This window comes from Ruegeria sp. Ofav3-42 (assembly GCF_022347725.1).
Taxonomy (GTDB): Bacteria; Pseudomonadota; Alphaproteobacteria; order Rhodobacterales; family Rhodobacteraceae; genus Ruegeria.
Genome location: NZ_JAKRGB010000001.1, coordinates 227,715 through 283,460, shown reverse-complemented (window position 1 = coordinate 283,460; position 55,746 = coordinate 227,715). Strand labels below are relative to the sequence as shown.

Here is a 55,746-nt window from a genome sequence, read left to right as displayed (position 1 = left end):
GCGAATTTCGTGTTGATCGGGAAATGCGGGCTCATGTGAAAACTCAACCCGCGTCTACGGGCAAATCGATGAAGGTCATGAGTCAGATACGCTGTTTTCTGGCGGTTTTCCGAGAACGCCTGAAACGGGCTTTGATTGTTCGTCGCCTTGAACACCGTGGACAGTAATACAGGCATATAGTTCAACTGAGCACCATCACGCTCGGCCAACTGGGGCAATACCTTATGAGCCAGAAAGGCATTAGGGCTGCAGAAATCGAAAACGAAATCTATGGACTGCGTCATGGTCTAACTCCGATGCGGCGATCAATGAAATGCACTCTGCGACACAAGGCGAATCTGTAACCCATTCAGTGTAACAGGTGGAACTAGAGAGACGCAGCGTTGCAGTGAACCCAAAGGCAAAAAAACGCGAATTCCCCTGTCAATTCAGTGTGTCACCCGTCAAGATCAGTGTCACGCCCCAAGGAGACCTGATATCCATGTGCAGCCAAATGGCCCTTGATCCCGCTCGACTGAACCGCATCAGCGGCTGGATGCAGCGATATGTCGACCAACGGAAATACGCTGGCAGTTCGCTATTGCTAAGAAATCGCGGATCCGAGGCGTTTTTTCATGCGTGTGGCCTCAGAAGTGTCGAGAAAGGGCTGCCATTTCAAAGGGACACGATTGCGCGCATCTATTCGATGACCAAACCCATCACCTCGGTTGCGGTGATGATGTTGGCCGAGCGTGGTCTGTTTCACCTCGACGCCCCAATATCGGACTTCATTCCCGAGTTCGCGTCGATGAAGTCCCTGATCCCCGGCGCGGAACGTCTGGATCAGACCGAGGATGCTCCGACGCCGACATTGCATCAATTGCTGACGCATACGGGCGGCTTCAGCTATCCGTTCAATCCGGGCATTCTGCCGTCGGCAATGGATGCGCAGAACCTGATCTTTGGTCCGGATCAGGGCCTTCTGAAAGACCGGATCAGCGTGCTCGCGAAATTACCACTGGCGTTTCAACCGGGAACTCGTTGGGAATATTCAGTTTCCACGGATGTGCTGGGTCGTGTGGTCGAGGTGGTTTCGGGTCGTCCACTTGATCAGTTTTTTACTCAGGAGATATTTGAGCCGCTAGGGATGCTCGAAACCGGGTTCTCGGTACCCAAAGGGGCAGGGGATCGGTTTGCATCCCTGTATACGCCGCTTGCCGGCGATGCCATGGCGCTGAACTCGGCCGAAAGGGGCGCGGATACCCTGCGGTTAACGGATCAAGCGGGCGAGTCTCCGTTTGAAAACACCACAACATTCTCTGGTGGCGGAGGCTTGGTCAGTACGATTGACGACTATTCGAAGTTTGTCGAAATGATGCGGAACCGGGGGCAGGGGAACGGAAATCGGTTGTTAGGCCCCAAGACGATAGACTTCATGATGCACAATCATTTGCCCGGCGACATTGCCTCAATGGGCTCGCAAAGCTTTGCGGAACAGCCGATGGAAGGCATGGGCTTTGGTCTGGCTGGCTCGGTGGTCGTGAACCCTGGCCGAACCCGAACACCCGGTTCGCTGGGCGATTTCAGCTGGGGCGGCATGGCGTCGACGTTCTTCTGGATTGACCGCAGCAACGATCTGAGCGCTGTGTTTTTCACTCAATTGTCTCCGTCCAGTTCTTACCCGTCACGTGCCGAATTAAAGGCGCTTGTCCTGGGTGCCTTGATTGAATGACCTGCGCGGCACTGATACGCCTAGCCTGAATAATCGGAGCAACAATCATGACCGAAGCTGAACGTGTCCTTCTTGACCTTTTGAATCTCGAAAGGCTTGAAGTTGATTTGTTCCGGGGCACAGGGTCAGGTGGAGAAACGCCAACCCGGATTTTTGGCGGACAAGTCGTCTCTCAGGCGCTCGCTGCGGCGTACCGAACCGTCGACGATCGGCTGTGTCATTCTCTGCACGCTTACTTTATTCGCCCCGGTGACCCGTCTATTCCTGTGATTTATCAAGTTGATAGAGCTCGGGATGGAGGTTCTTTCACCACGCGGCGCGTGGTTGCGATTCAGCATGGCAAGCAAATCCTAAACATGTCGGCCTCGTTTCATATTCTCGATGAGGGATGGGAACATCACCACAAGATGCCTCAAACAGAGCCGCCCGAAAGCTATCCGTCGCGCACGGAACTGCGCCAGAAATACCTGCATCTGGTGCCCGAGAAACTACGCGGTGAGTTGGCTCGCGAGCGTCCAATCGAGGTTCGCGAAGCCAGCCACCTGGACCCGTTTACTCCAGAAAAATCGGATGACCGAAACCAGGTCTGGTTCCGTATGCCCGGCGCTGCAGGCGCTGATGCAGCCACTCAGCAACTACTGCTGACTTACGCTTCGGATTTGTATCTCATGGGTTCCGGTATGCGCCCGCACGGGCTGAGCTGGTTTACCGGCGAAGTTAATGCCGCCAGCCTGGATCACGCGATGTGGTTTCATGCTCCGATCCACTTCGAGAACTGGCATCTGTATTCGATGGATTCACCATGGACCGGGCGAGGGCGCAACTTCAACCGAGGGTCCATTTACTCACAAGACGGCACTCTGGTGGCATCGGTCACACAGGAAGGTCTGATGCGCAAGGCGCAGAAAAAGCCTTAGTCACCTTCGACAAACTGTTGATTTAACTTCCTCATTCCGCCCAACCAACGGTCATAATCACCAGCTTTGTGCCTCATATAATCCAACACCTGTGGATGTGGCAGCACCAGGAACTGTTCTGCCTCAATGGCTTCGACACAGGCTTGTGCGACGTCCTCAGGTTCCAGCATTCCGTCTATCGACGCGACCGAGTCCTCAAAGCCTCGCGTCATTTCAGATCGGACCGCTTGTGGACACAGAATGGACACGCGCAGGCCTTTGTGCCCATACGTCAGCGAAAGCCATTCAGCGAAACCAACGGCAGCGTGCTTTGAAACCCCATATGGTGCAGCGCCAGGTTGGTTGAGCAATCCAGCGGCCGAGGCCGTCGTCATAATGTAGCCGCCACCGCGTGCGATCATTCGTTGAACCAGATGCCGCGCTGTCCAGACATGGGACATGACGTTGATCTTCCAAATACGGTCCCAATCTTCATCCGGAACGTCGAGACCGCCAAGTGTTAGAATACCAGCATTTGCACAAAACAGATCAATCGGGCCGATCTCATCTTCGACGCATTCAATCAGCGCCTTGATGCTGTCTTCGTCAGAAACGTCGCAAGGAACAGCGTGACCGCCGATTTCCTTCGCCACAGAGCGCACAGCGTCCGTGTCGATATCCGCGCATACGACGGTTGCACCTTCATGCGCGAACCGGGTCGCGAGACCTTTGCCAATGCCGTTAGCAGCGCCGGTTACGATCACAGTCTTACCATTCAACTTCATCCAAAACTCCAGACAGGGCGTTTAGGAATGCATCGTAAGGCACTGGCGATTGGAGAAAAGCCCCAATCGCACAGTCTTCTTTTTACATAATACCGATTACACGATATTTGAAATATCCTAGTAGAACGTCTGCAGCCCGGTCTGCGCCCGCCCCAGGATCAGCGCGTGAACGTCGTGTGTACCTTCATACGTGTTCACGGTTTCCAGATTGACCATGTGGCGGATCACCTGGAATTCCAGCGAGATCCCGTTGCCGCCGTGCATGTCACGCGCCATCCGTGCGATGTCCAAAGCTTTGCCGCAGTTGTTGCGCTTGACGATCGAGATCATCTCGGGCGCGGCTTCGGCTTCATCCATCAGACGACCAACGCGAAGGCTTGCCTGAAGGCCCAAAGCAATCTCAGTCTGCATGTCTGCCAGTTTGCGCTGGAACAGCTGCGTCTGCGCCAAGGGCTTGTTGAACTGCTTTCGATCCAGACCGTACTGGCGTGCGCCATGCCAGCAGGACTCTGCGGCGCCCATGACGCCCCAGCTGATGCCATAGCGCGCACGGTTCAGGCATCCGAACGGACCTTTGAGGCCCTGAACGTGCGGCAGCAAAGCGCCCTCATCCACTTCGACGCCGTCCAGCACGATCTCACCAGTGATCGACGCACGCAGGCTCATCTTGTTTTGAATTTTGGGCGCGCTCAGACCTTTGAGGCCTTTATCCAGAACAAAGCCACGGATCTTACCGTCATGGGCATCGGACTTGGCCCAGACAATGAATACATCCGCAATTGGCGAGTTCGAAATCCACATCTTGCTACCGGTCAGACGATAGCCACCGTCGATTTTCTCGGCGCGGGTTTTCATACCGGCCGGATCAGACCCTGCATCTGGTTCTGTCAGGCCAAAACAGCCAATCCATTCACCGCTGGCCAGTTTCGGCAGGTATTTCCGGCGCTGTTCTTCGCTGCCATAAGCATAGATCGGGTACATCACCAGCGAGCTTTGCACCGACATCATCGAGCGATAGCCGGAGTCGACACGCTCAACCTCGCGCGCGACCAGACCGTAGGACACATAACCTGCGCCCAAACCGCCATATTCCTCGGGGATCGTGGTGCCCAACAGGCCCATTTCACCCATTTCGCGGAAGATTTCCGGGTCGGTCTCTTCTTTCTGAAAGGCTTCCAAAACCCGTGGCTGAAGCTTTTCCTGCGCGTATGCATTCGCGCTTGCCGCAATCATACGCTCATCTTCGGTCAGCTGATCCGCAAGGCGAAACGGATCGTCCCATGTGAACGAGCCCATATCAGGTGCATCTTTGGCGCGCAAAGTCGGTTTTGTGTCAGGGGCGTTCATCTTGCTTCTCCGCTTAGTCAGCTTTGCCGCAAAATAACTCGCCAGTACGGCAAAAAACAGTCAGAGTTTCGCATCGATCCATGAGTAAACCGCATAGAACAGGACGCGCGCCCTGCCCCGCCAGCTTATCCCAGCGCGTAACCGGCACCACGAACTGTCCGAACCGGATCTTCTCCGCCGTGCTGTGTCAGAGCCTTGCGAAGACGGCCAATGTGAACGTCAACCGTTCTGGTATCGACATAGATATCACGGCCCCAGACACGATCCAGCAATTGCTCGCGGCTCCAGACGCGTCCCGGCTTTTCCATGAACGTGCTCAGCAGCCGAAACTCTGTCGGACCCAGTTTCAGCGGCTTGCTGTTGCGGCTGACCTTGTGGGTTTCCGAGTCCAGAATGATGTCGCCGAATTCCAATCGGATGCCAACTGTTGCCGGACGAACCCGGCGTAGCTGCGTACGTACTCGCGCCATCAACTCGACGACCGAGTATGGTTTGACCACGTAGTCATCCGCTCCGGTTTCCAGGCCACGCACCTTGTCGACCTCTTCGGACCGCGCAGACAGCATGATGATCGGGATTGCCCGTGTGTCAGGCCGTGTTTTCAGGCGGCGGCAGACCTCAATCCCGCTGAGGTTTGGCATCATCCAGTCCAGCACGATGATGTCGGGATTATCTTCATCCACCAGTAACAATGCTTCGTCGCCGCTGGCGGCTTTGGAAACCCGAAAGCCTTCTGCTTCGAGGTTGTAAGCCAGCACCTCGCGCTGAGCCAGTTCGTCCTCGACCACAAGAACGGTTGGTTGATCAGCCGACATATCCCAATACTCCTATACGGATTGCGATGTGATATCGGCCTTGGGCCGCGCCTCGGTCGGGCGTTCGCCCGTGACCAGATATACCACCTGCTCGGCGATGGCGGTCACGTGGTCACCCATACGCTCGATGTTTTTGGCGATGAAATGCAGGTGCATACAGGACGAGATGTTGCGCGGATCTTCGGCCATGAAGGTCAGAAACTCGCGGAACAGACCGTTGTACATCTGGTCTACTTCCTCATCCCGTTCGATCACGTCGGCGGCCAGCTCGGCATCACGCTGGATATAAGCGTCCAGAGCGTCGCGCAGCATCCTCTCAACCTCACGCGCCATGCGGCGCAAGGCGGCGGCGCTGCCGTTGATCTCGCCTGCATTGACCAGAACCGTGGTGCGCTTGGCGATGTTTTTGGAGTAGTCGCCAATGCGTTCCAGGTTGGCCGACACTTTCAGAACCGACAGCACCAGACGAAGGTCACTCGCCGTAGGCGCACGCAGCGCGATCAGGCGCGCTGTTTCTTCGTTGATCAGGTCCTCAAGCGCGTCGATGGCCTTGTCACCCTGACGCACTTCTTGGGCCAATTCCTCGTCGCGGGTCTCAAGCGAGCGCGCGGCATTCATGATCGCGGCTTCGACCAGTCCACCCATCTTCATAATATGGGCCTGAACCGCTTCCAGGTCGCGGTCGAATGCGGATGCAATATGTTGTTCGGTCATGTTCAAATACCTGTCCTCAACCAATACGGCCGGTGATGTAGCTTTCCGTGCGGGGATCTTCGGGGTTGGTAAAGATCTGCCCCGTTTCGCCAAATTCAACCAGATTGCCCAAGTGAAAAAATGCCGTCTTCTGGCTGACCCGTGCGGCCTGCTGCATCGAGTGGGTCACGATCACCACCGAATAGCGCGAGCGCAACTCGTCAATCAGCTCCTCGACCTGAGCCGTCGCAATCGGGTCCAGGGCCGAGCACGGCTCGTCCATCAGCAGAACTTCAGGTGCGGTCGCAATCGCCCGCGCAATGCACAGACGCTGTTGTTGACCACCTGACAGGCCGGTTCCTGGGGCGTCCAGGCGGTCTTTGACCTCATCCCAGATCGCGCCACGGCGCAGGGATTTCTCAACGATCTCATCCAGTTCCGCCTTGTTCTTGGCAAGGCCGTGGATGCGCGGGCCGTATGCGACATTGTCATAGATCGATTTGGGGAACGGGTTCGGCTTCTGGAACACCATTCCAACCTTGGCGCGCAACTGAACCGGGTCGACGCGTTTGTCATAGATATCTTCGCCGTCCAGCAGGATATCGCCCTTGACGCGGCAGATGTCGATCGTGTCGTTCATCCGGTTCAGGCAGCGCAGGAAAGTGGACTTACCGCAGCCCGACGGGCCGATAAAGGCCGTCACAGTCTTATCTTCAATCTCAACGTCCACGTCTTTGATGGCGTGCGTCTCACCGTAATAGACCTGAACCTTTTTTGCGGCGATCTTGATAGCTTTGGAGTCCACGGTTCTCTCCACTCGTGTCATATCGTTCATTATAGCCTCCACTTACCAGCGGCGTTCGAAGCGGCGGCGCAGGATGACCGCAATCGTGTTCATTGTGACGAGGAAGATCAACAGAATGATGATGCCCCCCCATGCGCGTTCATAAAAGGCCGGGTCGGCGCGCTTGGACCATTCATAGATCTGCGCCGGCATGGCCGAGTTCGGGGACAGGAAGCCCGCGACGATGCCATCTGGCGGGTTCGAGGCGATAAAGCCCACCATCCCGATCAACAGCAGCGGAGCGGTTTCACCAAGCGCCTGCGCCAGACCAATGATGGTACCGGTCAGGATACCGGGCGCGGCCAGCGGCAGAACGTGGTGGAAAACGGCCTGCATTTTCGAGGCCCCTACCCCCAATGCCGCATCCCGGATCGACGGCGGAACAGCCTTCAGCGACGCGCGTGTCGAGATGATGATCGTCGGCAAGGTCATCAGCGTCAGCACGAGACCGCCCACCAGCGGTGCCGAGGTTGGCAGGTGCATATAGTTGATGAACACGGCCAGACCCAGAATACCGAACACGATGGAAGGAACGGCGGCCAGGTTTGAGATGTTGACCTCGATGATATCCGTCAGCCTGTTCTGCGGTGCGAATTCCTCAAGATAGATAGAGGCGGCCACACCAATCGGCAACGCCAGCGCCAGCACCACGAACATCATGAACAGAGAACCCAGCATGGACACGCCGATCCCCGCCGCCTCGGGCCGTTGGTCAGATGCATCGGCACCGAAAATGAAGTCAGGGTTGAAAGCCTTATAAAGAACTCCGGCGTCCCGCAACTGATCCACAAAATCAAGCTGCGCGACTGTGATGCTCTTGTCGTTGGCGATCGACTCGCGGGTTACGCGACCTTTCATGTAGCCATCAACGCGGCTGTTGACCAAAAACCGGAAGCTGACGGTTTTGCCAATCTCATCAGGGTTCGAGATAACATAGTTCCGCAGCTCGGCCTGAGCCGCCTTGGACAGGATTTTGCCCATTTCCTTAGGAGTCAGTTCGGTTGGGATACCAAGCTTGGCAACTTCGCTTTCCAACGCAGACGCGATGAGCGGCGCATAACCGAAGGTCGAAACCTTCTTGATGTCCTCGATGTTGCGATTGCCCTTCTTGTCCAGCTTGTCGGCCTTCAGGTCGACATCCAACTCAAGATAGGTTTGCTGAAAAGCGCCGGTGCCAGCGGTCACAATATTTGTCACCAGCACGACCAGCATCAGCAGCCCGATGCCGATGGCGGCGATGCCGTACATCTTGAACCGGCTTTCAGCCGCATTGCGCCGTTTGGTGCGCGCATCTTTTTCGAACAGCGAACCGCCCTTGGGCTTTTCGGTCGGAGCAGCGCCAGGTGTTTGGGAAATATCGGTCATTCGTACTGCTCCCGGTATTTGCGTACGATGTAGAGGGCGAAGATGTTCAGCCCCAGCGTGATGATGAACAGGGTCAGACCCAGCGCAAACGCGACCAGCGTTTCGGGGCTGGCAAAGTCGGTGTCGCCGGTCAGCTGGCTGACGATCCGCGTCGTGATTGTGGTCATCGCCTCGAACGGGTTGCCCGAGAATTTGGCAATCGCGCCGGCGGCCATCACAACGATCATCGTTTCACCGATGGCGCGGCTGGCGGCCAACAGAACGGCCCCGACGATACCCGGCAGCGCTGCAGGAAGGATCACACTGCGCACGGTTTCCGAATGGGTCGCACCCAGTCCCAGAGAGCCGTCCCGCATGGATTGCGGTACTGCGTTGATGATGTCATCCGACAGCGACGATACAAACGGGATCAGCATGATCCCCATCACCAGCCCGGCGGTCAAAACCGCGTTGGAACTGGCCATCCAGCCCACACCCAGCGTGCCGCCTTGGCCAAACATCGACACAAGTGCAGGCCCAACGGTCAGCAACGCGAACAGACCATAGACGATGGTCGGAATACCGGCGAGAATTTCCAGCAGAGGCTTGGCGATGGCCCGTGTCGCGCCCGACGCGTATTCGGACAGGTAAATCGCGGCAAAGAGGCCAATCGGAACAGCGACAAGCAGTGCGATCAGCGAAATGTACAACGTTCCCCACAACAGTGGCAGGATCGACAACTCGCTGCCTCCGCGGAAGTTCGGGGCCCAGGTGCTGCCGAAGAAGAAGTCCTTCCACGAATGCAACTGGAAGAAGTTCATAGTCTCAAACAGCATGGACAGAACGATGCCGACTGTGGTCAGGATCGCGATTGACGCGGCCAGCAGCAACAGCGCCAGAACGCCCTGCTCAACTACATTGCGCGCGCGGAATTCCTTATGCGTACGCACATAGGCAAAAGCTGCGCCAAGCAACGCCAGAGCCAGTACGACGACCTGCATCGCGACCGTCCCGGTTGATGTCATGCTGCGGAACTTCTGCGCCGCCACCAAAATGGGTTGCGTAATATCCTGCGTCAGAACCTGCCCTGCATCTTTCAGCGTTTTGGTCAGGGTCTCGATATCAGCGCTGCCATCCTGGGCTTGTGCTTCGGTCATTGCACCACTGGCAACGGCACCTTCCAGACCATTGGCCACGCGTCGCACCTCGCTCATGATCAGGCCGCGATTAGACCCTTCGGGAATCGCCTGGTCGGGAATGATCCCGGAGACTGTGCTGTTCACGATCATCGGCTGAACAAGAAGCCAGATAATCAATACGACCAAAGCCGGAACCAGTGCCGACAATGCAACGTTGTAGCCATAGTAGGATGGCAGAGAATGCAAATCGCGGGTGTCTCCTCCCGCGCTTGCCAGTGCACGGGACCGGCCCGCAAAATATCCGATCACTGCCAGCGCAAGCAGGATAAGCAATAGCCAGGATAACGCCATGAGAACTCCGTGGGGATGGCAGAGATGGAGTCAAAAAGAACCGGGGCGCGCAAAAACGCCCCGGCTCCGTTCGCAAGGGTGATTAGGAACCGCCGCCCAGAACGGTTTCGTTGGCAACAGCTTCCTGTACCTTGACCAGCTCGGGGTCAGATACCAGGCCGTATTCTGCCAGAGGACCATCGGGGCCTGCGATCTCGTCAGCGACGAAGAACTCAGCATATTCTTTCAGGCCGGGGATCACGCCGATGTGGGCTTTCTTGACGTAGAAGAACAGCGGGCGCGAAACCGGGTACTCGCCGGATGCGATCGACTCGGTCGAAGGAACGATGCCGGACATGGTCGCAACCTGCAGCTTGTCGGTGTTGTTCTCGTAGAACGCCAGACCAAAGACGCCGATGCCGTCCTTGTTGCTGTCGATACGCGCCAAGGTTTCGGTGTAGTCGCCGTCGATGTCGACCGACACGCCATCGGTGCGCAGAGCGATACAGGCTTTTTCAGCGGCTTTCTTGTCGTCGCCGTTGGCAGCTTTGTACACGTCAAAATCGCCCAGGTGCTCACAGCCGGCGAGGATCACCTTGTCTTCAAAAACTTCGCGGGTGCCGTGCTTGGTGCCCGGTACGAAGGCAGCGATCGGCTGCGCCGGGAACGCGGGGTTCACGTCGGCCCAGGTTTTGTTCGGGTTGTCGACCAGCTGGCCGTCAACAACGATCTGTGCGGACAGAGCTTTGTACCAGTCTTCCGGCGTGAACTCGAACGAGTTGCCGTTGATGTCGGATGCGAAAACGATGCCGTCATAACCGATCTGAACTTCGATGATGTCGGTCACGCCGTTTTCTGCACAGGCTTTGATTTCTTTTTCGCGGATGGCGCGCGATGCGTTTGCAACGTCGATGGTGTTTTCGCCAACACCTTCACAGAAACGCTTCAGGCCAGCCGACGAACCGCCCGATTCAACAACCGGTGTCGGGAAGTCAAAGTTTTCACCGAAGGCTTCTGCAACGATTGAAGCGTAAGGCAGCACGGTCGACGAACCGGCAACCTGCACCTGATCACGAGCGGCGGCCGCAGTGGCCGAGACAGCAGCGATGGCAAGTGCCGAAGCCGACAGTTTTACAAAGGACATTTCAGTCTCCCTGAAAAGATAGATTGTGATCACCCCCATGATGATCCTGCGGGCACCCCTAGGGGCCGTGCGTAAGCCTTTTGTGACAAGTGTGTAACGGTTTTATGACAAGTCACAAATTACTTAGAATTTCTTAACTTGACGAGGCGTAACACAGTCAGCGCCGAAGGTGATTGCCAAGCGAAAAGCCTGCATTCACCGCGGCAATATCACCGTAAAAACAGAGCCTTTACCCAGATCACTTTCGACACGCAGGCGGCCCCTGTGGCGGTTTACAATGTGCTTTACGATTGCAAGGCCCAGCCCGGTCCCACCCAGCTCCCGTGACCGGTGACTATCGGCCCGATAGAATCGTTCGGTCAGGCGTGGCAGATGAACGGCGTCAATTCCCGGCCCTTTGTCAGCAATCTGAACCCGAACCGCGGGGCCGCGCATGGCCGTGTCCCGTTCGGATGACATCACGCGCACATCTACGACTCCGCCACTGCCGCCGTACTTTATCGCGTTTTCGATCAGATTGGTGAAGACCTGACGCATCTGATCGCTATCTCCGGTCAACGAGATTGGCCCGGATGACGCATCGAGCGTGAGGTCCACACCTGCCTTCTCTGCCAGCGGTCGAAGCGAAGTCAAAGTCGATTGCAACAACCCGATCAGTTCCAGTTGCTCTTTGGGTCGGACACGCTCTTCGCTTTCAACTCGGTTCAGCGACAGCAAATCACCCACGAGCCGGTTCATGCGGTTGGCCTCGTCGGTCATGATCTGAAGAAACCGCTCTCGGGCGGCCACATCATCCCGCGCGGGCCCGCGCAGGGTTTCGATGAACCCCATGAGAGCGGTCAACGGCGTGCGCAACTCGTGACTGACATTCGCCACGAAATCGCGCCTCATCTGCCCGGCCTGTTCCAGATGCGTTATGTCCTGAAACACAGCCATGACAGCGCCGCCATCCACAGCGCCCACACCGTTCATATAACGGCACTGAACTTCGAACGTGGTATCCTGAGCCCCATCATTGGCGAGGTGGCGCGTTGTGGCCGGCCCTTTGCTGCGCAGGCTTTGCTCCATCGCGTCGATGAACTGAGGCTGCCGGAGGATCGTTGCAAAATGCCGACCCACGATATTCTGTCCCAGCATGGTCCGGGCGTCTGTATTGGCTGCAATGATACGCTCGGTCTGATCCACCATGAGGGCAGGCATCGGAATGGCCGACACGATTTCAGCAAGCAGGTCGTTTGGCATGTCTGAATCTCTTGATGCAGTTGGGATCGCACTACGGCACGGGTTTCAGCATATCCCTGAACGCGCGCATGTTTTGTTGATAGTGCAATGCGCTGAGCGTGATCTTTTTCGCCGCCGCCTCGTCCAATTCCCGCACGATCTTACCCGGAGAGCCCATGACCAGAGAATTATCGGGGATCTCTTTGCCTTCCGTAACCAGTGCGCCAGCACCGATCAGGCAATTCTTCCCGATCTTTGCACCGTTCAGAACAATAGCCCCCATCCCGATCAGTGTATTCTCTCCGATCGTGCAGCCGTGCAGCATGACTTTGTGACCAATGGTGCAATTCTTGCCAATGGTCAGAGGGTACCCGGCGTCGATATGCATGACGCAGTTTTCCTGAACATTGCTGCCCTCGCCCACGCGGATCTCTTCATGGTCCGCGCGAATGGTGCAGCCGAACCAGACCGAGGCCCCCTGCTCCAGCACGACTTTCCCGATCAGGTTGGCATCGGGCGCAACCCACGTGTCTTCGTGGATTTGCGGTGTGTGATTGCCCAGAGCGTAAATTGTCATGACAAACCTTCGAATTCGTTTTGCAGCGTGCGGACGTGGTTCTGCAGATTAGGTTGCTGGATTCGGCGCATCCGCTCGGCACTGACAATGGTTTTCAGCTTTTCCTCGGTGGCGTCCAGATCGTCATTGATCAAAACGTAGTCATAATAGCCCCAATGGCTGATCTCATCCCAGCTTTTCAGCATCCGCTTGGCGATCACATCTTCGCTGTCCTGCCCTCTGCTCTCCAGCCGGCGACGCAGTTCGGGGATGGACGGCGGAAGGATAAAGATCGACAGAGCGTGCTTACCAAGGTCAGAGTTGCGGATCTGCACCTCACCCTGCCAATCCACGTCAAACAGAACGTCCTTGCCCGAGTTGATCGAGTCTCGCACCGGACCCGCAGGAGAGCCGTAGAAATTGCCGAACACATGCGCGTGCTCCAGCATCTGGCCTTCTGACACCTGCTGCCGGAACGCATCTTCGCTCAGGAAGTAATATTCGCGCCCATGCTCCTCGCCCGGACGTGGTGCTCGCGTGGTGGCCGAGACCGAGAATTCAAGTTCCGAATCCCACTGCATCAGCCGCTTGGCCAAGGTCGATTTACCCGCCCCCGAAGGCGAGGACAGAATGATTAGTAGGCCGCGTCGATCCGCCATTTGGGCGCTCCTGTCGTTATTCCACGTTCTGCACTTGCTCGCGCATCTGATCTATTACGGCCTTCAACTCAAGACCAACCGCTGTCAGCTCGGCACTTTGTGCTTTCGAACACAATGTGTTGGCCTCACGGTTGAACTCTTGCATCAAGAAATCCAGCTTGCGTCCAACCGGTGCGTCCTGCGCCAGCAAATCGCGCGCAGCCACAACATGCGCTCTCAAGCGGTCGATCTCTTCAGTGATATCCGCTTTGACAGCAATCAGCGCCAGTTCCTGCGCGACGCGATCGGGGTCGGCCCCTTGGGCGTTGTCCAGCACACGCGCCAGATTGTCCCGTAGCGCTTCGGCCATCTTGTCTTTGCGCTGTTCTGCCAACTCTGCAGCCTGAGCGGTCAGCGTCGCCACTTGACCAAGCTGCTCGTCCAGAACGGCGGCAAGCGCCTGTCCTTCGGTTTGACGCATCTCAATGAAATCGGCCAACAATCCGGCAAATTCTGAGGTCATCTGTGCGACCACCGGTGCCGGATCATCCACGTCGCTGCCTGCGTCCATCATCCCCTTTAGGGAAATCAGATCAGCGGCTGTGGATGGGGCAAGAGGCATCTCCCGCGCAGCCGCCATCTCTTGCGTCCGCGCCACGGCGTCCAGAACCGCGCCCATCGCCACCTCATTCAGCGCCATGTCAGGTTGGGATTCATCGCGGCTCAGACGTAGGGACAGCGTGACATTGCCCCGGCTCAGCTGTTTCGACATGTCGGCACGCAATGCGGCCTCCAGCCCTGTCAGCCAATCAGGCACGCGCAGGCGCACGTCCAGCCCTTTGCCGTTCACACTGCGCAGTTCCCACGTCCAACTATGAGGTCCAAACGCCCCTTTGCCCGAGGCAAATCCGGTCATGGATTTTATCATGCCTGCCCTTCCAATAGCTGCCCGATCCTGTTTGCTGAGCGCACCTAATGCCAACAATGCACACAGAGCAAGTGTTTGCTGATTCTGCCTTTGTACGCGGATCATTAACCATTCGTTAAAGATTTGCTCCAAAATTGAATCAACCCGCGTCAATCTTACCCCTGCGAAGGCCGGTCTGTTAAAGAAGTCCCCGGTATTTCGCATTTTATGAAAATGATGGTCGATAGACGCCAGGGTGATGAAAATGAAAACCTTTTTCGGGAACGGTTCCGGGTCAAGTTTTGGAAAGATCGTCGCTATGGATCGATTTGACAGCGGGCGCAGCCTCTCACCCATCCGGCAGGCCGAGGCGTACTGGACGGCGCTCTTGTCGGGTGACGGAGTTCCCATGCGGTCGCAGATCGACCCGCGCGGGCTTGAGAACATTCTGGAATACACGTTTGTTCTGGAACGCATCGCCCCCGGGCTGGCAAGGTTTCGTCTGGCAGGCAGCCATTTGAACAAACTTGCCGGGATGGAAGTCCGCGGCATGCCCCTGACCGCCTTTTTCGAACCCGCTGCACGCGATCAGATCAAGGACGTTCTGGAGCAGGTTTTTGCCCAACCCGCGATCGCGAACCTGACCCTTGAATCGTCAGGCAAGCTTGGCCGCGTTCAACTGCAGGCCCGAATGATCCTGTTGCCGTTAAAAAGCGATCTGGGCGATGTCAGCCGTGTCCTGGGCGTCATGGTCAGCGATGGTTCAATTGGCGCAACACCCAGACGGTTCACAATTCCGGATGTCAACGTACAACCCGTGTCGGACGTGCAGTTTGCGCAACCGCAACCTCAGCCCGTTGAATCCGGTTTTGCGGAAGAGCAAAAACAATACAAACGACCCGGATCGCATTTGCGGCTGGTCGTGTCCCGCAAGGACTGAAAGCCTCAAGCACCGCCCTTTCCGAGGGTTAGCCCGTTCAAACGCTTTTCGTCGCGCCGAATACCCTACCCCCTTGCCCGACCCGCTCAACGGGCGCACAATGTAAACTCACACACCAAATCGCGCCCTGGGCGCGCACCGTGGCAGGGTTCGCGGCCGGGACGCCTTCGATGACACGGAGGGCACCATGACTATTGCAACTCGCTTGAAACACCATCTGGACGCCCAAGGGCTTCCGTTTGACACTGTCACGCATCCCTATGCTGCTACCGCCAGCGAATGCGCCGAAGCGGCGCATGTTCCCGGCGATCACCTGGCCAAATCCGTTCTGATTCATATGGAAGAAGGACCAATGCTTGCTGTACTGCCCAGCAATCATCAGGTAGACCTGACCGCCTTGCAATCAATGATGGACCGCCGCCTTGGTTTGGCACCGGAATCTGAAATGCGCGATCTGTTTGATGATTGCGCCCTCGGTGCAGTCCCACCAGTAGGCGACGCGTATGATGTTCCAACAGTCGTTGATAACAGCCTAACCGGGCTCGATAAAATCTGGTTTGAGGCGGGCGATCACAAAACTCTGATCGAGATGCGCGGCGAGGACTTTGACACGATGATGAAAGACGTCAAGCACGGCGCATTCTGCTGTATGCACTAACAGGTTCTTGCCTGACTAACGCGTGGCCCTGCGTCGCCCGATCAGCAGGACGAACGCGCCTTGCCCGTTGCTGGCGGCGTACACTTCAACGCCAATATCCGCCCGGATGTGATGGCAACGTTATTGAGTTGGTCACGGTACAACCCCAAATACAAAGACCTGCCGCGTTTGTCGTGACAGGTCTTTTAGTTTTAGTCTCTCACCAAATGGGTTGCGCCACCGACGCAACCCGTCAGTTCTTTCAACCGATCTCAGCTGGCCGCGCGCTTGTTGCGGTCGCGGCGCAGGTTGGTCAGCTCTTCTGCAACCAGGAAGGCCAGTTCCAGCGACTGCGAGGCATTCAGACGTGGGTCGCATGCCGTGTGGTAGCGATCCGACAGGTCCTCTTCGGTCACAGCGCGTACACCGCCTGTGCACTCGGTGACGTCCAGACCGGTCATTTCGAAATGCACACCACCGGGAACGGTGCCCTCAGCCTGATGTACGCCAAAGAAGTCGCGCACCTCGCGCAGGACCGAGTCGAACGGGCGGGTTTTGTACCCGGTCGCCGACTTGATCGTGTTGCCGTGCATCGGATCGCAGACCCAAGTGACCTTGGCACCCTCTTCTTTGACGGCCTTGACCAGACGCGGCAGATGCTCGCCTGCTTTGCCTGCACCGAACCGCGCGATCAGGGTCAGACGACCCTCTTCGTTTTCAGGGTTCAGTTTGGCCATCAGGACTTTGAGGTCCTCGGCCGTCGTGGTCGGGCCACATTTCAGACCAATCGGGTTCAGCACGCCGCTGCAGAATTCGACATGTGCGCCGTCGGGCTGACGTGTACGGTCACCGATCCAGATCATGTGACCCGAGCCGGCCAACCAGTTGCCGGAGGTCGAATCAAGACGGGTCAGCGCCTCTTCGTATTCCAGCAGCAGGCTCTCGTGGCTGGTGTAGAACTCCACGGTCGAGAATTCATGAGTGGTGTCAGCCGTGATTCCGGCCGCGTTCATGAAGTCGATGGTGTCCTGAATCCGGTCGGCGATTTCCGAGTATTTCTGAACGTCCTGCTCATCCGTGAAACCCAGGGTCCACGAATGCACCATGCTCATATCGGCGAAACCACCGGTCGAGAAAGCACGAAGCAGGTTCAGAGTGGCCGCTGCCTGAGTGTAGGCCTGCAGCATCTTACCCGGATTCGGAATGCGCGCTTCGGGCGTGAAGGCCAGTTCATTAATGATGTCACCGCGGTAGCTGGGCAGTTCCACGCCATCCACAACCTCGGTCGGGGCGCTGCGCGGTTTGGCAAACTGGCCGGCCATGCGGCCCACTTTGACCACCGGCACCTTCGCGCCATAGGTCAGAACCATCGCCATCTGCAGCATCACCTTGAAGGTGTCACGGATTGCGTCCGCGCTGAATTGTTCAAAGCTTTCAGCACAATCCCCGCCCTGCAACAGGAAGGCCTCGCCGCGACCGGCGGCACCAAGATGTTGCTTGAGACGCCGCGCTTCGCCAGCAAAGACCAGCGGGGGATACTGCGAAAGCTGAGCCTCGACTTTGGCCAAGGCGGCCGCGTCGGTATACTCTGGCATCTGAACCCGGGGCTTGTTGCGCCAGTTCGTTTTTTGCCATTCGGTCATAGCTTTGATCTCCGCTGAAGTAGTCAGGTCGTCTCTATACAAAATGCATTGAAGACTGACCATATACGATTTGCGCCTCTTGACGGGGGAAACAAGCTTTGATCATGGTGGCTGGCAACAACGACGCCGGACGCCACGTAACATAGCGCCGAATCAAGGACACCAAGCCATGCAAGAGCAACGCCAAGTTGTCACAGTGGAAGGCACTGAGGCCAATCCTCGCCATTTCGTGTTTGTCCTGCTGGACAAGTTCTCTTTGCTGTCTTTTGCATCTGCACTGGACAGTCTTCGTATCGCCAACCGCATGGCGGACAAAGAGCTCTATACCTGGACGCTTTCCGGTGAGGGTGGTGAAACGGTCAGTTGCTCAGCCGGGACCACGTTTAGCCTTGATTCCGATCTGACTGAATTGCAGCGAGACGACGTGGTACTGATCTGCGGCGGTGTAGACGTTCAGTTGGCGACGACGAAAAAAGTCCTGAACTGGGTGCGCCGCGAGGCGCGCCGGGGTCTGCGCATCGGCGGATTGTGTACGGCGGCTTATACATTGGCCAAAGCAGGTTTGCTGGACGGCAAGCGCGCCACGATCCACTGGGAAAACTCGGACAGCTTCATCGAGGAATTCGATGAGGTGGAACTGACTAAATCCGTCTTCCAGATCGATGGAAACCGCATGACCACTGCGGGCGGCACGTCGTCCATTGACCTGATGCTCAAGATCATTGCCGACGATTATGGTGAGGATCTCGCGAACGCCGTGGCAGATCAGATGATCTATTCGTCGATCCGCACCGATCAGGATACGCAGCGCCTGTCCACCCCGACCCGGATCGGTGTGCGCCACCCCAAGCTGAGCCAGGTCATCCTGATGATGGAAAAGAACATCGAAGAGCCGATCTCGCCTTCGATTCTGGCCAAGGACGTGGGCATGTCCACGCGACAGCTGGAACGCCTGTTCCGCCGATATCTCAGCCGTTCGCCTAAGCGCTACTACATGGAATTGCGCTTGCACAAAGCGCGCAACCTGCTGATGCAAACGGATATGAGCGTCATCAATGTGGCGCTGGCCTGCGGTTTTGCCTCGCCCAGCCATTTCTCGAAATGCTACCGTGCTCATTACAACACCACGCCCTACCGTGAGCGCGGTGCGCAAAGTGGGCGATTGTCAGTTTAGATCTCTAGAACATGTCAAATATAACGGAAGAGTTGGTGTGCAACACGAATTGCAGCACCACGATCCTGTCGCTACGTTCGTGAAGAAATGCATATGCATAGACATAACTGTTTTTATCATTCCAGTAGGAACGCATTTCTTGCCTATACCCGTTTCCGAGATCTACAGACTTTATGACATCAACATCGGTAAGATAAAAAGGCACTACATCGAGAAGTTGATTGTGGATCTGTTGTAGCTGATCCGGGTCACTTCCGTGAAGATTCATCTGTGTGAATACGTTAGAAAACTCTCGGTTTTTGATCTTTGAATCTACGAATGAAGAGTATTCTTCATAGGTTTTAAATCCGTCCTGAGCAAACGCGGGTAAAGCGCAAAATGACAGAAAAAGCGAGATGAGAATTCGGAGCATCTTTGCCTCAGCGTATTGTAAATTTTAAATTACTTAGACTTGAGGTGTCATTCTGTAAACCGCCCCCAGTCCCACGGAAATAAACCAGATCGAACCGTCAGCGGCTTCAACGATGTCGCGCACACGCTCGGTTTCGGGACCTTTGATCTGTTCGACCTCGCGCAGGGGCGACCCTTCGAGCCGCGCGATATAGTCGAATTTGAGCGAACCGACGAAGATGTCACCTCTCCATTCCGGCCACAGCTTGCCGGAGTAAACCATCAGCCCGGACGGAGCGATGGACGGGTCCCAGTAATGCTCTGGCTGCTCCATTCCCGGCTTCGATGTGCCCTCGCCGATCTTTTGGCCGGAATAGTGCACGCCGTAGGAAATCACCGGCCAGCCGTAATTCCGGCCCGGACGGATCAGGTTCACTTCGTCACCACCCTGAGCACCATGCTCCGAGATCCACAGGCGTCCCTGACGATCCAGCCCTGCGCCCTGTGCGTTCCGATGTCCATAGGACCAGATTTCGGGCCGAATTCCCGCCTGCCCGACGAAAGGATTGTCGGCAGGCACCGTTCCGTCCCGGTTGATACGTATGACGGTCCCCATATGGCTGGACCTGTCCTGCGCGCTCGGACGGTCGCCCCGATCGCCAATCGTGACAAAAAGCGTACCGTCCTGCGCTTCCACAACCCGCGAACCAAAGTGCCGGCCGGTAGAGCCGCCCGGAACGGCCTCGAAAATGACGCGTACGTTGTTCAGCCGGTCCCCGTTTTCCGACAGGCGCGCCACGGCAACGGCCGTACCAGCCCCGCCTCTTTGCGGTTTTGAAAAAGTCAGAAACACCTCGCGGGTTTGCGCGAAATCCCGCGCGACAGTGATGTCCAGCAGTCCTCCCTGCCCGTTCGCCGCCACTTTGGGCACGCCGCCGACGCGTTTGGCCTTTCCCTGCGACACAAGCAAAAGCTCTCCGTCCCGCTCGGTCACAAGGACACCGCCGTCAGGCAAAAGGCCGATGGCCCAAGGCGTGTCCAACCCCTCGACCATCGAGGTGACACGCACCGCACCGGCTGAGGTTTGCAGGACATCAGCATTGATGGGACCGGCCAAAACCGACAGGACCAGAATCGCAACAGCCCTAATCATGATAAATCTCCAATTCCGGAATTCTGCGACAAACACATCAAAACAAATAGGATTATGTCAGGCAAAAACACATTTGCGTTAGGACTTTTCTTTTTCAGACAGCTTGCCTAGGGTCGTGCGCAGAACGAATACGTTCCAATTAGGGAGTAACCATATGAAAAAGCTGCTTACAGCAACTGCAGCATCCGCTCTGCTGGCCGGTCCGGCGCTGGCCGAAGACGTAACCTTGGGCGTTCTGTTTGGCTTCACCGGCCCGATTGAATCGCTGGCACCTGCCATGGGTTCGGGCGCAGAACTGGCGATGGCCGAAGTCACCGAGTCCGGCAAACTGCTGGATGGTTCGACCGTCACCGCATCGCGCGCCGACACCGGCTGCATCGACAACGGTCTGGCAACCTCGAACGGCGAACGCATGATCGCTGACGGCGTTGCTGGCATCATCGGCGGCGATTGCTCGGGCGTGACCGGCGCGATCCTGCAGAACGTTGCAATTCCGAACGGCATGGTCATGATCTCGCCGTCGGCGACCTCGCCCGGCCTGTCGACCATGGAAGACAACGGGCTGTTCTTCCGCACCGCTCCGTCGGATGCGCGTGAAGGCGAAGTGATGGCCGACATCCTGAAGGACCGCGGCATCAACTCGATCGCCCTGACCTACACCAACAACGACTACGGCAAAGGTCTGGCCGATGCGATCCAGTCCTCGTTCGAAGCCGCCGGTGGTGAAGTGACAATCGTTGCCGCGCACGAAGACGGCAAAGCCGACTACTCGGCCGAAGTAGGCGCACTGGCATCTGCCGGTGGCGATATTCTGGTCGTTGCGGGCTACCTGGACCAGGGCGGTCTGGGCATCATCCAGTCCTCGCTAGACAGCGGTGCGTTCGACACCTTTGGTCTGCCGGGCGGCATGATCGGAGACTCGCTGCCGTCCAATGTCGGTCCCGACCTGAACGGCTCGTTCGGTCAGATCGCCGGTTCGGGCGGTGAAGGTGCTGAGAAGTATTTCGCCATGGCCGAGGCCGCAGGCTTTGACGGCTCGTCGCCCTACTCGCCTGAATCTTATGACGCCGCCGCGCTGTTCATGCTGGCCATGCAGGCCGCAGGTTCGACCAACCCGGCTGAGTACGGCGCCAAGATCATGGACGTCGCCAACGAACCGGGTGAGAAAATATATCCGGGTGAACTGGCCAAAGGTCTGGAACTGCTGGCCGCTGGTCAGGACATCGACTACGTCGGCGCATCGGGCGTTGAACTGATCGGCCCCGGTGAAAGCGCGGGTTCGTATCGCGAGATCGAAGTGACCGACGGCAAAAACGAAACCGTCAACTTCCGTTGATCCGGCGCTAAACGTCATAAAATCAAACAGCCCGGGCCTTGTGTCCGGGCTGTTTCAATGAAAAAAGGCCGCACCTCGCCTTTTGGGGATGAGGAAGCAGAAACACCGATAACGGTGGCTAGGGGAAAAGATGATCGTCGTCGAGGACGTGCACAAGCATTTCGGCGGATTTCACGCGGTGGATGGGGCGTCGCTGGAGATCCAAAAAGGTTCGATCACGGGCCTGATCGGTCCAAACGGGGCTGGCAAAACAACGCTGTTCAACGTGATCGCGGGCGTTCTGCCGCCGACCAGTGGCAAGGTGTTCATGGATGGTGAGGAAATCACCGGCCTGCCCCCGCATGATCTGTTCCACAAGGGCCTGCTGCGGACATTCCAGATCGCGCACGAATTCTCTTCGATGTCCTGCCGTGAGAATCTGATGATGGTGCCCGGCGCACAATCCGGCGAGTCGCTGTGGAACACATGGTTTGGCCGCAAGCGGATTGCCGACGAAGAACGCGCGTTGAAGGCCAAGGCGGATGAAGTTCTGGAGTTCCTGACCATCGAACATCTGGCAGATCACAAGGCGGGTCAGGTCTCGGGCGGTCAGAAGAAACTACTGGAACTGGGCCGCACCATGATGGTCGACGCCAAGATTGTGTTTCTGGATGAGGTCGGCGCAGGTGTTAACCGCACCTTGCTGATGACCATCGCCGACACAATCCTGCGCCTCAATAAGGAACGCGGCTATACCTTCGTCGTCATTGAGCACGACATGGATTTCATCGGCAAGATCTGCGACCCGGTCATCTGTATGGCAGAGGGAAAGGTGCTGGCCGAGGGAACTCTGGATGAGATCAAGGCCAATGAGCACGTGATCGAAGCCTATCTGGGCACCGGCCTGAAGAACAAAGACAAGCTGGAGGCCGGGGCATGAGCGACAATCCCTATCAGGATGACAAGGGCAACAAGGACGCCTCGATCACCAATACGCATGGGGTTGGCACCATGACGCCGGCACATACAAAAAGCGGCGAAACGCACAAAGTCGAAGGCGGCCCCTTCCTGATCGGCGACACCATGACGGGTGGCTATGGCAAAGGGCCGGACATCCTGCACGATTGCACCATCGCCGTTGACAAGGGTGAGATCGCAGTCATCGTGGGTCCCAACGGTGCGGGCAAATCGACGGCTATGAAAGCTGTTTTTGGCATGCTGGACGTGCGCTCGGGCGCGGTTCGGCTGGACGGAGAGGATATCACCAACCTCACCCCACAGGATCGCGTGATCCGTGGCATGGGCTTTGTGCCGCAGACCTCGAACATCTTCACGTCGATGACGGTTGAAGAAAACCTTGAGATGGGTGCCTTCATCCGCCGCGACGACATCAGCCAGACGATGGAGCAGGTCTATGACCTGTTCCCAATCCTGCGCGACAAACGCAACCAACCGGCGGGAGAACTGTCGGGCGGCCAACGCCAGCAAGTCGCCGTCGGCCGCGCGCTGATGACCCAGCCCAAGGTGCTGATGCTGGACGAACCGACTGCGGGTGTCTCACCCATCGTGATGGATGAGCTGTTTGACCGGATCATCGAGGTCTCACGCACCGGCCTGCCGATCCTGATGGTCGAACAGAACGCCCGCCAAGCGCTGGAAATCGCGGACAAGGGCTATGTGCTGGTTCAGGGGCGGAATGCCTATACCGGTACAGGCAAGGAGCTTTTGGCTGACCCGGAGGTTCGTAAGAGTTTCTTGGGGGGCTGAGAATGCTTCGCCTCATTGCTTTCGTTGCTCCACTTTTCACTGCATCACAGGCAATGGCTGGCGACGCATATTCTCACGCCCAATTGCTAAACTGCAATGTTGTGGAACGTTGCGACGCTCAAAACAGGTGTTCTGCGGTTTTATTGAAGCGGGCCGTTCTGCTGACCAAGTTAATAAACAGCACGGATACCAACGCTTGGTCTGTGATCTGGCTTCAAGTTTCCGAAGACCACCACGATTTTCTCCCCGCTGATATGTTTGAAGTAGACGTCTTTCCATTGGAACAATGGGAAAAGGGTTACAGAACGTCCATATTTGGGGATGGTGACACAGCTATCCACATCAGTGAGGACGGTGAATACCTAGGCAAGGAAAGCACATTTACTTACACCGTTTACAAAAAAGATAAGGAGAAAGGACTGATCGCTCGCGACACACTGGTGTGTGCGGTACCACAATAGAAATCACCCTTTTTTGTGGAAAACTCAACTAACCATTGGAACGGGATACTTGCCGCCAACCAAAGTGACAAAGCTTGAGAAGGCACCCATTGAATGCCTTCCCGGTTAGACCGAGCTCAGCTTATCGGATCACCACAAGAACCAAAGTCCTGCGCGGCATGGGGGCCTTTGATAGACATGTCATAGTTCAGGCTCTCAAAATCGACGACGAAAGTAATCACGTCCTTGTCCTTGATATGCAGGAACGTCAGCGAGTTCAGCCCGCCGATGATCGTGGCTTCGCCTTTGACCTCATCCGTCACGATGAAGCCTTTATCCGTTGCCCCAGATCGCGCCAGTGTCACTGCGCCGCCCGTGCTGTCCGAGATACAGTTCACCACGAAATCCTCCCCGTTCAGAGGATCGTTCTGAGCTGCCACAATCCCGGGCACTGCAAGACCCAAAAGCAAAATCGCAACGTTTTTCATTTCTTGCCTTTCTGTTCCCCGGACCCGTTGGGTTTACGTCGCAACGTGATCCGTATTCCTTACGTTGGGCTTCGCATGTCCGTGCAAGCCGTTTTGGAAAGCTAGGGATATCCTGTTGAGATCAAAGCCAAGTTCCGGGTGGATCACTTCATCTTGAGGTTGCGTGAGACCGGCTGCTGTCTGAAACCCCTTGTTTCACAGGAAATAGCGCTTCAGACGATTCTGGTTGTTTCAGGTTGGTGACAGAAAAATTTTGCCATCGTTACAACCGCCGCGCCTTAATGTGGCGAAATCATGGCAGTGTCAGCCGTGGACGACGGGTGTTGGGCACCCCGCAAAGAAATATAATCCTGTTTTTTCAATACATAATTTCGCCAGACACCAGTCACAGTAAAATTCGCCCTTCAGAATTCTGACCCCGGAAAGATCAATTATCGCCATTTTCGCAACCTAGTCAGGCGCGGAAACCGGATCTGCGAAGGTCCGTTTTTGTCTACGACCGGACCGATCCATCGGCCAATATCTTTTAGGAGAGCTTTTATGAAATATCTGGCCGCTCTTGCTGCCTTGATCCTGCCCGCTGCCGCGCAGGCCACAACGCAGAAAACGCCTGGAGCTGAGTTTGTTTACGAGTGTCAGATTGAAGAGATTTGCAAATCCACCAAGTGTACCCCTACCGGCACGCCGAAAAAGATCTCATTGAAACGCATCGAAGGTGAGTCCAAGGGAACCGTAAGCGTGGATGGCGAAGTGGTTGAGGTGCACGTTTTCAAAGGCCTCGGAGCCCACGAATTCCTACAAATCACCAGCGGTGGCAGTGTTGGCTACACCGTCAACAGCAAAAGCGGCTCGCTCGCGATCCGCGCAACGGGGGCCAACGCCCACCACGAACGCGGAACCTGCGCCGTCAACTGAAAACCGTTGTTCCGATCCGGCCTTGTAAACCGCCGGACTACTCCTGTTCAGGCGGGGCTTTCCCCCGCCTGAAACCACTCAAAATCAACCCTGCTGACGTCTACACACTGGCGCCTGTTGCCAATGTGTGTATCGGGTCAAAAATTTCCCAAATAACGGTCAGAAAAAGCACGGGAATGATTGTGCATATGGCGAAACGCATGCCATAAAGCCGCACCCGAAAGAACGAGACGATCAAATGGACTTATTGAATGCGTTAGTCGCGCTGGCAAATTTTGTCATCGTGCCTGCGGTTGCTTACGGCAGCCAGTTGGCTCTTGGGGCGCTGGGGGTCACCCTCATCTACGGCATCCTCCGGTTTTCGAATTTTGCCCATGGCGACACGATGGCCTTTGGCGCGATGATTGCCGTGCTGGTCACCTGGGGCCTGCAAGCCGCCGGCGTCAGTTTTGGCCCGCTGCCAACTGCCCTGCTGGCCCTGCCCTTCGCGATACTGGGCTGCATCGTTCTGGTGCTGATCACCGACCGGCTGGTGTATCGGTTCTATCGGGAGCAGAAAGCCAAACCAGTTATTCTGGTGATCGTCTCAATGGGTGTCATGTTCATCATGAACGGTCTTGTGCGGTTTGTCATCGGACCGGACGATCAGCGGTTTTCGGACGGCGCGCGATTCATTGTCTCTGCCCGTGATTTCAAAGCGATGACAGGGTTGCGCGAAGGGCTGGCGATCAAGACCTCGCAAGGCATCACCGTGGTCGTCGCCGTTGTAGCTGTGGCGCTGCTGTTCTGGTTCCTGAACAAGACACGCACCGGCAAATCGATGCGCGCCTATTCCGACAACGAGGACCTGGCGCTGCTGTCCGGCATCAACCCGGAACGCGTCGTGATGATCACATGGATCATCGTGGCTGCTCTGGCGACCACGGCTGGTGTGTTGTACGGGCTGGACAAGAGCTTTAAGCCGTTCGTCTATTTCCAACTTCTGCTGCCAATCTTTGCGTCGGCCATCGTTGGTGGTCTCGGCAACCCGCTGGGCGCGATCGCCGGTGGGTTCATCATCGCTTTCTCCGAAGTGACAATCACCTATGCCTGGAAAAAGGTGCTGACTTATGTCGCGCCGGAAAACCTCGCCCCGTCGGGATTGGTGCAATTCCTGTCCACCGACTACAAATTCGCCGTCAGTTTTGTCATCCTGCTGATCGTGCTTCTGTTCAAACCCACGGGTCTGTTTAAGGGGAAAGCAGTATGACCGAATCCGTCAAAAACACACTGCTTTTCATAGTCGTTGGCGGCCTGATACTGCTGACCGGTTTCACGCAAAGCTGGAACTCGGCGATCCTGATCCTGAACATGGGGCTCATCTCGGCCATCATGGCGATCGGGGTCAACCTGCAATGGGGTTTCGCCGGCCTGTTTAACGTTGGTGTCATGGGCTTTGTTGCGCTGGGCGGTCTGGCGGTTGTATTGGTTTCGACCCCTCCGACAACCGGAGCGTGGTCCTCGGGCGGATACGGAATTGTTCTGGCGTTGTTGTTGGGTGCTGCGACTGTTGTTGCGGCCGTGCTGGTTGCTCAGAAGATGCCGAAAGGCCGCGTTCGGACGGTGTCGATCATCGCCATTCTGATCGTCGGCTTTTTCATCTATCGCGCGGTCTTCGACCCTAGCGCGGCGGCTGTCGAGGCCATCAATCCCGCCGTGGAAGGCAACCTTGGCGGCCTGAACATGCCGGTGTTGCTGGCCTGGCCTGCGGGCGGCCTGCTGGCCGCAGGTGCCGCGTGGCTGATCGGCAAGACGGCCCTTGGCTTACGTTCGGACTATCTGGCGATTGCGACGCTTGGTATTGCCGAGATCATCATTGCGATCATGAAGAACGAGGACTGGCTGGCTCGCGGCGTCAAGAACGTCTACGGCATCCCGCGCCCCTCGCCTGTCGTTGGATACGAAGTCGAACTGCAGAACGACCCCAGCTTTATCGCCCGTGCGGACTGGTTCGGGCTGGACCCGGTTACTGCATCGACCCTTTCGGTGAAACTAGGCTATTCGCTGCTGTTCATGATCGTTCTGCTTGTTCTGCTGTGGATGGCGCAGATGGCCCTCAAAAGCCCATGGGGCCGTATGATGCGCGCCATCCGCGACAACGAAGTCGCAGCCGAAGCGATGGGCAAGGACGTCACTCGCCGCCACCTGCAGATTTTCGTGCTCGGCTCGGCCATTTGCGGAATCGCTGGCGCGATGATGACCACGCTGGACGGGCAACTTACCCCCGGCACTTATAACCCGCTGCGCTTTACCTTCCTGGTCTGGGTCATGGTGATCGTAGGCGGGTCGGGCAACAACTTCGGTGCCGTTCTGGGCGCGTTTCTGATCTGGTTCCTGTGGGTTCAGGTCGAGCCGATGGGCTTGTGGTTCATGAACCTGATCACCGCAAGCATGCCGGATAGCAGCGCGCTCAAGTCGCACCTGATTGACAGTGCTGCGCATATGCGCCTGTTCACGATGGGTCTTATTCTGCTGATCGTACTCAGATTCAGTCCACGCGGCCTGATCCCCGAAAAGTAAGATCACAGGCCATCAATTTACGAAACCGCGCTAAACCTTTGGCGCGGTTTCTTGATTTCAAGGGGCTTTCAGAATAGACGACCCCCAGTACCGCCATGATCCAGCCCTCTTTTTAGCCAGTATTTACGCTAATTTGACCCTTGGCCCGCGATCATTCGGGAATTCTACGAGTATGAGAAGAGTGCACATGAATACTTCCCTCACCAAAACGATCCTTATTGTCCCGCTGCTGTTAGCTGTAGCAGGGTGTATACCCTCGCCGGAAGATCTGGAAACGACGCCGGTCAAAGTACAAACGCCGAAAGGCGTAGTCACTTGTCAGCTGTACCGTCAGGACCGCGTGACCTGGGATCGGGCGATCGACTTCCCGGCCACCAAGATGTCGGTTCCCGAGGCGGATGCCTATTGCCGGCAAGAAGGTCAGCGTCGCCTGAAGTAAATCAGTTGGAGCCGGGCAACGTACTACCCTGCCCGGCACCCAAACTTCTATCTGGCCTTGAACAATCCCCCCAGAATACCGCGCACGATGCGACGGCCGGTTGTTCCTTTCAGCTCTTTGATCACGGCCTCGCTCATCGCGGTTGCAAACGTGTCTTTCTTGCGCATCACGCGCGAGGATGACCGCCCGACCCGATTGCCGGAATAACGCCTTGCGGTCGCGAATTCCCGTTCTGCGGTCGATTGGGATTCCAACTGCTCTTCGGCCTTAGCGGCGGCCTGAGCTGCTGCATCGGCGCGGGCTTGCAGAATTTCAAAGGCTGACTTCCGGTCCCTCAGTTTCCCGTATTTTGCGTTCATCGCCGAGGCATCAATCAGTGCCTTCCGTTCGGCCTTGGTGATCGGCCCCAATTGCGAGCTGGGCGGGCGGATCAGGGTGCGTTCTACGATCCCCGGCACGCCTTTCTTTTGCAGCATCGAGGTCACGGCCTCACCCACACCGACCTCTCGGATGGCCTCTTCGGTGTCGAAGGCGGGGTTTTCGCGATAAGTTTCCGCGGCAAGGCGCAGGTTCTTGCGATCCCGTGCCGTGAAAGCGCGCAAGGCGTGCTGAACCCGGTTTCCGAGTTGGCCGAGAATGTCCTCGGGAATGTCAGCGGGGTTTTGTGAGATGAAGTAGACGCCGACGCCCTTGGAGCGGATCAGGCGCGCGACCTGTTCGACCTTGTCGACCAGAACCTTGGGTGCGTCGTCGAACAGGAGGTGCGCCTCGTCAAAAAAGAAGACCAGTTTGGGTTTGTCCGGATCACCAACTTCGGGCAATTCCTCAAAAAGCTCGCTGAGCAACCAGAGCAGAAAGGTCGCATAGAGGCGGGGTGATCCCATCAGTATATCGGCGGCCAGGATATTTACGACGCCCTGCTCGTTTTCGTCCACCCGCATCAAATCGGCCAGTTCCAGCGCGGGTTCACCAAACAGCTTAGTGCCCCCTTGGTTTTCCAGCACCAACAGACGGCGCTGGATGGCTCCGATCGATGCGGTTGAGACATTCCCGTACCGCAACGACAGCTGTGCGCGGTTTTCTCCGATCCAGACCAGCAGGGACTGAAGGTCCTTGAGGTCCAGCAACGGCAATCCTTCCTCGTCAGCCACCCGGAACGCGATGTTCAGAATACCTTCCTGCGCCTCGCTCAGATCCATCAGGCGCGAGAGCAACAGAGGCCCCATCTCGGTCACCGTTGTCCGGACGGGATGCCCCTGTTGACCGAACAGATCCCAGAATGCGACCGGGCAAGCCGCATACGTGTAATCGGTGAAGCCAATCCGTTGCGCCCTGTCATGAAACGCCTCATGCAGCTTGTGGCTCTGACTGCCTGCCTTGGCCAAACCGGACAGGTCGCCTTTGACATCGGAAAGAAAAACCGGGACGCCCGCTTGGGAAAACCCCTCCGCCAAAATCTGCAATGTCACGGTTTTGCCTGTCCCCGTTGCCCCCGCAATCATGCCGTGACGGTTGGCGTATTTCAGCGTCAGCGACTGCGGTTGGCTGTAATCGTTGCCAGAGCCGCCCAAAAAGATGTTTTCGTCCATGAATGTAAGGCCTTATTTCCACCGATCTGCAGCCAGCATACAAAGTTAACCTTTACCTGCGAAAGTCTAATTGCTGCCCTCGTGGTTCAGGTTGCGGGGCGGCAGTTTTCCTCCCTGTCGACTGACCGCGCCTTCGGGCGCGGTTTTTTTCACAAATCATGGGCAAGGCATTAAAAATTCAGGTTAGCAGTTGACCGCTGCGCCTGCCTTTCGTAACGTCTGCGCATAACTAAGTCGGCCAGTCCGACGGGGAGAACATTCTATCGAAGGGAGCCGCTCCACCGGCTCCCTTTTTCTTTGGCTGAAACGCAGGCCGCGCCTGTCTGGGCGGCAAAAATTCGTTCACATCCTGAAATGGCCCACCTTAGCCCCTGACAGCATGAACCAACGGTGATAGACCAAAGCAAAATAAACACATTGCCGAGGCATTCATGATCAAGAACACTCTATCCGTCAGCCTGATGACTGCCGCCCTGTGGTGCGGGGCAGCTTACGCTCAGGAAGCGACGCAAGAAGCCGAACAACAGCCCGAAACTTCGCAGACCGAGGCCGGAAACGGGCTGGATCTGGGTGAGTCCGGACCGCGCGTTGGCGAGCAATATATCAAGGAAGAAAAAGGCGATTGGTCGATCCTGTGCATCAAAACCAATGAAGACGAAGACCCTTGTGCGATGCGTCAGATTTTGACTGGTGAGCAAGGCCAACCGATTGCGGAAATCACCATTGAAAGGCTGCCTGAGGGCGCTGCTGCCGTCGCGGGTGCTACGGTGGTCGTACCTCTTGAAACGATGCTGCAAGCGCAGCTCGCTCTGTCCGTGGATGGCGCACCGGGCAAGCGCTATGACTATCATCACTGCAACCCCGTCGGTTGCCTCGCGCAACTGGGCTTTACTCAAGGAGATGTTGACGCGATGAAAGCGGGCACCAAGGCAACCCTGTCGCTGGTTTCCGTCCTCGCACCCAGTCAACTGTTGGAAATGGAAGTGTCACTGGCGGGCTTCACAGCCGGTTTCGACGGCCTGAAAGTCCTGCAAAACTAAGCTTTCCCAAAACGACAAAGCGCCGCCGAACTGCCTCGGCGGCGCTTTTGCGTTGGATCACTCGATCTACACCCGCTTAAGGGCCAGCACTGCGTTGAGCCCGCCAAACGCAAACGCGTTGCTGAGCGCCACGTCCACCTTTGCCTCACGCGCTTCGTTCGGCACCACGTCCAGCGCACATTCCGGATCCGGCTCTTCATAGCCAATGGTTGGGGCGATAACGCCATCCCGAAGCGCCATGATACAGGCCAGCAATTCCACCGCACCGGTGCCCCCGATCAGGTGTCCATGCATTGATTTGGTCGACGAAATCATCAATTCATCGGCGTGTGGGCCAAATACATCCGCGACAGCCGCGCACTCTGTCTTGTCATTGGCCGCAGTGCCCGTGCCGTGCGCGTTGATGTACCCAACTTTGTCAGCACTCAGGCGCGCATCCGACAGCGCCCCCGACATGGCACGGGCCGCGCCCTGCTTGCTGGGCATCACGATGTCCGACGCATCCGAGGACATTGCGAACCCAACAACTTCGCACAGGATATCGGCACCACGGGCGCGAGCATGTTCGTATTCTTCGAACACAAAAACACCGGCGCCTTCGCCCTGAACCATACCGTTTCGGTTGGCGCTGAACGGACGGCATGCGTCTTTGGACATCACGCGCAGCCCTTCCCAGGCTTTAACGCCGCCAAAGCACAGCATGGATTCCGACCCACCGGTCAGCATCGTCGGCGCCGCGCCACTGCGGACCATCTGGAACGCCTGCGCCATTGCGTGGTTTGAAGACGCGCAGGCCGTCGAAACGGTGAAACTAGGGCCTTTGAGGTTGTGCTCCATCGACACGTGGCTGGCGGCCGCATTGTTCATCAGCTTGGGCACTACAAAGGGGTGCACTCGGTTCTTACCGTCTTCGTAAACCGAGCGGTAATTGTCATCCCAGGTCGAAACACCTCCACCGGCGGTGCCTAAAACCACGCCGGAACGGGCGGCAAGTTCGCCGTGAAACTCAATCCCGGATTGATCTATCGCTTCTTTCGCAGCGGTCAGAGTGAATTGCGTGAACCGGTCGTAAAGGCTCATCTGCTGCCGGTTAAAGCGGCCCTCGGCCTCGAAACCCCGGACCTGACCGCCGATCTTGATGGCCAGCCGGTCGACATCACGAAACTCAAGCTCGGAAATACCGCAGCGCCCTTCGCGCATCGCCTCTAAGGTATCGGGCACCGAATGGCCCAGCGAATTGATTGTACCGGCCCCGGTAATGACGACGCGTTTCATGGGATTATGTCAGACCTTTTCCGACACCAGCTTTTCGATACCGGCGATAATCTTCGCCACGTTCGAAATATCAAAGTCGCTGGCGCTCGGTTCATTGGCATTGAATGGAACCGAGATATCGAACTCTTCCTCGATGGCAAAGATGCTTTCGACCAGTCCGAGGCTGTCGATACCCAGATCTTCGAGCGTACTCTCTGGGGTCACATCCGATGGCTCCAGCACGGCCTGCTCTGCAATGATTGCGATGACGCGGTCGCTGATGCTCATGTCGATCCTCTGATTATCATGTTGTGGTTGATTTAATCGCTCGGAGCCTGTTTGGAAACAGCCTTTTTCAGCGCCTCTACGTCACGGGCCAGCCGCGGCAGGCGACGTTGCGCTTTGTAAATCTCTGTATGGGTTTCCATTTTGACGCCCGGGTAGCCCATAATCACACGTCCCTTGGGCACGTTGGACAGGATTTTCGTACCGCCGCCCGCGATGACTCCATCCCCTATGAAAATGTTGTCCACCACTCCGGTCTGCCCACCCAGAACGACATTATTGCCGATTTCCACGGACCCTGACACGCCTGTTTGCCCGCACAAAAGACAATCCCGACCGACGCGCGTGTTGTGCCCGACATGAACCAGATTATCGAGTTTTGAACCGTCTCCGATACATGTGTTCCGGATGGTCCCATTGTCGATGGTGCAATTCGATCCAACCTCGACATCATTGCCAATTTCAACAGCGCCAAGAGAGTGGATACGCAGCCAGCTTTGCGCGCGTGCTTCGCCCTGATCGCCCATGGTCTTGCGCGCGTTCTCGGCACCTGAGACTTCTGGCGTTACAAAGCTGAACCCATCGCCACCGATCCGCGCACCTGGTTGTGCGATGAAACGGTCGCCAATTTGGGCTCGCGCGCCAATGCTCACCATCTCACGCAAAACAATCTTGTCGCCCAGAACTGCGTCCATTCCGATCACGCAGTGGGGGCCGATGACGGAGCCTTTGCCGATGCGTACCCGCGCGCCGATGACCGCCAAAGGGCCGATTGAGGCTCCCTCGCCAATTTCCGCAGTCGGGTCGATCACGGCCGAGGGATGAATACCGGGCTCAACCCCCTGCCCGCGATCCAGCATCGCGGTGATCCCAGCCATCGCCATGCGGGGACGCGGCACAAAAACCGCGGCCTCCAGCCCCATTGCCTTCCAGTCCGCGCCTTCCCACAAGACAGCAGCGCGAGCAGAGCCCGCGCTCAGCGCGTCGGCGTATTTCGGTGACATCGCCATGGCCAGATCTGTCGGCCCGGCATCGGCCGGTTCTGCGGCGCGCTCTATAACGACGCTCAGATCGCCCTGGCTGTCTGCGCCCAAGGCTTCTGCAATTTGCTCAATGGTATACTGCATGACGGGCTTCCCGGATTGAGGACCTGCCCTCGGTGCTTACCCCTGAACGTCCGGCAGGGCTACCCCTGCTTTCTGCAGAGCCTCCCAGATTTTGCGATCGCGGTCATAGACATCGCGACGATACTGCACTTCGCCCTTCGGACCGATATAGGCCGTGCGATAGATCAGGTGGACCGGCACGTGCTTTTCAAGCTGGACAGTCGTTTCCTTGCCAGTCGCCAACACACGGTGGAAGAAAGCCTTGGGGTCTTCCTCTTGCTTGGCCAGCAGCGCATAGGCGAACTCAAACGGTTGCGCCAGTCGGATACAACCGTGCGAGAACGCCCTCACCTCACGCGCGAACAGGGATTTCTGAGGCGTATCATGTAGATAGATGTTGTACTTGTTGGGGAACATGAACTTTACCAGCCCCAGAGCGTTGCTTTTGCTGGGGGGCTGACGCATCGCAAACGGGAAGTTCCGGGTGTTGAACTTGGTGAAATCCACAGCGCCCCGATTCACCACTCGCCCACTACGGTCCGTAATCTGGATATGGCCCACGGCGTTGGGATTCGACTTCAACTTTGGCAGATATTCCTTCGTTATGATCGAGCGTGGCACATACCAACTGGGGTTGATGACCATATGCTCCATCTCGTCCGAGAATTCCGGGCTGCGACGGTCATGCACGTTTTTGCCGATCACCGCACGGGTTTCAAAGGTGACCAGACCATCGTCGACGATCTTGGCCGAAAAATCGGCCTGATTCACCAGAATGTGACGCTCACCCCGTTCGCGTGGCAACCAGCGCTCGCGTTCCAGCGCGACATAGACAGCCTTAAGCCTTTCGGAAGCGCTGCGGTTAAGCTCGGTGATGGTACCTTGTCCGGCCACACCATCCGGCGCCAGACCGTGCGTCTGCTGGAACTCCTGAACCGCAGCCAGCATGGCATCGTCGAAGACCGGGCTTGCCGTTGACCGCAGATATCCCATCGCAATCAATCGGTTACGCAGCTTAATTACATTAGGGCCGGTGTCACCGTGCTCAAGCTTATCCTCAGGAACGCCAACACCCCAGCCACCCTGGCTGACCAGCGCCTCAAGCGCAATTTTTTGCTTCATCAACGCCCGGTACTGGGTCGATTGCGGTGCGAGCTGATCAAAATAAGCATCGCCATCCGCATCAAGCAATTCCTGCAGATGCTCCGAAGCAGATCGCCGCACAACCTTGCGGACCAGCCCGTCATCAATGCTGGACGGACGCAGAGCACCCGAATACAGATCACCTGCGTAATTTACGAATGCCTTGCTGAGCGCAACTTCAACCGCTCCCAAATCGCGGAGAGAATTGGCTTCCTGCATTTGGGTCAAAAGCGATTGCACGTCATACGGCCCATCGGGAAGACCGTGCAGATGCGTCGAAGACAGCTCTTTGATCAATCGAGCCCGCCGCGCCTCGTGCGCCGCCGTATTACCAACCCAGATCGGCGAAAAGCCACTAGTACGATAAAAATCGGCAATGCCAGACCCTGCCGAGGCAAACTCGGCCACGGCCATCTGAAAGGCCGTCTCAGTGGATGTCTGTGCAGATGCCACAGAGGCTGACGCCGAGATGCAAGCGGCGAAAATGAGACTCGTTGGCAACCGAAAAAATGCTCGCATGGGATGACCCTGATTATTCAATAACTTGCGCATTCTGAGGCGCGTGCCGAACAAATATGGTTTTCAGCGGGACATTTTGTCCATTCACAAATACATCAATTTGCCGCATCAGTTTTTTCCTGATGCGCGTTTGCATCGGCCATGTTGCGCCAAAGCCTAATTGCCTCAATATTATACCAAATTGCATCACCTGCGCAAAAAACTGCCGAAAATTCCCCCTTGAAAAGATGAATGTGAAAGATTTCTTGGCTGCCTTTTGCGACTGTGTCATAAATCCCGCATCTGGGATGGGAAAAAATTAAGATCGCGCGCGTAACATCGTGTGCAGGCAGGAACAGTACGGGACGAAACTAAATGACCACGAGCAGTACATCGGGCTTGACCCGGCGTGCCCTATTGGGCGCATTCGCGGCAACAGCAATTGTAGCAGCACCGACCTATTCCAATGCAGCAGGTTTTTTGCGTGGCGGCGGCGATATCCGTCGTATCCGCATGTACTCGGGCCGCACCGGTGAGCGGATCGATATGATCTATTGGGTCGACGGCAAGTACATCAAGGACGCCGTAAAGGAAGTGAACCACTTCATGCGCGACTGGCGGACCGACCAGGTCAAGTCCATGGACCTGCGCACCATCGACATCATGGCCGCTTCTCACAATCTGCTGGATGTCAATGAACCCTATATGCTCCTGTCCGGCTACCGCTCTCCGCAAACAAACGCGATGCTCCGATCGCGGTCACGCCGAGTGGCCAAAAACTCGTTGCACATGAAGGGCCAGGCAGCTGACCTGCGGCTGTCCTCGCGTTCGGTTTCTCAGATGGCCAAGGCGGCCATGTCCTGCCGCGCCGGCGGCGTCGGCAAGTACTACCGTTCGAACTTCGTCCATATGGATTGCGGTGAAGTCCGGTCCTGGGGCGGCTAAACCCCGCCAAATCACGTTTCGTTTCTGACCGTTATCGAGCGCCGCCAGGCGCTCTTTTGCGTTTAGCCGGCACTTTCCCGACTTTTTGGAGAAAAACCAGGTTTTCGAACTTGTTTGTGGGATCAGCGCAGACCTCGGAGAGCATTGACCTCAGGCTTCCGCCATTGAAACGAAACAAACCTGGACGAGCAGCAAACATTCACAAATGCCGCCTCAACACTTCCCCGCTCGGTTGATCCGCTAACGCGCTGCTGGGGGGCACCTATGCCGGTAACGCCCACCTTAATATCAAGGGCAGTCAAGCGGATGATCTGCGGAAACAACGGCGAATCCCAAGTCTTTTTTCCCACATGGCAGACAACCATAAACAAAAAACTTGCCACTCGAGCCGTGCGACGTCCAATCTGTTAAGGTTATGTTCAAAATGGACATTTACGGAGTAGGCACATGATCACGACAATCATCAACGTCATAGCCTTTTTCCTGCTGGCCGCAGCGCTGTACCTTGCGTACCAAGCCGGAGAGTTCCGGCATCAAATCAAGGATAGCGACGACACGCCGCCGGTTGTTGTATTCCCAATCGTCGCTGCACTGGCCGCCTATCTGCTGCTGGTTTTTACGTGATCTACCCCAACGAGAAGCCGCACTTATTATTGGCATGGCTTCTTCGCGTGGAGAATAAGCCGCACCAAACCCTGTCAGAAAATCTCCCGATGTCGCAATTCTAGCGAACGCTCTTACCTGCGCCATCGGGGAACTCCAATCACTAGATTACCCATGTGCCTACCTGTAGATATGCCGTTACTCGCGGGACATTTCCTTTGACCTCCCAACGTTGGGAAGAAGGAGATGACGATGAATCAGGACAAGCGCGAGGTTCGGCGCAAATTACGGATACTCCGCCACGCTGAAGAAACCGGTCGTGTTGTGAAGACATGTCGGTATTTTGGAATAGCAAGATCGGCATTCTATCGATGGCGCCAGGCTTATGCGGAACGCGGCGAGGCTGGCCTGGTTAATGCGCCCCCGATCCCACGGTGGCACGCCAATAGAACGCCGCTCGAGCGTGAAGAGAAGGTGCTGCATCTTCGTCGCAAGTATCATCTGGGGCCAATGCGAATTGTTTGGTACCTTGAGCGCTATCACGGGATTAAGATATCTGATGCGACTGTTTCTCGGATTCTTCGTCGCCATGGTATGAACCGTCTTCCACGCGGCACCCGCATGCGCAAGGTTCAAACGAAACGATATCAAAAGCAGGTCCCAGGACATCATATCCAGATGGACGTCAAATTCTTGACCTTCAAAGGCAAAAAAGGGAGAAAAAGTACGGCGCGATCAGGAACAGATCACCGTCAATCACAGCATAGCGATCCGCGACAAACCCATCCGGAAGGATGATAGCGGTCAAGCCGTCGGTGTCCACAACTAAACGGAACAACCCGGGCTTGTCTGCCAGAGTTGCGGCCAATTGGGTCGGTGATACCTCATCAGGAAACCGGTAAACCTGCTCAACAGTAACTTTTCCCAAATCTCTGCCATCATCACGTCGAAACGCCAATTTGATAAGAATATATTAACACTTGGCTCGACATTGCCCAACCGTGTGCAGTTCAATGCTTATCTTACCGCATTTGGGGTATACCCCCATGTAAATCGGCGCGTCGGGTTGAATGGGCAAAACCAAGCAGACGAAGAATTGCTGCAAAAAAAGCCATTAGATCTGCTGTCTGGTGCCGTGACAGCGCGGAGGGCATTGCTGAAGAGCAGCACAGGTTAGAGTCGACCAGTGACCCAAATCAATTGAAAACTTGAGTATTTAGGCGGGACCACATCCGTTAACCACGCACCATCGTCTGCTCAACAGAAAAGATGGCCGGCTCAATGTATGTTACCTTTTCTGACCCGGAGTACAGGGGGGGGAACCTGCGCCTTCGCCCAAGTTGTTCCGCTGTGCTATTGCCTCGCGATGCCGTCACTTCCATTGCTGCTCATTGAAGGCTTTAGCGTGGGAGTGTTTTTGTTCCTCTTCGTTTTGAAAGCGGAGATTTCTATTTCACCGAATACATCAATTCGTGGAGCAGGTTCACATGAGCCTTTCCGGCCATCTGGCTTACGTTGAAACGTAGAAACGAACCTTTGGATTGAGTTGGGCTGAAAACATTCCCGGGTGCAAGGACAACACCCTTTTGCAGACCTGCCCGCGCGACCATCGCGGCATCCGCGCCATCGGGAAGCTCGCACCAAAGGTAAAATCCGCCCCTGGGTTTCACAAAGGGCCTAACAGCCAACGCTTCCAGGTCCGCTATCGAACGCGCGCGGGCTCGATCCAATTTGGTTCGGAGCGCCTCCATATGTTTGCGATAGCTGCCATCGATGAGGGCGGCGTGCAGTAGTTCCGTCACCATTGGGCTGGGGCCGCCGAAACTGATCGCGACTTGCAGGTCGGTCAGGGTCTCGATCCAATCCGGTCGCGCCGCTATGTAACCGCAGCGCAGCGATGCAGACAGGGTTTTGGAAAAACTGCCGACTGTCAGAACACGATCCAAACCATCCAGAGACGCCAGACGCGGCGACAGATCCGGTTCGAACTCGGAAAAGATAGCGTCTTCTACAATTCGTAAGTCATAGGCCTCAGCCAGCGATAAGACACGGTGTGCGGTCGCAGCCGTGATCGTCGCACCTGTTGGATTATGCAGCGCAGAGTTGGTCAGGTAGAGCCGCGGGCGCTCGTTTCTGAGCACGTTTTCGAATGCAGAAAGGTCCGGACCACTGAGTGTGTAAGGGACACTTACGATGGTAATCTGATGCGCTCTCAGAAGCGCCTGGAAATTGAAATAACACGGATCATCCACCAACACCTTGTCGCCTGGCTTGAGAAGGAACCTACAAATCAAGTCCAACGCCTGCGATCCCGAGTTGGTAAGCAGAACGCTATCGGGATTCACATCTATCTGCTGATCGCTCAACATCCGTGCCACATACCGCCGCAGACCAGAATGCCCCTGCGCGCTGCCATAGTCTGTCAGCACATTTTCTGCGCGGCGCGATACTTGGCGCATGGCCCGCCGCAGCGACTCGACCGGCATCCAGTCAGCCGGCATCCAGCCACATCCCGGCTTCTCCATCTCCTCCCCGGCATCAATCGATTGTCGGGCAACCCAAAGCGGATCAATCTCCCGCTCGAGCTGCGGCCCGGTCTGCGATACATCGAAGGGCAACACGCGGTCAGCCACAAAGAACCCAGAGCCGCGCCGGGCAAATATGACACCTTCTGCAGCCAAAACATCATACGCCTCCACTACCGTCGACGGAGACACGCTCAATTGAGTGGCAAGGCCGCGAACCGATGGAAGTTTATCGCCGGCACTAAGAGCACGAGACCGGATACGGCGCGTTACATGTTCCATCACAAGGGTTCGGCGGGTTGCTCTGGTCATATCCGCTTTCTCTGTGTGCCACCCATGGGCAGTACAGTTTGCTTTTATTGTACTGTTTTGTATCTGCATTTGCCACATCGCGCCAGCTACAAGGTCCTAAAAAGGACCATTTAATGATGACCTCTTCGTTTTCGGGTTGGGGCAGCGGATTGCTCGGTGTGTTGATTTTCAGCGGATCACTGCCTGCCACACGGGTGGCCGTTGGCGGTCTCGACCCGTTCTTTCTGACATCTGCCCGCGCCGTCCTGGCTGGGCTACTCGCGCTATGCCTGCTTGCCCTGTTCAATGAAAAGCAACCGTCGCGATCAGATCTGAAATCGCTTGTGATCGTGGCCCTGGGCGTGGTGATCGGCTTTCCGCTTTTGACAGCACTGGCCTTACAGCACATCACGGCCGCTCATTCGATTGTCTTTATCGGGCTCTTGCCCTTGGCCACCGCCTCATTCGGCGTGTTGCGTGGCGGTGAGCGCCCGGCCGCCATGTTCTGGGTGTTCTCGGTTTTGGGAAGTGCGGCTGTCGTCTGTTTCGCGCTCAGCCAAAGTGCCGAGGCATCGCTTGTAGGAGATCTGTTTATGGTCGCCGCCATCCTTTTGTGCGGACTGGGCTATGCAGAAGGAGCGCAGTTGTCCCGCCGATTGGGCGGATGGCAGGTAATTTCCTGGGCCCTCGTCTTGTCGCTACCTCTGATGGTGGCTTTGGCGGTTTCGACATGGCCGGTCACATTGAGCGGACTAAGCCTCCCGGTCTGGCTCAGTTTGGGTTACGTTTCGGTCTTTTCGATGCTGGTGGGGTTTGTCTTCTGGTATCGCGGCTTGGCACTGGGCGGCACCGCAGGTGTCGGACAACTTCAACTCCTTCAACCGTTCTTCGGTCTTATCCTTGCAGCTGCATTACTGGCGGAACCCATTGCACCATCCATGATCGCGATTACGATATTTGTGGTGATTTGTGTGGCCGGAGCAAAACGCTTCAGCTGACGGCCTAAAACAACAGTTTAAGAACCCCGTAAGTGGCTGCGACCGAACTGATTGTTCGGGAATTGTACGAAACTGAATTGAAACCAACGGTATCTGAGCTGAATTGAGAAATTCGCGCTCACCATCGTGTCGCCTATACCATTATGATATATAATAATATTGTGGCGCACCTGAGAGGATTCGAACCTCTGGCCTCTGCCTTCGGAGGGCAGCGCTCTATCCAGCTGAGCTACAGGTGCCTTGGCCGTTAGCTAACCTTGTTCCGATCCGGGTGCAACTGGAAATCGACAGCTGCCAAACTGCTTTATGCGAACAAGTCGTGTGCCAGTTCCAGCGCATCGATCAGGGTATCCACCTCATCCGTGGTGTTATACAGACCAAAGCTTGCGCGGCAAGTCGCGGTGACGCCGTAGAAATCCATCAACGGACCGGCGCAGTGGTGGCCGGCCCGGACCGCCACGCCTTTTTTGTCGAGAATCGTCGAGACATCATGTGCATGCCCTGCCCCATCCAGCGTAAAGCTGAAGATGGCGGCCTTGTTCGGGCGCGTGCCCTGAACCTGCAACCAGTTTAACCCCGTCAGTTTCTGCATCGCATAGTCGCGCAGGCCCGCCTCATGCGTGGCAATATTCTCCATCCCCAAATCCATCATGTAATCCAGGGCGACCCCAAGACCGATGGTTTGAACGATGCCAGGTGTACCGGCCTCGAACTTCATTGGCGGGTCGTTGTAGATCACCTGATCCTTGCTGACCTCTTTGATCATGTCTCCGCCGCCTATAAAGGGGCGCATCTCGGCCATGCGTTCTGACTTGATGTAGATCGCGCCCGAACCGGACGGACCGTAAAGCTTGTGACCGGTGATTGCGTAGAAATCGCATCCGATATCCTGCACGTTCACAGGCATATGCACCGCACCCTGGCTGCCATCTACCAGCACCGGAACGCCTTTGGCGTGGGCGCCTTCGGTGATGGCTTTTACATCGACCACGGTTCCCAGAACATTCGAGCACTGTGTCACGGCGACCAGTTTGGTCTTAGGACCGATCGCGTCGATTACGGCCTGCGGATCCAGACCGCCATCCGCGTCCACATCAACCCATTTCAGGACCACGCCCTGACGTTCGCGCAGGAAGTGCCACGGAACGATATTGGCGTGGTGCTCCATCACGCTCAGCACGATCTCATCCCCGGCCTGCAGGCGCGGCATGGCCCAGCCGTAAGCGACAAGATTGATTCCTTCGGTCGTGCCAGAGTTCAGGACAATCTCGTTCTCGTTTGCAGCCCCCAGAAAACGCGCGATGGTGCCGCGAACCGCCTCGTACTTCTCGGTCGCCAGATTCGACAGGAAATGCAGACCGCGGTGAACATTCGAGTATTCCTCGGCATATGCCCGCGTCACCGCATCGATCACGACCTGCGGCTTTTGCGCCGATGCGCCATTGTCCAGATAGGTCAGCGGTTTGCCGTTCACCTCCCGTGAAAGGATCGGAAAGTCAGAGCGAATTTTCTGAACATCATACATGGTCTTCTTTCCCTATACGGGGCCGCCGGGCGTTAGAGCGAGGACAAATGGCACTGCAATCAAGGCAGATAACACTATGACCCCGAAGGACTTTGCAAGCGAACCGAATTGGTGCGCTTCATTGAGGAAATGGAGCGTGACGTAAAGGCTGATCAGCGCGGTGGCGAGCAAAAACATCAGCATAAGGAACGGAAGCGCGATCGTAATGATTAACGTGATCAACAGCGCAGCGATCTGCAGGAACTGCAGCCAGACCGTCAAAGTCAGAATATCGTCAAATGTCGCGCGACCACCCAACATCCGCCCGACAAACAGAAACGCTGCGACACTCAACATCATTGCACCAGCAGACCTGAGCAGGTTCAAAGCGATAGGCTGCGTGGGCGGAACAGGCTCGCCCTCGGGCACCGGGATAAGTTGGTCGATGCCAAGCTGCACAAGACCGTTCAGCACAACGGCAAGGAAGAACGCCAGCCACAAAACCTCCCGCCCCGGACGTAAATCCAGCAAACGCCGCGCTGCCTGGGATGGATTGGTCAGGGTCAGTACACCAAGTTCGACAATGCTAGCAGGGTTCATTCTTGCAACCTTTGTGCTTCGATGAGGCCTGACAGCCAGAACCACAGGACTAAAAAAAACCAGATTGCTCCAACTATTTGCAATGCGGGGCCTGGGCCTAGAAAACCGGCAACAAGACCATGCAGCAACACTACTGGTGTCGATGAGAGGAGGGCCCAGAATAAAGTAAGGCGCGCTCCGTACGACGTTCCATTCCCTCCAAACAGCCGAACCAATCCATGAGACAAGAAAGCCAGAAGATATAGGAGCAACGGAAGAATAAAGACTACTCCGAACAAGCTTGCGCCCATCAAAGCATTCAACTCCACTCCTTCAAAGTGCGCACGTCGTGCCAGACTGGGCAGTTGCGCGATGAACAACACCACGCAGAATGCCATGACAAACACCAACGCCCTGTCCTCGCGCGGGCCAAGGTCAAGCAAGCGGCGCACAACCCGCCCCGGCCCCCGATAGGTGGCCACGATATCTGACGTCAACGGCATCAGATGTGCCGCGACAACCAGCCTTCAAGGCGGTTTACGATGGCCTCGGCCAGCGCTGCGTCCTCGATCTCTTCAACCGCTTCGGCCAGGAACGCCAGCGTCAGCATGTTGGTGGCGTCCTTTACCGGAACACCGCGCGACCGCAGGTAGAACAGAGCCGTCTCATCAATCGCACCCGAGGTCGAACCATGAGAACAGGCGACATCGTCGGCATAAATCTCAAGTTCAGGCTTGGCGAGGAACTGGCTGTCATCATCCAGCAGCAAAGACTGGCTGATCTGGTAACCGTCGGTCTTCTGCGCGCCTTCCTTGACCAAAATCTTGCCCTGGAACACGCCGGTTGCGCCATTGCGCAGAACCTTCTTAAAGACCTGACGGCTTTCGCAATTCACTGCATCATGGGTGATGAAAACAGTATCGTCGTGGTGGAATTCACCGTCGCCGACGCAAGCGCCCGCCACATGGGCAACCGCATCGTCGCCGGTCAGTTCAATCACCTGCTCATTGCGAGTCAGAATGCCATTCACTGTCAAAGTGAAGGATTTGTAGACCGATTCCTGACCCAGACGCGTGAACATGTGCGTAGCCGCACGACGCTCGTGATCCCTGCCCTGCGCGCGCACGTGATGCAACGTACCACGGTCAGCGATGTCGATTTCCATGCACTTGTTGAAACGCGATGCTGCCGGACCGTTTTCGAGGATTGTCACCTCGGCGCCGCTTTCTACACGAACGATGTGGTGCAGCATGGCGTCAGAGGTCTCCGACGCATGGCGATAGATCAGACTGATCGGCTTGGACGGTTTGCCGGTGACATGGATCGCAACCCCGTCCGCCGCAAACGCCGTGTTCAAGGCCGCCAGTGGCCGTTGAACCGGAGATTGTCCGCGCGCTTCAAGAACGCCATACAACTCTTTGGCCCAATGGATATCCTTGCAGCAGATATCTTCGATACGTTCGACTTTTACGCCTTCCAGCTCCAGATCGTCCGATTCCTCGGGGCTGAACACGCCATCGATAAAAACGATTTTCAGGCGGTCGAGATTGCCGAACAGCAGCGGCTCATCCGAATGGAACAGCGCGGCACGTGGCGCTTCGGGCGAAATCAGCGTGTCGGGGCGCGTGTACTTCCAGTACTCGTCGCGCCGACCCGGCAGACCCATCTCCAGCACTCGGGCCAGCGCGTCTTCGCGCGCGGCGCGGGTACATCCGGCGTCGGGCATGGTCAACGTGGCCAGCCGCGCCTCAGTCGCGGTTTGTTTAACTTCGGGCAACGCCATCAGTTCACCTCGGCCAGAATGTCGGCATAACCGTTGTTTTCAACTTCCAGCGCCAGATCAGGACCACCGGTTTTCACGATCCGACCATCTGCCATGATGTGCACAACATCGGGTTTGATGTGGTCCAGCAGGCGCTGATAGTGGGTGATCACCAGGAAGCCACGGCCTTCGTCTCGCAACGCGTTCACACCTTCGGCCACCAGCTTCATCGCATCGACGTCCAGACCCGAGTCCGTTTCGTCTAGGATGCACATCTTGGGTTCCAGCATCGCCATCTGCAGGATTTCGTTGCGCTTCTTCTCACCGCCCGAGAAGCCAACGTTCACCGGACGTTTGAGCATATCCGCGTCGATCTTCAGCGATTTCGCCTTCGCGCGAACCAGCTTAAGGAAATCAGCGGCCGACAGCTCTTCTTCGCCGCGCGCCTTGCGCTGGGCGTTCACGGCAGTGCGCAGGAAGGTCATGTTGCCAACACCCGGGATCTCAACCGGGTACTGGAACGCCAGGAAGACGCCAGCAGCAGCGCGCTCTTCCGGTTCCATTTCCAACAGGTCCTCGCCGTCCAGAGTGGCGGAGCCTTCAGTCACTTCATAACCATCGCGGCCCGACAGCACATAGCTGAGTGTTGACTTGCCCGAACCGTTGGGTCCCATGATCGCATGCACTTTGCCTGCCTCGACGGTAAGGTCGACGCCTTTGAGGATTTGCTTTTCTTCTTCCTCAAGCTTCACGTGCAGGTTTTTGATTTCCAGCATTTTTTGTCCTTTTGCGTAACGCAAGGGGCGTTCGACAGCCCCGGTCTATGTCTATCCCAGCATCCGGCGCATGATGCGTGCAGCGACCCATCCAAGGATCGCTCCACCACCCACAGCCCAGACCGGGTTTATGAATTCCATATGGTTGATGTTTACGTAGGCAACGCCCAGCAGTCCGCCCAGAACCGGGAGCGCGTATCCCACAAGGGTCAACACATCATCCTTACGGAAGGACTTGCCAGGCTTACGCGCCATCAGCCAACCGAGCCTTCCAGTGAGATTGCAACCAGCTGCTGCGCTTCCATCGCGAATTCCATTGGCAGTGCCTGCAGGACGTCCTTGCAGAACCCGTTGACAACCAGTGCCACGGCTTCTTCCTCGTCCATGCCGCGCTGGCGGCAGTAGAACAGCTGATCGTCATCCACTTTGGACGTCGTCGCTTCGTGTTCCACGCGCGACGAGTTGTTGCGAACTTCGATATACGGCACCGTGTGGGCCCCGCATTTGTCGCCGATCAGCAAGCTGTCGCACTGGGTATAGTTGCGGCTGTCCTTGGCCTTGGGGTGCATCGACACCAGCCCGCGATAGGTGTTCTGAGCCTTGCCTGCACTGATCCCCTTGGACACGATACGCGACTTGGTGTTCTTGCCAAGGTGAACCATCTTGGTCCCGGTATCGGCCTGCTGATAGTTGTTGGTAATCGCGATCGAATAAAACTCACCCTGGCTTTCATCACCGCGCAGGATGCAGGACGGGTATTTCCAGGTCACGGCCGAACCGGTTTCAACCTGCGTCCACATCACCTTGGACCGGTCGCCCCGGCAATCGGCACGTTTGGTCACGAAATTGTAGATACCGCCCTTGCCGTTCTCATCTCCCGGGAACCAGTTCTGAACGGTCGAGTACTTCACCTCAGCATCTTCTTCGATGATGATCTCGACAACCGCCGCGTGCAGCTGGGCGGTGTCGCGTTGCGGCGCGGTGCAGCCCTCAAGATACGAGACGTAGGAGCCCTTGTCCGCAATTATCAGCGTGCGTTCGAACTGACCCGTGTTTTCCGCGTTTATGCGGAAATAGGTGCTCAGCTCCATCGGGCAGCGAACGCCCGGTGGGATGTAGACGAACGAGCCGTCCGAGAACACGGCCGAGTTCAGCGTGGCGTAGAAGTTGTCCGAAACCGGAACCACGGAGCCAAGATACTTCTTGACCAGTTCGGGATGCTCTTTGATCGCCTCTGAAATAGAACAGAAGATCACGCCGTGTTTTGCCAGTTCGTCCTGGAATGTCGTACCAACAGAAACCGAGTCAAACACCGCGTCGACCGCGACCTTGCGGCCTTCAGCCGGCATATCCTCAGCGCCTTCAACGCCAGCCAGAATCATCTGTTCTTTCAGCGGGATACCCAGCTTTTCGTAGGTCGCCAGCAGCTTGGGGTCGACCTCGTCCAGAGATTTCGGCTTCTCTTCCATCGATTTGGGACGGGCATAGTAATACTGGTCCTGAAAATCGATCTTAGGATAATGGACCATGGCCCAGTTCGGCTCATCCATCTTGGTCCAGCGTTCAAACGCGGCCAGACGCCATTCGGTCATCCACTCGGGCTCTTCATTCTTTTCCGAGATCAATCGAACGATATCCGGGTTCACGCCCTTGGGGGCGTACTCCATCTCGATATCGGTATCCCATCCGTATTTGTAGGTTCCGACCTCGCGTACCGCATCCACGGTTTCCTGATCGACACCCTCTTTTACCTGGGTCTGGTCCAAAGCGGCCATATGACACCCTCCGTCAGATCACGCGGCGCGCGCGCGATGCTTCTTTTCTTTCTCAAGCCACGTTTCGGCGAAACGCAGCACATCTTCTTCGATCGTCTGAGGACCCAGAGACACGCGGATCGCGCTGGCTGCCGTCACCTCATCATATCCCATGGCGGTCAATACCGCACTGGCCCGGACCTTCCCGCTGGAACACGCAGAGCCTGCACTGACAGCGAAACCCGCCAAATCCATCTGCATGACCTGTGTTTCGCCTTTCCAGCCGGGGGTTGCGAAACACGAGGTATTCGGTAGGCGGTCCCGACCTTTCCCGACAAAAATAGTAGATTTAGAACCAGCCTCAAGGGCATTTTCTAGAATATTTCTAAACTCACGAACCTGTTCCCAGACACCGTTGGCAAGATCCTGAGCAGCTGCTTCGGCTGCGGCCCCGAAACCCGCGATTCCAATGACATTTTCCGTGCCCGAGCGACGGCCCATCTCCTGGCCTCCACCCTTGATCAATGCAGGCAGATCCGTGCCACGTTTCATCACGACGGCACCAATACCTTTCGGTCCACCCAGCTTATGCGCCGAAATCAGCGCCATTTGCGCACCCATCCAGTTAAAGGCAACCGGCAATTTGCCAAACGCCTGAGTCGCATCCGTGACGGCCAAGCCGGGAGGCAACGTCTGGACAATTCCGGTTTCAGAGTTTGCCAGTTGCAGTGCCGATTGAGCGGGGTTGGCCACGTCCACAAGGCCGGATTGAGAGGCCGGTAAATCTTCGATGATCCAAGATCTGATCGCGTCATGTTCAACGGCTGAACCATGGAGATCGCGGCCTGCCAAAGCCAATGCGGCACCTTCGGTCGAACCAGACGTGAACACGATATCCGCCCCATCCGCCCCGAACGCTGCGGCTATCTGCGCCCTGGCGCGTTCGACCAAAGCTTTGGCCGCGCGGCCTTCGGCATGGACCGAAGATGGATTACCGCACAACTCCATTGCGGCCACCATGGCGTCGCGCGCCTCGGGTCGCAGCGGGGTCGTCGCGTTGTGATCCAGGTAAACACGTTTCATAGATACATCTTTTCCCTGACGCAAAACGAGTAAACAGCGATCGGCATCGGATTACTCATCAACCACGGCAAACAGGCTGGGTACAGCGGGGCACGGGGCCAAATCGTTCTTGATCACGTCAGACAGTCGGGTCTGATGCAGAAACACATAGACATGCGCGCTGAGACCTTCCCAAAGACGGTTAGTCAAGGACTGCGCCCTGCTGCCCGAAGACGCCCCTGAAGCACCAGCGCCCTTTTGCAATGCATCTACGGTTTCGTCTACTGCGGCCAGGATTTCGACAACCCGAATCTCTGATGCTGGGCGCGCCAGACGGTACCCACCACCCGGCCCGCGCACTGAGGCAACCAGATCCGCCCTGCGCAATTTGACGAACAACTGCTCGAGGTAAGGCAATGAGATATCCTGACGTTCGGAAATTTCGCTGAGCGTTACCAGCCCGTCTGTCGGCTGCAGAGCGATATCGGCCAATGCGACCATCGCGTAACGACCCTTTGTCGAAAGCTTCATTGTCTTTCCCTCATGGCAGGTTATACGCGAAAACATTGACGCCGCCGCCGCCAGTGCGTATCTCCGACGGGCAGCGCCCTGCGCAATGCATCACAATTAGAACCGTTCTAAGGTGCCTTACGATTATCGTCAAGTATATCGTGGCTCCAAGAAGAAAAAGACAGGACCAAAGCACACATGCCCGAGGTGATTTTTCCCGGACCCGAAGGCCGCCTGGAAGGCCGCTACCACCCGCAAAAGGAAAAAGACGCACCGATCGCCATCGTGCTGCACCCGCATCCACAATTTGGCGGGACCATGAACAACAAGGTGGTCTATAATCTGCACTATGCGTTCTACAACATGGGCTTCACCGTGTTGCGCTTTAACTTCCGCGGTGTTGGCCGCAGTCAGGGCGAATACGATCAGGGCGTGGGTGAACTGAGCGATGCCGCGTCGGCGCTGGATTATCTGCAATCGATGAACAACAACTCCAAGCACTGCTGGGTTGCCGGTTTCTCGTTTGGTGCATGGATCGGGATGCAGTTGCTGATGCGCCGCCCAGAGATTACAGGCTTTATCAGCGTGTCGCCTCCGGCCAACATGTATGACTTCTCATTCCTGGCACCCTGCCCGTCCTCTGGTCTGATCATCAACGGCTCGTCCGATCGCGTGGCTCCGCCCGCGGATACAACGGCACTGGTCAACAAGCTGCACGAGCAGAAAGGCATCACCATCACACATAATGAGGTCGAAGGTGCCGATCATTTCTTCCAGGAACGTCACATGGATACGCTGATCACCGATGTCAGCGACTATGTGAAACGCCGCCTGACCGAGAACACGCGCTGATGTCGGATACCATCACAACCCTCGCGGCCAAACTGGCCGAGGATACGATGAAAGTGATGGATGAGACAGGCAACGACCGTTTCTTTGTCGAAGTGGGCGAGCAATTGGGTGCCTCGTCGCAGACGCTGGAAGAAGCATTCCTGACCGAAATCCGTGTGCGCCTTGCAGAACGCAAAGCGCGCAAGTTTGTCATCGAGACGCTGACCAAACACCGATCGAAAATGAAAGCGATTGAAAAGAAATGACCGAAAGACTGTCCGCGCAAATCGAATTTCTGAAACGCGCGGACAGCTTGAAGTCAGTTGATCGCGCCAACACCCTTCTGGATCAGTCCCGCTTTGAGAATTCGGCCGAGCATAGCTGGCACCTGGCGCTATGGGCGCTGATGATGGAGCCGCTGGCGGGCGATGACGTCAGTATAGATCGCGTTATCCGGATGCTGCTTTTGCACGATCTGGTGGAAATCATCGTCGGCGACCATCCGATCCATCTGGAAACGGACTGGCAAGCTGTGGAGCGCGCCGAGCGCGCTGCCGCTAGCACATTGTTCGGGCTTTTGCCGAATGATCAGACATCAGAATTTCGTGACCTGTGGGAAGAGTTCGAGGCCGACTCCACCCCCGACGCCAAGTTCGCCAAGTATCTGGACCGATGCCAACCCATGTTTCAGGTCCTGTGCGCGCCGAATCCCAACCCCGAACATATCGACGTTGTACGCGACAATCTCAGCGGCGGGCGTGCCGCCTATCTGGCCTCCGAGTTTCCAGAGGCGCACGCATTGGCCAGCGCCATGCTGCAGGGCGACCCGGTGCCCGAAACGGCGTTTTCCGAACGGCTACCGTTCCTGGCCGAAGCGGATCGCCTGAAATCCGTTTACCGCGCGTCACTCTTACTGTCTGGCGAGCGGTTCGAAAACTCGGCCGAACACTCCTGGCACATCATGTTGTTTGCCTGGGTTTTGTCGGAGTATGCGCAACCCGGGGTCTCATTAACCCGAGTCCTGAAGATGCTTTTGCTGCACGACATCGTCGAAATCGACGCGGGCGATCACCCCATTCACGGACAGGTTGACCACGCCGCCCAAGAGGCCGAAGAACTGGCCGCGGCACACAGACTGTTCGGGCTGCTCCCAAAGAAACCTCAGGCGGATTTTATGGGGCTGTGGCAAGAGTTCGAAGCCGCCGAGACTGCGGATGCCCGTTTCGCCAAGGCAATTGACCGATTTCAAACGCCAATCGGCAATCTGGCAACCGGAGGCGGATCCTGGGTGGATTTCAATGTGACTTTCGCGCAGATCGAACAACGCGTTGGAACGCCGATCAAACGGGGTGCACCTGAACTGTGGTCATGGTTGCAGCCGCAATTGAGCGCATTTTTCTGCGAAAGCGTTACCGATTGATCCAAACAAAAAAAGGGGCACGAATGCCCCTTTTTCCATCGTTTCGGCAGGCGCCTAAACTTGAATACTATTAAACCGCTCAACAATTTTGGCTGCATTATTGTCGACGGACCCCCCGCCTGCAAGCCACCCAAGCGCCACGATCAATACCGAAGCAACGATGACGGATTTTGCAAATTTCGTCATAACAAACTCGTAAAAATGCAACTAAAAACACTTCATCAATACCAAAATTTTTTTGTTTGAAATAGTATGGTTATCCTGACTTTGGCGGCAATTGGAACGTTTGATGGCCACTCCAGATTTTCACGGCGATTGCTCCGAATCCCCTTGCCGACAAATGAGATTTCGTGCTCAACCACGCACATTGCAATTTGATCGAGACCTGCGGTGCCCAAAGCTTACTTCATTCTTCTGCTGGCGGTTTTCGCCGAAACGATTGGCACAACGGCTTTGCAGGCCAGCCAGCAATTCAGCCGGTTTTGGCCCTCTGTGCTGGTTGTGATCGGGTATGGCATTGCCTTCTACCTGTTGGGTCTGACCCTGAAATACATGCCGGTTGGCATCGTTTACGCGATATGGTCCGGATTGGGGATCGTGTTGATCGCGGTCATCGGCTTTATCGTATTCGGGCAACGACTGGACTGGCCAGCAGTGATCGGGCTTGCAATGATATTGGCAGGAATTCTGATTATTCACCTGTTTTCCAAGACTGCGGGCCACTGACGGCCGGTTAGGGCTGGTATATTTTGTCGCGCCGCGTTATGCGCGCGGCAACTTCCCGTTCAAAGGCTGACCTCTCATGGACCTGCGCAACATCGCAATCATCGCTCACGTGGACCACGGCAAGACGACCCTGGTGGATGAGCTGCTCAAACAATCCGGCGCGTTCCGGGAAAATCAGGCCGTGGCCGAACGCGCCATGGACAGCAACGATCTGGAACGCGAACGCGGCATCACCATTCTGGCCAAGGCAACCTCGGTCGAGTGGAAAGGCACGCGCATCAACATCGTCGACACGCCCGGCCACGCCGATTTCGGTGGCGAGGTCGAGCGGATTCTCAGCATGGTCGACGGCGTTGTCCTGCTGGTCGACGCCGCAGAGGGCCCGATGCCGCAGACCAAGTTCGTGACCTCCAAGGCGCTGGCCCTGGGGCTGCGTCCCATCGTCGTTCTGAACAAGGTCGACAAACCCGACGCCGAACCCGACCGCGCGCTGGACGAATGCTTTGACCTGTTCGCCAACCTCGGCGCAGACGATGATCAGCTGGACTTTCCGGCAATGTATGCCTCGGGCCGCTCGGGCTGGGCAGATATGGAGCTGGACGGGCCGCGCAAGGACCTGACCGCTCTGTTTGATCTGATCGTCGATCACGTCCCGGCACCGAAACAGGCCGACAAGAAAGACGAACCCTTCCGCATGCTGGCGACTACGCTGGGCAGCGACCCCTTCATCGGCCGCATCCTGACCGGCCGCGTGGAAAGCGGCACCCTGAAAGCAGGCGACAGCCTCAAGGCGCTGAGCCGGGATGGTACTCTGATCGAGAACTTCCGCGCGTCGAAAATCCTTGCCTTCCGTGGCCTGGCGCAACAGCCCATCGACGTTGCCGAAGCCGGTGACATCGTCACCATTGCCGGGATGAGCAAGGCAACCGTGGCCGACTCGCTGGTTTCTCCGCAGGTCGAAGAAGCCCTGCCCGCCCAGCCAATTGATCCACCGACCATCACCGTGACCTTCGGTATCAACGACTCTCCTTTGGCCGGTCGTGACGGCAAAAAGGTTCAGTCGCGTGTCATTCGTGACCGTCTGATGAAAGAAGCGGAATCCAACGTGGCCATCCGCATCACCGATACCCCAGGCGGCGAAGCCTTTGAGGTTGCCGGACGGGGTGAATTGCAGATGGGTGTTCTGATCGAGAACATGCGCCGCGAAGGGTTCGAGCTCAGCATCTCACGCCCGCAGGTTCTGTTCCGCGAAGAAGACGGCCAGCGGCTGGAACCGATCGAAGAAGTAACCATCGATGTGGACGACGAGTACTCGGGCGCTGTGATCGAAAAGATCACCGGTGCGCGCAAGGGCGAACTCGCCGAAATGCGCCCAGCTGGCGCGGGCAAGACGCGTATCATCGCGCATGTGCCGTCGCGTGGATTGATCGGCTATCACGGTGAGTTCCTGACTGACACGCGCGGAACCGGCGTTCTGAACCGTGTGTTCCACGGCTGGGCTGCGCATAAAGGCCCGATCCCGGGCCGTCGTGCAGGCGTTCTGATCTCTATGGAAAACGGACAGGCCGTCGCTTACGCCCTGTGGAACCTGGAAGAGCGTGGCCGAATGTTCGTGAACCCACAGACGGACGTTTATCAGGGTATGGTCATTGGCGAACACTCAAGAGACAACGACCTTGAAGTGAACCCGCTCAAGGGCAAAAAGCTGACCAACGTTCGCGCCAGCGGGTCTGATGACGCGGTCCGTCTGACGCCGCCAGTTCAGTTCTCGCTGGAAGAGGCAATCGCTTACATCGACGATGACGAACTGGTTGAAGTCACGCCAAACGCCGTTCGGTTGCGCAAGCGCTACCTTGATCCTCACGAGCGGAAACGGATGGCAAAATCCGCCTGATCCGGCTTGAGGCATTGTTTGCGAATGGAAAACAATGCCTCAAATGTGACACATTTGCTTCCAGATAGCCTATTTCCAAAGCGACAAAGCCCGTCACGCTGGCGGGCTTTTCTTTTTGTTTTTCATATAGTTTCACCAATAAGTTGCAATTTGCTCAATCTTTGTTGCTGACAGTCGGCGACAAAATGCGGCAATATACGGATGTATTTTTGTCCAAACTATGGCACAATTGCTTCGTTCTAGTTTGTAGGTAATGAGTTTGAAGGAGTAGCGCTATGCGCGTAAGGTCCCGTTTATATTCGATTGTATTTGTATCCGCGACATTCCCATTTATGGCGTCCAGCGCGGCTCAGGCAGCTGAGGTTTGTAACGTCAAAACAGCCCGGCAATCTGTTTCGACCGAAACGCTTTGTAGTTGCAAAGTCGTCGACAAGAGGATGCTGCGTTACATCCAGCGCCGCGCCGATTTCGAGGATATCCTTGCGCGGACGTCAGAGTCTTGTCCCCTTTTTGCAGCTATCTTGACTGACATCCCGACGGCGACCGTGACACGGAACCGGAACAGTGAAGACGACGACAGTAGCTCTGCCAGTGGCAGCGGCGCTTCGGGTGGAAGCAGTAGTGGCGCAGGAGTGTCTGGCACCCGTGGTGAAGACGGAAACGGTAACGATGGCAGCGGCGGTGGTAACGGCGGCGGTGGTAACGGCGGCAGCGGCGGTGGTAACGGCGGCGGCGGCGGTGGTAACGGCGGCGGCGGAGCTGGCAGCGGCGGTAGTGCCGGTGGAAGTAACGGCGGCGGTAGCAACGGCAGCGGCGGCAGCAATGGCGGCGCGGATTCCGGCAGCGGAAGAGGTAACGGCGGCAGCAACGGCGGCGGCAACTCCAGCAGCGGCGACGGAAACGGCGGCAGCAATGGCGGCGGTAACTCCGACAGCGGCAGCGGCAATGGCGGCAGCAATGACGGCGGAAATTCGAACAGCGGCGACGGCAACGGCGGCAGCAACAGCGATTCCGGCGGCGGCGGCAGCGATGGTAGCGGTGGCGACGCGGGTGGAGCCAGCGGCGGCGGCAGCGATGGCGGCGGCGGCAGCGCCGGTGGTGCCAGCGGCGGCGGCAGCGATGGCGGCGGCGGTAGCGCCGGTGGTGCCAGCGGCGGCGGAGCCGACGGCAGCGGTGGCACGCTCTGATCGCAATACCGCGAGCTAAACTATTGAAAGCGCAAAATATCTAGTGCGGCGCTTTCAAAACAAAGGGGCGAGCCAAGCGTCGCCCCTTTTGGCATGTCTTGGGTGCCGGATTAGACTAACGAAGAAGCTTAGCTTTTGCCGTACACACCAACCCAATTGCTGGGTTTCTTTGGATCCTGCATCCGAAGGAACAAGTATCGGGTCGCCGACCAAGGTTTGATCCTGTTGGTCAGGTTGTCCAGTACCAGATCTCCGCCCGCAGACCGATAGACCAAAACAGCATGCGCATTCCGCCGCGTGTCCAGTACGGTTGCAATCAGCAGCTTACTTGGATCGACTCCAGCTCTGATGAGGTCTCTTTTCTTCAAAAGAGCAAAATCCTCGCAGTCTCCGCCCCGTGAGGTCGGCAAAGCCCACCGCTCACGCGTGCGATATTGGGACTGATCCGTAATCGCCTGCGTGGTCGCGTTGACATGTCGGTTGACGCGCTGAATGATCTGCATTTCTTGCTGGGACGTCATTTGCACGGAGGCCTTGCTTGAACACGCCCAGGCATATTGGCGGCACAATTGCTGAGCCCCGGATGGCGGAGGAGACGCGGCTACGGCTCGAATGAAGTTACCCTCGCTCGCATCGACTCGAGAACCAGCAAACGCTGCTCCGAACACAAAAGCAGCAATCCCCACTGCCCGACCTGAATTTGTTACAAACCGCCCGAGAGCAGTTTTGAGTCCGATATTCACCGATTTCATGCCTGTACCTCGATCCCAGTTTGTTCAACCGATTGCCGACAAACGGGACCGCGTTCACTTACTATCACCTACTGGTAAACGGTAGCGCTTGTACAATCTGAGGCGAACCTGCAGGTGAAAAAAGGCGGAATTTCGTAACTTAGTATGACCATTTCGCGCAAGAATTAGGGGAAAACCGCCACAATCCAGGCGCGAAATTTTCCAAAAATTCGCTGGATGTTCCAATAATGCGCTGGAATCAAAAAAAAATCCAGACGCGGCAAAAGCGCCACGATTCAGTCCCCATCAAGTGCGGACAGTTCGGCTGAAATCCGCGCATCCGAGAGGTCGACCGGCTGATTGTGAACCGGTCAGAGCCATTATTGATTCTATTCGGCGATTTCTACAACCACCAGTTCACGTTCACTTGCCCCCCGCGCGTGGTCAAGCGCTTGCTGGTACTCGGGCGAGTTGTAACACTCCACCGCAGCCTCGACCGAGGG

General features: G+C 56.7%; 57 protein-coding genes, 1 tRNA gene and 1 pseudogene (2 of these 59 running past the window's edge). 24 read left to right on the top strand and 35 right to left on the bottom strand.

The annotated features are described in order from the left end of the window. A protein-coding gene (locus MHN28_RS01380; RefSeq protein ID WP_239335210.1) for a 2-hydroxychromene-2-carboxylate isomerase crosses the window boundary here: on the bottom strand, positions 1–284 show its 5' portion. It extends 325 nt beyond the left edge of the window; 284 of the gene's 609 nt are visible here — the first part of the coding sequence; the start codon lies at positions 282–284; its stop codon lies off the left edge, out of view. Positions 285–493: 209 nt separating this feature from the next. On the opposite strand from MHN28_RS01380, the gene MHN28_RS01375 reads away from it, so the two are divergent. Continuing rightward, positions 494–1,711 carry a serine hydrolase gene (locus MHN28_RS01375; protein WP_239335208.1) on the top strand — a complete coding sequence of 406 codons (1,218 nt, stop codon included), beginning with the start codon at positions 494–496 and terminating at the stop codon, positions 1,709–1,711. 47 nt (positions 1,712–1,758) lie between these two features. Further along, positions 1,759–2,628: an acyl-CoA thioesterase II gene (locus MHN28_RS01370; RefSeq protein ID WP_239335206.1), complete on the top strand. Its 870-nt coding sequence runs from the start codon at positions 1,759–1,761 to the stop codon at positions 2,626–2,628. On the opposite strand, the gene MHN28_RS01365 is transcribed toward MHN28_RS01370, so the two are convergent. The 12 genes from MHN28_RS01365 to MHN28_RS01310 form a co-directional block, all read right to left on the bottom strand. After that, on the bottom strand, positions 2,625–3,392 hold the full coding sequence (locus MHN28_RS01365) for an SDR family oxidoreductase (RefSeq protein ID WP_239335204.1): 768 nt from the start codon (positions 3,390–3,392) through the stop codon (positions 2,625–2,627). The genes MHN28_RS01370 and MHN28_RS01365 overlap by 4 nt on opposite strands. 117 nt (positions 3,393–3,509) lie before the next feature. Then, a complete protein-coding gene (locus tag MHN28_RS01360; RefSeq protein WP_239335203.1) occupies positions 3,510–4,739 on the bottom strand; it encodes an acyl-CoA dehydrogenase in 1,230 nt (409 codons plus the stop codon). 125 nt (positions 4,740–4,864) lie between these two features. Continuing rightward, positions 4,865–5,554 carry a phosphate regulon transcriptional regulator PhoB gene (gene phoB, locus MHN28_RS01355; RefSeq protein WP_239335202.1) on the bottom strand — a complete coding sequence of 230 codons (690 nt, stop codon included), beginning with the start codon at positions 5,552–5,554 and terminating at the stop codon, positions 4,865–4,867. 12 nt (positions 5,555–5,566) lie between these two features. Continuing rightward, a complete protein-coding gene (gene phoU, locus MHN28_RS01350) occupies positions 5,567–6,268 on the bottom strand; it encodes a phosphate signaling complex protein PhoU (protein WP_239335201.1) in 702 nt (233 codons plus the stop codon). Positions 6,269–6,284: 16 nt separating this feature from the next. Beyond that, positions 6,285–7,082, bottom strand: a complete 798-nt coding sequence (pstB, locus tag MHN28_RS01345; protein WP_239335200.1) for a phosphate ABC transporter ATP-binding protein PstB — start codon at positions 7,080–7,082, stop codon at positions 6,285–6,287. Positions 7,083–7,094: 12 nt separating this feature from the next. Beyond that, entirely contained in the window at positions 7,095–8,456 is a 1,362-nt protein-coding gene (gene pstA, locus MHN28_RS01340; RefSeq protein ID WP_239335199.1) for a phosphate ABC transporter permease PstA, read from the bottom strand. Continuing rightward, positions 8,453–9,925, bottom strand: coding sequence for a phosphate ABC transporter permease subunit PstC (pstC, locus tag MHN28_RS01335; RefSeq protein ID WP_239335198.1), 1,473 nt, complete (start codon positions 9,923–9,925; stop codon positions 8,453–8,455). Before pstC ends, pstA begins: the two co-directional genes overlap by 4 nt. Before the next feature lie 82 nt (positions 9,926–10,007). Beyond that, positions 10,008–11,048: a substrate-binding domain-containing protein gene (locus MHN28_RS01330; RefSeq protein WP_239335197.1), complete on the bottom strand. Its 1,041-nt coding sequence runs from the start codon at positions 11,046–11,048 to the stop codon at positions 10,008–10,010. Positions 11,049–11,243: 195 nt separating this feature from the next. Further along, complete coding sequence (locus MHN28_RS01325) at positions 11,244–12,290, bottom strand: ATP-binding protein (protein WP_239335196.1); 1,047 nt, start codon at positions 12,288–12,290, stop codon at positions 11,244–11,246. Between the two features lie 31 nt (positions 12,291–12,321). Beyond that, complete coding sequence (locus tag MHN28_RS01320; protein WP_239335195.1) at positions 12,322–12,846, bottom strand: gamma carbonic anhydrase family protein; 525 nt, start codon at positions 12,844–12,846, stop codon at positions 12,322–12,324. Beyond that, positions 12,843–13,484, bottom strand: a complete 642-nt coding sequence (gene gmk, locus MHN28_RS01315) for a guanylate kinase (RefSeq protein ID WP_239335193.1) — start codon at positions 13,482–13,484, stop codon at positions 12,843–12,845. Before gmk ends, MHN28_RS01320 begins: the two co-directional genes overlap by 4 nt. 16 nt (positions 13,485–13,500) lie before the next feature. Then, positions 13,501–14,391 (bottom strand): YicC/YloC family endoribonuclease, encoded by an 891-nt coding sequence (locus tag MHN28_RS01310; RefSeq protein ID WP_239335192.1) that lies wholly within the window; start codon positions 14,389–14,391, stop codon positions 13,501–13,503. A 244-nt stretch (positions 14,392–14,635) separates the two neighbouring features. On the opposite strand from MHN28_RS01310, the gene MHN28_RS01305 reads away from it, so the two are divergent. Then, on the top strand, positions 14,636–15,310 hold the full coding sequence (locus tag MHN28_RS01305; RefSeq protein ID WP_239335191.1) for a PAS domain-containing protein: 675 nt from the start codon (positions 14,636–14,638) through the stop codon (positions 15,308–15,310). A gap of 187 nt (positions 15,311–15,497) precedes the next feature. Then, a complete protein-coding gene (locus MHN28_RS01300; protein ID WP_239335190.1) occupies positions 15,498–15,968 on the top strand; it encodes an aminoacyl-tRNA deacylase in 471 nt (156 codons plus the stop codon). A gap of 251 nt (positions 15,969–16,219) precedes the next feature. On the opposite strand, the gene MHN28_RS01295 is transcribed toward MHN28_RS01300, so the two are convergent. After that, a complete protein-coding gene (locus tag MHN28_RS01295; RefSeq protein ID WP_239335189.1) occupies positions 16,220–17,590 on the bottom strand; it encodes a class II 3-deoxy-7-phosphoheptulonate synthase in 1,371 nt (456 codons plus the stop codon). Positions 17,591–17,759: 169 nt separating this feature from the next. On the opposite strand from MHN28_RS01295, the gene MHN28_RS01290 reads away from it, so the two are divergent. Continuing rightward, on the top strand, positions 17,760–18,764 hold the full coding sequence (locus MHN28_RS01290; RefSeq protein WP_239335188.1) for a GlxA family transcriptional regulator: 1,005 nt from the start codon (positions 17,760–17,762) through the stop codon (positions 18,762–18,764). Positions 18,765–19,209: 445 nt separating this feature from the next. On the opposite strand, the gene MHN28_RS01285 is transcribed toward MHN28_RS01290, so the two are convergent. Next, positions 19,210–20,307, bottom strand: coding sequence for a PQQ-dependent sugar dehydrogenase (locus tag MHN28_RS01285; protein ID WP_239335187.1), 1,098 nt, complete (start codon positions 20,305–20,307; stop codon positions 19,210–19,212). Positions 20,308–20,461: 154 nt separating this feature from the next. Between MHN28_RS01285 and MHN28_RS01280 the strand changes: the two genes are divergently transcribed. The 4 genes from MHN28_RS01280 to MHN28_RS01265 all read left to right on the top strand — a co-directional run bounded on the left by MHN28_RS01280 (position 20,462) and on the right by MHN28_RS01265 (position 23,850). Next, a complete protein-coding gene (locus MHN28_RS01280; RefSeq protein ID WP_239335186.1) occupies positions 20,462–21,643 on the top strand; it encodes an ABC transporter substrate-binding protein in 1,182 nt (393 codons plus the stop codon). 130 nt (positions 21,644–21,773) lie between these two features. Next, positions 21,774–22,562: an ABC transporter ATP-binding protein gene (locus MHN28_RS01275; RefSeq protein WP_170413254.1), complete on the top strand. Its 789-nt coding sequence runs from the start codon at positions 21,774–21,776 to the stop codon at positions 22,560–22,562. Then, positions 22,559–23,389 carry an ABC transporter ATP-binding protein gene (locus MHN28_RS01270; protein WP_170413257.1) on the top strand — a complete coding sequence of 277 codons (831 nt, stop codon included), beginning with the start codon at positions 22,559–22,561 and terminating at the stop codon, positions 23,387–23,389. The genes MHN28_RS01275 and MHN28_RS01270 overlap by 4 nt, the downstream gene beginning before the upstream one ends. 2 nt (positions 23,390–23,391) lie before the next feature. Then, positions 23,392–23,850: a hypothetical protein gene (locus MHN28_RS01265; RefSeq protein ID WP_239335185.1), complete on the top strand. Its 459-nt coding sequence runs from the start codon at positions 23,392–23,394 to the stop codon at positions 23,848–23,850. Positions 23,851–23,966: 116 nt separating this feature from the next. On the opposite strand, the gene MHN28_RS01260 is transcribed toward MHN28_RS01265, so the two are convergent. Beyond that, on the bottom strand, positions 23,967–24,317 hold the full coding sequence (locus MHN28_RS01260; protein WP_239335184.1) for a hypothetical protein: 351 nt from the start codon (positions 24,315–24,317) through the stop codon (positions 23,967–23,969). A gap of 540 nt (positions 24,318–24,857) precedes the next feature. On the opposite strand from MHN28_RS01260, the gene MHN28_RS01255 reads away from it, so the two are divergent. The 4 genes from MHN28_RS01255 (at position 24,858) to MHN28_RS01240 (ending at position 28,230) form a co-directional block, all read left to right on the top strand. After that, the gene (locus MHN28_RS01255) at positions 24,858–25,232 is read left to right on the top strand and encodes a hypothetical protein (protein ID WP_239335182.1); all 375 of its coding nucleotides are present in this window, start codon (positions 24,858–24,860) and stop codon (positions 25,230–25,232) included. A gap of 238 nt (positions 25,233–25,470) precedes the next feature. After that, complete coding sequence (locus MHN28_RS01250) at positions 25,471–26,481, top strand: branched-chain amino acid ABC transporter permease (RefSeq protein ID WP_239335180.1); 1,011 nt, start codon at positions 25,471–25,473, stop codon at positions 26,479–26,481. Beyond that, positions 26,478–27,791 (top strand): branched-chain amino acid ABC transporter permease, encoded by a 1,314-nt coding sequence (locus tag MHN28_RS01245; protein ID WP_239335178.1) that lies wholly within the window; start codon positions 26,478–26,480, stop codon positions 27,789–27,791. Before MHN28_RS01250 ends, MHN28_RS01245 begins: the two co-directional genes overlap by 4 nt. A 187-nt stretch (positions 27,792–27,978) precedes the next feature. Then, complete coding sequence (locus tag MHN28_RS01240) at positions 27,979–28,230, top strand: hypothetical protein (RefSeq protein WP_239335176.1); 252 nt, start codon at positions 27,979–27,981, stop codon at positions 28,228–28,230. Between the two features lie 47 nt (positions 28,231–28,277). On the opposite strand, the gene MHN28_RS01235 is transcribed toward MHN28_RS01240, so the two are convergent. Next, entirely contained in the window at positions 28,278–29,819 is a 1,542-nt protein-coding gene (locus tag MHN28_RS01235; protein WP_239335169.1) for a helicase HerA-like domain-containing protein, read from the bottom strand. A 431-nt stretch (positions 29,820–30,250) separates the two neighbouring features. On the opposite strand from MHN28_RS01235, the gene MHN28_RS01230 reads away from it, so the two are divergent. After that, positions 30,251–30,859 carry an invasion associated locus B family protein gene (locus tag MHN28_RS01230; protein WP_239335168.1) on the top strand — a complete coding sequence of 203 codons (609 nt, stop codon included), beginning with the start codon at positions 30,251–30,253 and terminating at the stop codon, positions 30,857–30,859. A 66-nt stretch (positions 30,860–30,925) separates the two neighbouring features. On the opposite strand, the gene MHN28_RS01225 is transcribed toward MHN28_RS01230, so the two are convergent. Genes MHN28_RS01225 through MHN28_RS01205 form a run of 5 tightly spaced genes read right to left on the bottom strand, consistent with a single transcriptional unit; the run spans position 30,926 to position 35,437 of the window. Then, positions 30,926–32,134: a beta-ketoacyl synthase gene (locus MHN28_RS01225; protein ID WP_239335167.1), complete on the bottom strand. Its 1,209-nt coding sequence runs from the start codon at positions 32,132–32,134 to the stop codon at positions 30,926–30,928. Between the two features lie 9 nt (positions 32,135–32,143). Next, positions 32,144–32,401, bottom strand: coding sequence for an acyl carrier protein (locus tag MHN28_RS01220; protein ID WP_239335160.1), 258 nt, complete (start codon positions 32,399–32,401; stop codon positions 32,144–32,146). A gap of 32 nt (positions 32,402–32,433) precedes the next feature. Continuing rightward, positions 32,434–33,525 (bottom strand): UDP-3-O-(3-hydroxymyristoyl)glucosamine N-acyltransferase, encoded by a 1,092-nt coding sequence (gene lpxD, locus MHN28_RS01215; protein WP_239335158.1) that lies wholly within the window; start codon positions 33,523–33,525, stop codon positions 32,434–32,436. Between the two features lie 36 nt (positions 33,526–33,561). Further along, the gene (locus MHN28_RS01210) at positions 33,562–35,166 is read right to left on the bottom strand and encodes a murein L,D-transpeptidase (RefSeq protein ID WP_239335156.1); all 1,605 of its coding nucleotides are present in this window, start codon (positions 35,164–35,166) and stop codon (positions 33,562–33,564) included. Positions 35,167–35,179: 13 nt separating this feature from the next. Then, complete coding sequence (locus MHN28_RS01205) at positions 35,180–35,437, bottom strand: hypothetical protein (protein WP_239335154.1); 258 nt, start codon at positions 35,435–35,437, stop codon at positions 35,180–35,182. Positions 35,438–35,520: 83 nt separating this feature from the next. Between MHN28_RS01205 and MHN28_RS01200 the strand changes: the two genes are divergently transcribed. The 3 genes and pseudogenes from MHN28_RS01200 to MHN28_RS01190 form a co-directional block, all read left to right on the top strand. After that, the gene (locus tag MHN28_RS01200; RefSeq protein ID WP_239335152.1) at positions 35,521–36,090 is read left to right on the top strand and encodes a DUF882 domain-containing protein; all 570 of its coding nucleotides are present in this window, start codon (positions 35,521–35,523) and stop codon (positions 36,088–36,090) included. 447 nt (positions 36,091–36,537) lie between these two features. Further along, positions 36,538–36,714, top strand: a complete 177-nt coding sequence (locus tag MHN28_RS01195; protein ID WP_239335150.1) for a hypothetical protein — start codon at positions 36,538–36,540, stop codon at positions 36,712–36,714. Positions 36,715–36,945: 231 nt separating this feature from the next. Further along, positions 36,946–37,416 (top strand): annotated as a pseudogene (locus tag MHN28_RS01190) (helix-turn-helix domain-containing protein); the annotation flags it as partial. A gap of 725 nt (positions 37,417–38,141) precedes the next feature. On the opposite strand, the gene MHN28_RS01185 reads toward MHN28_RS01190, so the two are convergent. Then, positions 38,142–39,530: a PLP-dependent aminotransferase family protein gene (locus tag MHN28_RS01185; protein WP_239335148.1), complete on the bottom strand. Its 1,389-nt coding sequence runs from the start codon at positions 39,528–39,530 to the stop codon at positions 38,142–38,144. A gap of 113 nt (positions 39,531–39,643) precedes the next feature. Here MHN28_RS01185 and MHN28_RS01180 point away from each other — a divergent pair, with 113 nt between their 5' ends. Then, on the top strand, positions 39,644–40,507 hold the full coding sequence (locus MHN28_RS01180; RefSeq protein WP_239335146.1) for a DMT family transporter: 864 nt from the start codon (positions 39,644–39,646) through the stop codon (positions 40,505–40,507). A gap of 162 nt (positions 40,508–40,669) precedes the next feature. Here the strand turns inward: MHN28_RS01180 and MHN28_RS01175 are convergent. The 10 genes from MHN28_RS01175 to MHN28_RS01130 form a co-directional block, all read right to left on the bottom strand. Beyond that, positions 40,670–40,746 (bottom strand) — tRNA-Arg (locus MHN28_RS01175). Between the two features lie 65 nt (positions 40,747–40,811). After that, positions 40,812–42,032, bottom strand: a complete 1,221-nt coding sequence (locus tag MHN28_RS01170) for a cysteine desulfurase (protein WP_239335144.1) — start codon at positions 42,030–42,032, stop codon at positions 40,812–40,814. Positions 42,033–42,044: 12 nt separating this feature from the next. Then, positions 42,045–42,611, bottom strand: coding sequence for a YIP1 family protein (locus MHN28_RS01165; protein ID WP_239335142.1), 567 nt, complete (start codon positions 42,609–42,611; stop codon positions 42,045–42,047). Further along, positions 42,608–43,093: a YIP1 family protein gene (locus tag MHN28_RS01160; protein WP_239335141.1), complete on the bottom strand. Its 486-nt coding sequence runs from the start codon at positions 43,091–43,093 to the stop codon at positions 42,608–42,610. Before MHN28_RS01160 ends, MHN28_RS01165 begins: the two co-directional genes overlap by 4 nt. Further along, positions 43,093–44,373: a SufD family Fe-S cluster assembly protein gene (locus tag MHN28_RS01155; RefSeq protein WP_239335140.1), complete on the bottom strand. Its 1,281-nt coding sequence runs from the start codon at positions 44,371–44,373 to the stop codon at positions 43,093–43,095. Before MHN28_RS01155 ends, MHN28_RS01160 begins: the two co-directional genes overlap by 1 nt. Next, positions 44,373–45,128 (bottom strand): Fe-S cluster assembly ATPase SufC, encoded by a 756-nt coding sequence (sufC, locus tag MHN28_RS01150; RefSeq protein WP_239335139.1) that lies wholly within the window; start codon positions 45,126–45,128, stop codon positions 44,373–44,375. The genes MHN28_RS01155 and sufC overlap by 1 nt, the downstream gene beginning before the upstream one ends. Before the next feature lie 51 nt (positions 45,129–45,179). Further along, the gene (locus tag MHN28_RS01145; RefSeq protein ID WP_239335138.1) at positions 45,180–45,383 is read right to left on the bottom strand and encodes a hypothetical protein; all 204 of its coding nucleotides are present in this window, start codon (positions 45,381–45,383) and stop codon (positions 45,180–45,182) included. Next, complete coding sequence (sufB, locus tag MHN28_RS01140) at positions 45,383–46,903, bottom strand: Fe-S cluster assembly protein SufB (RefSeq protein WP_239335137.1); 1,521 nt, start codon at positions 46,901–46,903, stop codon at positions 45,383–45,385. Before sufB ends, MHN28_RS01145 begins: the two co-directional genes overlap by 1 nt. 18 nt (positions 46,904–46,921) lie before the next feature. Further along, on the bottom strand, positions 46,922–47,965 hold the full coding sequence (locus MHN28_RS01135; RefSeq protein ID WP_239335136.1) for a cysteine desulfurase family protein: 1,044 nt from the start codon (positions 47,963–47,965) through the stop codon (positions 46,922–46,924). A gap of 51 nt (positions 47,966–48,016) precedes the next feature. Beyond that, complete coding sequence (locus MHN28_RS01130) at positions 48,017–48,475, bottom strand: Rrf2 family transcriptional regulator (RefSeq protein WP_239335135.1); 459 nt, start codon at positions 48,473–48,475, stop codon at positions 48,017–48,019. A gap of 177 nt (positions 48,476–48,652) precedes the next feature. Here MHN28_RS01130 and MHN28_RS01125 point away from each other — a divergent pair, with 177 nt between their 5' ends. The 6 genes from MHN28_RS01125 (at position 48,653) to MHN28_RS01100 (ending at position 54,512) form a co-directional block, all read left to right on the top strand. Beyond that, a complete protein-coding gene (locus tag MHN28_RS01125; protein ID WP_239335134.1) occupies positions 48,653–49,306 on the top strand; it encodes an alpha/beta hydrolase in 654 nt (217 codons plus the stop codon). Next, positions 49,306–49,551 (top strand): hypothetical protein, encoded by a 246-nt coding sequence (locus MHN28_RS01120; RefSeq protein ID WP_239335132.1) that lies wholly within the window; start codon positions 49,306–49,308, stop codon positions 49,549–49,551. The genes MHN28_RS01125 and MHN28_RS01120 overlap by 1 nt, the downstream gene beginning before the upstream one ends. Continuing rightward, entirely contained in the window at positions 49,548–50,705 is a 1,158-nt protein-coding gene (locus tag MHN28_RS01115) for an HD domain-containing protein (protein WP_239335130.1), read from the top strand. Before MHN28_RS01120 ends, MHN28_RS01115 begins: the two co-directional genes overlap by 4 nt. Positions 50,706–51,095: 390 nt before the next feature. Next, positions 51,096–51,431, top strand: a complete 336-nt coding sequence (locus MHN28_RS01110; protein ID WP_239335128.1) for an SMR family transporter — start codon at positions 51,096–51,098, stop codon at positions 51,429–51,431. A 76-nt stretch (positions 51,432–51,507) separates the two neighbouring features. After that, a complete protein-coding gene (typA, locus tag MHN28_RS01105; protein WP_239335126.1) occupies positions 51,508–53,325 on the top strand; it encodes a translational GTPase TypA in 1,818 nt (605 codons plus the stop codon). A gap of 437 nt (positions 53,326–53,762) precedes the next feature. Next, entirely contained in the window at positions 53,763–54,512 is a 750-nt protein-coding gene (locus MHN28_RS01100) for a hypothetical protein (RefSeq protein WP_239335125.1), read from the top strand. 128 nt (positions 54,513–54,640) lie between these two features. On the opposite strand, the gene MHN28_RS01095 is transcribed toward MHN28_RS01100, so the two are convergent. Both MHN28_RS01095 and MHN28_RS01090 read right to left on the bottom strand, forming a co-directional pair. Beyond that, the gene (locus MHN28_RS01095; protein WP_239335123.1) at positions 54,641–55,264 is read right to left on the bottom strand and encodes a transglutaminase-like cysteine peptidase; all 624 of its coding nucleotides are present in this window, start codon (positions 55,262–55,264) and stop codon (positions 54,641–54,643) included. A 368-nt stretch (positions 55,265–55,632) separates the two neighbouring features. Further along, positions 55,633–55,746 carry the 3' end of a DUF1330 domain-containing protein gene (locus MHN28_RS01090; RefSeq protein WP_239335121.1) on the bottom strand. The gene runs 174 nt beyond the window's last position, so 114 of the gene's 288 nt are visible here — the last part of the coding sequence; the start codon falls outside the window, past its right edge — the gene reads right to left on this strand; the stop codon is at positions 55,633–55,635.

What these genes read in the sequence shown, in the direction of transcription:
- typA (WP_239335126.1), top strand. Translation starts at nt 51,508, where the DNA reads ATGGACCTGCGCAACATCGCAATCATCGCTCACGTGGACCACGGCAAG.
- MHN28_RS01280 (WP_239335186.1), top strand. Translation starts at nt 20,462, where the DNA reads ATGAAAAAGCTGCTTACAGCAACTGCAGCATCCGCTCTGCTGGCCGGT.
- MHN28_RS01125 (WP_239335134.1), top strand. Translation starts at nt 48,653, where the DNA reads ATGCCCGAGGTGATTTTTCCCGGACCCGAAGGCCGCCTGGAAGGCCGC.
- MHN28_RS01225 (WP_239335167.1), bottom strand. Translation starts at nt 32,134, where the DNA reads ATGAAACGCGTCGTCATTACCGGGGCCGGTACAATCAATTCGCTGGGC.
- MHN28_RS01115 (WP_239335130.1), top strand. Translation starts at nt 49,548, where the DNA reads ATGACCGAAAGACTGTCCGCGCAAATCGAATTTCTGAAACGCGCGGAC.
- MHN28_RS01310 (WP_239335192.1), bottom strand. Translation starts at nt 14,391, where the DNA reads ATGATAAAATCCATGACCGGATTTGCCTCGGGCAAAGGGGCGTTTGGA.
- MHN28_RS01250 (WP_239335180.1), top strand. Translation starts at nt 25,471, where the DNA reads ATGGACTTATTGAATGCGTTAGTCGCGCTGGCAAATTTTGTCATCGTG.
- MHN28_RS01220 (WP_239335160.1), bottom strand. Translation starts at nt 32,401, where the DNA reads ATGAGCATCAGCGACCGCGTCATCGCAATCATTGCAGAGCAGGCCGTG.
- MHN28_RS01295 (WP_239335189.1), bottom strand. Translation starts at nt 17,590, where the DNA reads ATGACCGAATGGCAAAAAACGAACTGGCGCAACAAGCCCCGGGTTCAG.
- MHN28_RS01305 (WP_239335191.1), top strand. Translation starts at nt 14,636, where the DNA reads ATGAAAACCTTTTTCGGGAACGGTTCCGGGTCAAGTTTTGGAAAGATC.
- MHN28_RS01300 (WP_239335190.1), top strand. Translation starts at nt 15,498, where the DNA reads ATGACTATTGCAACTCGCTTGAAACACCATCTGGACGCCCAAGGGCTT.
- phoB (WP_239335202.1), bottom strand. Translation starts at nt 5,554, where the DNA reads ATGTCGGCTGATCAACCAACCGTTCTTGTGGTCGAGGACGAACTGGCT.
- MHN28_RS01100 (WP_239335125.1), top strand. Translation starts at nt 53,763, where the DNA reads ATGCTGCGTTACATCCAGCGCCGCGCCGATTTCGAGGATATCCTTGCG.
- MHN28_RS01360 (WP_239335203.1), bottom strand. Translation starts at nt 4,739, where the DNA reads ATGAACGCCCCTGACACAAAACCGACTTTGCGCGCCAAAGATGCACCT.
- MHN28_RS01370 (WP_239335206.1), top strand. Translation starts at nt 1,759, where the DNA reads ATGACCGAAGCTGAACGTGTCCTTCTTGACCTTTTGAATCTCGAAAGG.
- pstB (WP_239335200.1), bottom strand. Translation starts at nt 7,082, where the DNA reads ATGAACGATATGACACGAGTGGAGAGAACCGTGGACTCCAAAGCTATC.
- phoU (WP_239335201.1), bottom strand. Translation starts at nt 6,268, where the DNA reads ATGACCGAACAACATATTGCATCCGCATTCGACCGCGACCTGGAAGCG.
- MHN28_RS01255 (WP_239335182.1), top strand. Translation starts at nt 24,858, where the DNA reads ATGAAATATCTGGCCGCTCTTGCTGCCTTGATCCTGCCCGCTGCCGCG.
- MHN28_RS01120 (WP_239335132.1), top strand. Translation starts at nt 49,306, where the DNA reads ATGTCGGATACCATCACAACCCTCGCGGCCAAACTGGCCGAGGATACG.
- MHN28_RS01270 (WP_170413257.1), top strand. Translation starts at nt 22,559, where the DNA reads ATGAGCGACAATCCCTATCAGGATGACAAGGGCAACAAGGACGCCTCG.
- sufC (WP_239335139.1), bottom strand. Translation starts at nt 45,128, where the DNA reads ATGCTGGAAATCAAAAACCTGCACGTGAAGCTTGAGGAAGAAGAAAAG.
- MHN28_RS01265 (WP_239335185.1), top strand. Translation starts at nt 23,392, where the DNA reads ATGCTTCGCCTCATTGCTTTCGTTGCTCCACTTTTCACTGCATCACAG.
- MHN28_RS01095 (WP_239335123.1), bottom strand. Translation starts at nt 55,264, where the DNA reads ATGAAATCGGTGAATATCGGACTCAAAACTGCTCTCGGGCGGTTTGTA.
- MHN28_RS01365 (WP_239335204.1), bottom strand. Translation starts at nt 3,392, where the DNA reads ATGAAGTTGAATGGTAAGACTGTGATCGTAACCGGCGCTGCTAACGGC.
- MHN28_RS01195 (WP_239335150.1), top strand. Translation starts at nt 36,538, where the DNA reads ATGATCACGACAATCATCAACGTCATAGCCTTTTTCCTGCTGGCCGCA.
- MHN28_RS01235 (WP_239335169.1), bottom strand. Translation starts at nt 29,819, where the DNA reads ATGGACGAAAACATCTTTTTGGGCGGCTCTGGCAACGATTACAGCCAA.
- MHN28_RS01145 (WP_239335138.1), bottom strand. Translation starts at nt 45,383, where the DNA reads ATGGCGCGTAAGCCTGGCAAGTCCTTCCGTAAGGATGATGTGTTGACC.
- lpxD (WP_239335158.1), bottom strand. Translation starts at nt 33,525, where the DNA reads ATGCAGTATACCATTGAGCAAATTGCAGAAGCCTTGGGCGCAGACAGC.
- pstC (WP_239335198.1), bottom strand. Translation starts at nt 9,925, where the DNA reads ATGGCGTTATCCTGGCTATTGCTTATCCTGCTTGCGCTGGCAGTGATC.
- MHN28_RS01160 (WP_239335141.1), bottom strand. Translation starts at nt 43,093, where the DNA reads ATGCCGTTGACGTCAGATATCGTGGCCACCTATCGGGGGCCGGGGCGG.
- sufB (WP_239335137.1), bottom strand. Translation starts at nt 46,903, where the DNA reads ATGGCCGCTTTGGACCAGACCCAGGTAAAAGAGGGTGTCGATCAGGAA.
- MHN28_RS01290 (WP_239335188.1), top strand. Translation starts at nt 17,760, where the DNA reads ATGCAAGAGCAACGCCAAGTTGTCACAGTGGAAGGCACTGAGGCCAAT.
- MHN28_RS01320 (WP_239335195.1), bottom strand. Translation starts at nt 12,846, where the DNA reads ATGACAATTTACGCTCTGGGCAATCACACACCGCAAATCCACGAAGAC.
- MHN28_RS01185 (WP_239335148.1), bottom strand. Translation starts at nt 39,530, where the DNA reads ATGACCAGAGCAACCCGCCGAACCCTTGTGATGGAACATGTAACGCGC.
- pstA (WP_239335199.1), bottom strand. Translation starts at nt 8,456, where the DNA reads ATGACCGATATTTCCCAAACACCTGGCGCTGCTCCGACCGAAAAGCCC.
- MHN28_RS01180 (WP_239335146.1), top strand. Translation starts at nt 39,644, where the DNA reads ATGATGACCTCTTCGTTTTCGGGTTGGGGCAGCGGATTGCTCGGTGTG.
- MHN28_RS01375 (WP_239335208.1), top strand. Translation starts at nt 494, where the DNA reads ATGGCCCTTGATCCCGCTCGACTGAACCGCATCAGCGGCTGGATGCAG.
- MHN28_RS01260 (WP_239335184.1), bottom strand. Translation starts at nt 24,317, where the DNA reads ATGAAAAACGTTGCGATTTTGCTTTTGGGTCTTGCAGTGCCCGGGATT.
- MHN28_RS01165 (WP_239335142.1), bottom strand. Translation starts at nt 42,611, where the DNA reads ATGAACCCTGCTAGCATTGTCGAACTTGGTGTACTGACCCTGACCAAT.
- MHN28_RS01245 (WP_239335178.1), top strand. Translation starts at nt 26,478, where the DNA reads ATGACCGAATCCGTCAAAAACACACTGCTTTTCATAGTCGTTGGCGGC.
- MHN28_RS01230 (WP_239335168.1), top strand. Translation starts at nt 30,251, where the DNA reads ATGATCAAGAACACTCTATCCGTCAGCCTGATGACTGCCGCCCTGTGG.
- MHN28_RS01170 (WP_239335144.1), bottom strand. Translation starts at nt 42,032, where the DNA reads ATGTATGATGTTCAGAAAATTCGCTCTGACTTTCCGATCCTTTCACGG.
- MHN28_RS01240 (WP_239335176.1), top strand. Translation starts at nt 27,979, where the DNA reads ATGAATACTTCCCTCACCAAAACGATCCTTATTGTCCCGCTGCTGTTA.
- MHN28_RS01205 (WP_239335154.1), bottom strand. Translation starts at nt 35,437, where the DNA reads ATGACACAGTCGCAAAAGGCAGCCAAGAAATCTTTCACATTCATCTTT.
- gmk (WP_239335193.1), bottom strand. Translation starts at nt 13,484, where the DNA reads ATGGCGGATCGACGCGGCCTACTAATCATTCTGTCCTCGCCTTCGGGG.
- MHN28_RS01285 (WP_239335187.1), bottom strand. Translation starts at nt 20,307, where the DNA reads ATGATTAGGGCTGTTGCGATTCTGGTCCTGTCGGTTTTGGCCGGTCCC.
- MHN28_RS01200 (WP_239335152.1), top strand. Translation starts at nt 35,521, where the DNA reads ATGACCACGAGCAGTACATCGGGCTTGACCCGGCGTGCCCTATTGGGC.
- MHN28_RS01155 (WP_239335140.1), bottom strand. Translation starts at nt 44,373, where the DNA reads ATGGCGTTGCCCGAAGTTAAACAAACCGCGACTGAGGCGCGGCTGGCC.
- MHN28_RS01130 (WP_239335135.1), bottom strand. Translation starts at nt 48,475, where the DNA reads ATGAAGCTTTCGACAAAGGGTCGTTACGCGATGGTCGCATTGGCCGAT.
- MHN28_RS01275 (WP_170413254.1), top strand. Translation starts at nt 21,774, where the DNA reads ATGATCGTCGTCGAGGACGTGCACAAGCATTTCGGCGGATTTCACGCG.
- MHN28_RS01325 (WP_239335196.1), bottom strand. Translation starts at nt 12,290, where the DNA reads ATGCCAAACGACCTGCTTGCTGAAATCGTGTCGGCCATTCCGATGCCT.
- MHN28_RS01330 (WP_239335197.1), bottom strand. Translation starts at nt 11,048, where the DNA reads ATGTCCTTTGTAAAACTGTCGGCTTCGGCACTTGCCATCGCTGCTGTC.
- MHN28_RS01135 (WP_239335136.1), bottom strand. Translation starts at nt 47,965, where the DNA reads ATGAAACGTGTTTACCTGGATCACAACGCGACGACCCCGCTGCGACCC.
- MHN28_RS01210 (WP_239335156.1), bottom strand. Translation starts at nt 35,166, where the DNA reads ATGCGAGCATTTTTTCGGTTGCCAACGAGTCTCATTTTCGCCGCTTGC.